The organism is Sulfurospirillum sp. HTRB-L1 (genome assembly GCF_059415125.1).
Window position 1 is genome coordinate 1 of sequence record NZ_JCAHZR010000012.1, and the last position, 53,177, is coordinate 53,177.

Below are 53,177 nucleotides of genomic sequence, written 5' to 3' on the forward strand. Positions count from 1 at the left end.
GTCCAGATTGCGGGTTTACATGTAACCCTTTTGGGTTTTGAAACCGACGAAGGTCGCCGTGGTGTGTTGGTCGTCGAGTTTACATGTAACCCTTTTGGGTTTTGAAACCATGTAAACTCTACCGTGGCACAAAAACCAATCTCGTTTACATGTAACCCTTTTGGGTTTTGAAACCTTCTAGCTCTAGGGCGTTGTACTCGAATGAGGTTGTTTACATGTAACCCTTTTGGGTTTTGAAACGTGGACCAACAGGGAAAAAGTACGAAGCCGCAAAGTTTACATGTAACCCTTTTGGGTTTTGAAACAACAGCGGCGCTGCGCTCCTAGCGGAGCATGACAGTTTACATGTAACCCTTTTGGGTTTTGAAACATAGCGTTGCCATCTCCGATGTAGGCAGGGAACCCCGGTTTACATGTAACCCTTTTGGGTTTTGAAACCCGTTGAGCCGTATGCGCCTTATGATGTTGGCGACAGTTTACATGTAACCCTTTTGGGTTTTGAAACGCAACAAGTGTTGAAACAAATGTAAGTGGTGCGTGGGGTTTACATGTAACCCTTTTGGGTTTTGAAACATTTCGTTTCTTAATCCATCGCTTGATGGTGATAAGTTTACATGTAACCCTTTTGGGTTTTGAAACTGACGCACAGATTGCTGTTATCACAAAAGACGGGTTTACATGTAACCCTTTTGGGTTTTGAAACCATGTAAACAACCAAGGTCTCCTCGTCAAACAAAAGTTTACATGTAACCCTTTTGGGTTTTGAAACGCACAATTTCGACGAATTTTGAAGGTGGATACAAGGTTTACATGTAACCCTTTTGGGTTTTGAAACTATTCATACCCTTTTAAAAATGACCTGTTCAAAACGTTTACATGTAACCCTTTTGGGTTTTGAAACCCAAATACCGCGACATCCAAACTGTAGAAGTATGTTTACATGTAACCCTTTTGGGTTTTGAAACGATTGTTTGGACTGTCACCTGCTCTTGATGCAATGGTTTACATGTAACCCTTTTGGGTTTTGAAACTTAATAGAGTTTGAGGCAAAAGACAAAAGCGAAACGTTTACATGTAACCCTTTTGGGTTTTGAAACTATCTACTAAAAAGATAAAAATCAATAGTTGGGGGTTTACATGTAACCCTTTTGGGTTTTGAAACTTTTTGAAAGTAAATAAATTTAACAACAACCACGAAGTTTACATGTAACCCTTTTGGGTTTTGAAACAAAATTCTTTCAATGCTTTAGTATTTGGCATCCCGTTTACATGTAACCCTTTTGGGTTTTGAAACCAAAAATACAAACAAAGGAAAAGAGATGACCGTTAGTTTACATGTAACCCTTTTGGGTTTTGAAACGAAGTTCACTTGCAGTTAAAAAGGGTCTTATCATTGTTTACATGTAACCCTTTTGGGTTTTGAAACTTGTTCATAATCCTGTAAAAATTTTTAATATAGCGTTTACATGTAACCCTTTTGGGTTTTGAAACCTTTAAAGATACTATTTTTAATATCTGGGATTTGAGTTTACATGTAACCCTTTTGGGTTTTGAAACAAAAAACTACAAACACAAAAACTTTTAAGCCTTTAGTTTACATGTAACCCTTTTGGGTTTTGAAACCCAAATCCATTTCATCCAGTTCCTGTTGTTGTTCTGGTTTACATGTAACCCTTTTGGGTTTTGAAACTACTCTGTTGTTGAATGTGTTGCATCTTCTAATGGTTTACATGTAACCCTTTTGGGTTTTGAAACATATCACAACACCAACATCAAGTTGCATCAATTAAAGTTTACATGTAACCCTTTTGGGTTTTGAAACATAAAAAATTTGGTGTTGAAAAAATGAATGAAATTGGTTTACATGTAACCCTTTTGGGTTTTGAAACTAAAGCAATAAAATCAAATCAGAAATCAAGGCTTGTTTACATGTAACCCTTTTGGGTTTTGAAACTGTAAATCAATGGTGGAATGTAAGAACAATCCAAAAGTTTACATGTAACCCTTTTGGGTTTTGAAACTTGACAATGCAATAAATTTTGCAGAACAAAAAGCAAAGTTTACATGTAACCCTTTTGGGTTTTGAAACTCTTGCAAGTATTGTGGCTCTCTGTTCCAATATGCTGTTTACATGTAACCCTTTTGGGTTTTGAAACTGAACATCAAAACCAAAATCAAACAATGCATCAAAAAGTTTACATGTAACCCTTTTGGGTTTTGAAACGTTCAATATCCTTGGGCAGAGGGTAATTTGGGTGAGTTTACATGTAACCCTTTTGGGTTTTGAAACTAAAACAACTCTATTTGCTCAAAAATACAATGTATTGGTTTACATGTAACCCTTTTGGGTTTTGAAACTAAGGAGCAGGAAAAATGCGAACAAACAGAAATATGTTTACATGTAACCCTTTTGGGTTTTGAAACTTAGCAACAGCACAAGCAATTTTTGAAGTAAATCAAGTTTACATGTAACCCTTTTGGGTTTTGAAACAAATTAAAAACAACAATAACAGGAATTAATACAGAGTTTACATGTAACCCTTTTGGGTTTTGAAACAACTAAAAGGAAAAAAATGAGCGGTTTTTGTAGGGTTTACATGTAACCCTTTTGGGTTTTGAAACTGAAATACAAGTAACAACAATAAAAGATATATTACCGTTTACATGTAACCCTTTTGGGTTTTGAAACTTTGCAATGTAGAGTTTGAAACAGCAAGGGATTAGTTTACATGTAACCCTTTTGGGTTTTGAAACTTGAAAATTTATCACCATCAAGCGATGGATTAAGAGTTTACATGTAACCCTTTTGGGTTTTGAAACAATGGTTTCACGCGTGCGAAATTGCAAAATCACACGTTTACATGTAACCCTTTTGGGTTTTGAAACATGTTTGGAAATATCACAAGGAAGTTTGGCGGTATAGTTTACATGTAACCCTTTTGGGTTTTGAAACCCAGTTCAAAACAAGCCATTTCAAATTTTGACTACCGTTTACATGTAACCCTTTTGGGTTTTGAAACAAATTGATTCGTTGTACTCTACCGCCATGATTTTGGTTTACATGTAACCCTTTTGGGTTTTGAAACAGCCCTGCACCATCGGGCGCGCATCGCCTTTCATCGTTTACATGTAACCCTTTTGGGTTTTGAAACTTGACCGCTTGCGTGCTGAATCAGTCATTGGACGAGTTTACATGTAACCCTTTTGGGTTTTGAAACTCATTTGTCGAAAAAGCCTTGTTTCTTGCTCATAAGTTTACATGTAACCCTTTTGGGTTTTGAAACCATAGTCGTATGATGCCCGAAGAACTACCACTTCGTTTACATGTAACCCTTTTGGGTTTTGAAACTCTTATGCACTTGCGCGCCCATCCAAACCTCAAGCGTTTACATGTAACCCTTTTGGGTTTTGAAACGAACTATGCCTAGAGTCAACATTTTATCCACGCTCGTTTACATGTAACCCTTTTGGGTTTTGAAACTTCATAGCCCTTGCCATCTCTTCGGTGCGCGCGGTGTTTACATGTAACCCTTTTGGGTTTTGAAACCCCATCTCTTTCCTTGTTTGCTGTCTTGTGGTTTCGCGTTTACATGTAACCCTTTTGGGTTTTGAAACCCCTCATCCACACCGTATGCTACACCTACAAACTCGTTTACATGTAACCCTTTTGGGTTTTGAAACAAACAAAACACCTCAATATGTGGACCAGTTCAGCAAAGGTTTACATGTAACCCTTTTGGGTTTTGAAACGTCCAAATAGAGTGAGCGTTGATACCACGAAGCAAGTTTACATGTAACCCTTTTGGGTTTTGAAACACGGAGTTTTTGACTTCGAGGGGAACTTGTGGGATGGTTTACATGTAACCCTTTTGGGTTTTGAAACGTACTTGTGCTACAAGTTCGCCGCCAAAGAGCTTCGGTTTACATGTAACCCTTTTGGGTTTTGAAACCAATATTCCCCTTGTTGATGGTGGTCATCAAACTACCGTTTACATGTAACCCTTTTGGGTTTTGAAACTCATGTATGTGAGGTCAAAGCCATTTACTAGGACAGTTTACATGTAACCCTTTTGGGTTTTGAAACACTAGGTTGCGGTAAAGCATATTTGTAGCGTACGGTTTACATGTAACCCTTTTGGGTTTTGAAACCCTACTCACACCGTATTGACATTGGTATTCCTTGGTTTACATGTAACCCTTTTGGGTTTTGAAACAAAACTGGGAGATGCGAGCAACCAACCTAGAAATAGGACGTTTACATGTAACCCTTTTGGGTTTTGAAACGAGAGTATGGCAAAAAGATTTCAGACCAGCGCGTGGTTTACATGTAACCCTTTTGGGTTTTGAAACGGTCGTAAGTTGCCATAAGCCCGCTAACGAGGTTGGTTTACATGTAACCCTTTTGGGTTTTGAAACGCTCCGTACCAGCCACCATGATGCTTGTGGGACTTGGTTTACATGTAACCCTTTTGGGTTTTGAAACTGCGTTTTGTAAGCCACGTTTTTTACGCCGTGTCGTTTACATGTAACCCTTTTGGGTTTTGAAACATGGGTCCACCCAAGCCCAACGGCGAGGCATCCAGTTTACATGTAACCCTTTTGGGTTTTGAAACGCCCATCGTAAGAAAAAGCCTTGAACCCGCTCCCGTTTACATGTAACCCTTTTGGGTTTTGAAACCTGTGCGCTTGCGGCCGTCCACATAGACAACTGCGTTTACATGTAACCCTTTTGGGTTTTGAAACTTTTCCGCTGCGAAGCAATGCGCTGCTTGATGTTTTGTTTACATGTAACCCTTTTGGGTTTTGAAACAAGATTTCGTAAAAGCAATCCTGCGCGGCATTTCTAGCGTTTACATGTAACCCTTTTGGGTTTTGAAACCATGGTCAGCGATACGGAGTTTTTGCACATCACGGGTTTACATGTAACCCTTTTGGGTTTTGAAACCCTCTTCTTCGCGCAAGAAGCCGCGACCTCATGCGGTTTACATGTAACCCTTTTGGGTTTTGAAACCATGTAACGGGTATACAGGCATTGCATTTGTCTCCGGTTTACATGTAACCCTTTTGGGTTTTGAAACCTTCCTTCCAAAACTGCATTGGTGGGGACAAAGGTGTTTACATGTAACCCTTTTGGGTTTTGAAACGATTAATCATCTCCCTGTCTAAAGCGTTACAAAGGGTTTACATGTAACCCTTTTGGGTTTTGAAACCCGCTCAGGTACCGTTTTGGCATTTCTTGGCTAATAGTTTACATGTAACCCTTTTGGGTTTTGAAACCACCGCTAACTTTTGGTAACATATTCAATCCTTTTGTTTACATGTAACCCTTTTGGGTTTTGAAACCATAAGGATGCGCACGTTACGCTAAACATCCAAGTTTACATGTAACCCTTTTGGGTTTTGAAACTAGAACTTGGTGGCCTGTGTCTGTAAATCTTTTGCGGTTTACATGTAACCCTTTTGGGTTTTGAAACCCCCAAATTGGGTTTCACGGGAGTTGGCCAACTGCGTTTACATGTAACCCTTTTGGGTTTTGAAACATGTGGTGATACGGTAACGCGAGGACGTGGTTGAGCGTTTACATGTAACCCTTTTGGGTTTTGAAACCTTTTTCAAGCATGGCCCACTGCCTTTTCGACACAGTTTACATGTAACCCTTTTGGGTTTTGAAACAATCTTCAACCGCGCTAATAATGCGCTGTTTCTTGTTTACATGTAACCCTTTTGGGTTTTGAAACCGCATGGACCAATGGGCACGATAGCCTCTTTGGTGTTTACATGTAACCCTTTTGGGTTTTGAAACACTCCTTGTATTGTCCTAGAGGGGGGTAATGAGGGGTTTACATGTAGCCCTTTTGGGTTTTGAAACCTTTTGTTTTGCGGAGCAGGAAAGCTTTTTTTAAAGTTTACATGTAACCCTTTTGGGTTTTGAAACCAGCCTTTACAGCCCTCACCATCCAAAGCCTCAAGTGTTTACATGTAACCCTTTTGGGTTTTGAAACGATTTTACGATGCAAAAAAAAAGTTAAGCGATACTGTTTACATGTAACCCTTTTGGGTTTTGAAACAGCTTGTTGTCGAGTGTGCCCTTGGTGATGCCTAGGTTTACATGTAACCCTTTTGGGTTTTGAAACCATGTAAACGCCACTTCCCATAGGCGCACCGCGTAGGTTTACATGTAACCCTTTTGGGTTTTGAAACAACTAAGGATAACACATGGAGAGAGAATACGCCCCATGTTTACATGTAACCCTTTTGGGTTTTGAAACCCATCTTTGTGGTTTACAGTCATGCCTTGTATGTGTTTACATGTAACCCTTTTGGGTTTTGAAACGGACAAGGATGGTGCGTTCCTTCAAGCGGGAGAGTTTACATGTAACCCTTTTGGGTTTTGAAACAATTTGACTCTAGCCTTGGCGGGTTTGACGTTGAGTTTACATGTAACCCTTTTGGGTTTTGAAACCAAAAAAAGGATAAAACATGCTACCAAAAGTTAGTGGTTTACATGTAACCCTTTTGGGTTTTGAAACTAACACGCAGACGTAGAAACACCTGCGGACCGCGCGTTTACATGTAACCCTTTTGGGTTTTGAAACCTAGAAGAGACTAGCGTAATCTTTGCAATAGCGCTAGTTTACATGTAACCCTTTTGGGTTTTGAAACCCTTTTTTGTTAGCTCAACGGTAGCCAAAGAACCCGTTTACATGTAACCCTTTTGGGTTTTGAAACTCTTGGTACTTGAATTCGCTTTCTTTCTCAATATGGTGTTTACATGTAACCCTTTTGGGTTTTGAAACAGACTTCTTTGAGCGCGTTGTATCGCTCTTGTGTAAGTTTACATGTAACCCTTTTGGGTTTTGAAACTTACTTTGCCCTCTTGTAAGAATCCAAAATATTTTGTTTACATGTAACCCTTTTGGGTTTTGAAACCAATTATATAGCATTTATCAGGCCTCACGACGGTGGTTTACATGTAACCCTTTTGGGTTTTGAAACTCGACCTTTTTTTCTTCCAACCATGTTCCTATATCGTTTACATGTAACCCTTTTGGGTTTTGAAACAGAATTTTGACTCATATATCCGTCGCGTAAAAGCTTGTTTACATGTAACCCTTTTGGGTTTTGAAACGGGATTTTCCCTAACCTTGTTTTCTCCACGCTTTGAGTTTACATGTAACCCTTTTGGGTTTTGAAACTTTTAGAGTTTTTTGATGATGATATTTTGGATGTTTTAGTTTACATGTAACCCTTTTGGGTTTTGAAACCATCTACCGTTAAAGACGCGTGATTGCCGCTGAGACGTTTACATGTAACCCTTTTGGGTTTTGAAACAATTCTTGAACCGACACACGCGGTGTATTGAAATAGTTTACATGTAACCCTTTTGGGTTTTGAAACAAAAGAGTACGTAGCTCTCTGTCGCGGTACGGGTGGTTTACATGTAACCCTTTTGGGTTTTGAAACGTGGTTCTTTCGAACTTGCTCCGTTTTACAGCTCTATGTTTACATGTAACCCTTTTGGGTTTTGAAACGGAACACACTGGCCGTCGATTTCGTCCTCGGTGTCGTTTACATGTAACCCTTTTGGGTTTTGAAACAAATCATAAATGTTGTCTCTTAAGACGTCTATTTGTTTACATGTAACCCTTTTGGGTTTTGAAACTCGGTCATATTTGCGTAGTCTTCATGCTTTCTAAGTTTACATGTAACCCTTTTGGGTTTTGAAACGCTTGATATTCCACCTCCAGCGCTTGGCGCTTGGGTTTACATGTAACCCTTTTGGGTTTTGAAACTTGGATGGGTTTACATGTAAAGACCCGCGCCCCCAGTTTACATGTAACCCTTTTGGGTTTTGAAACTCGATATTGTTGCCAAAGGCAAGCAACTCTTCATCGGTTTACATGTAACCCTTTTGGGTTTTGAAACTCCAGCGTGATGCGCTTGTCCGCGTTTTCTCTGCGGTTTACATGTAACCCTTTTGGGTTTTGAAACTCTCTTTGCCTGAGATAATAGCTACCTCTTCGGGGTTTACATGTAACCCTTTTGGGTTTTGAAACTTCGCAGGCGTTGCCCCTGTGATGTCTTTGTAAACTGTTTACATGTAACCCTTTTGGGTTTTGAAACCCAACAAAGTCAACACAATGGCCCAAGTCTTTGCGTTTACATGTAACCCTTTTGGGTTTTGAAACCCACGCAACCCATCAGTGAAAACGTAGTTAAATGTTTACATGTAACCCTTTTGGGTTTTGAAACGTGATTAGCACCGCTGTTTGTTTAGGGGACTTTTAGTTTACATGTAACCCTTTTGGGTTTTGAAACTCTATGACAAAAATTCAAAAGATGAGTACAAAATGTTTACATGTAACCCTTTTGGGTTTTGAAACATAAAAATCACAGCGTTGAAGACATTGCCAAGCGGTTTACATGTAACCCTTTTGGGTTTTGAAACCATCGCCAACCTCGCTGTCGATTGCGTCAATGCCCGGTTTACATGTAACCCTTTTGGGTTTTGAAACATAGTCATTACCGTAACCTTGTAAGTATTAATAGAGTTTACATGTAACCCTTTTGGGTTTTGAAACAAGTAATAAGCTAAAGAAGCAACGATAATTAGAACGGTTTACATGTAACCCTTTTGGGTTTTGAAACATAGAAACCTGCAATTTTAAGAAAGGCTCGAGGGAGAGTTTACATGTAACCCTTTTGGGTTTTGAAACGAGACAAAACCAAAAATGCCGAGAAGAACTCCGACAGTTTACATGTAACCCTTTTGGGTTTTGAAACAAAGTAAAAGCGCGGAAATTTGGATTTGGGGAATGTTTACATGTAACCCTTTTGGGTTTTGAAACTTTTTCATGTGGAACTATAACACAGGAATTTAAGTTTACATGTAACCCTTTTGGGTTTTGAAACCAGGCCTAAGCGCAAAGCGCACCAAGATGACACCGTTTACATGTAACCCTTTTGGGTTTTGAAACTAAACAAACGGGCGATGTGATACTCATTTTTAGGGGTTTACATGTAACCCTTTTGGGTTTTGAAACTTATGCCGAGGTAACAAACCGCTCTAATACAATCCGTTTACATGTAACCCTTTTGGGTTTTGAAACTTGTCCCCCTGTTCGGTGCTTTGGCACTAGCGAGGTTTACATGTAACCCTTTTGGGTTTTGAAACCATTAATAGTGGTTGCACTGTTTAGCGGTTGTGCAGCGTTTACATGTAACCCTTTTGGGTTTTGAAACCTCAAGACTAACGGTTTTGCGCTGTTTGGCATGGGGTTTACATGTAACCCTTTTGGGTTTTGAAACTTTGACGAATGAACCTGATTTTTTCTCCGTCACTTGTTTACATGTAACCCTTTTGGGTTTTGAAACAAGTTTTCATCTCGTGCTCCTTAAGTTGTTTTGGTTTACATGTAACCCTTTTGGGTTTTGAAACTCGTTGCTGTAGTAAATGCCGTTTGGAAACTGGAGTTTACATGTAACCCTTTTGGGTTTTGAAACTGACTCTCGAGACGGGCAAATCCTCCCCAATGCGAGTTTACATGTAACCCTTTTGGGTTTTGAAACCATGTAAAGCCTGAAAAATATACGACTCCTAAAAGTTTACATGTAACCCTTTTGGGTTTTGAAACCCTTTGAAAGTAAAGATACTGAGGGCTATTTGATGTTTACATGTAACCCTTTTGGGTTTTGAAACCCTCGACCCTCCCTATTTGCAAGATGTGCGGGTAATGTTTACATGTAACCCTTTTGGGTTTTGAAACAAATGTTCGTCACTAAAAACATAGTGAAAAAACATTTGTTTACATGTAACCCTTTTGGGTTTTGAAACCCTCGGTGTGCCCACTCGCACCCTCAGGCTCTTTGTTTACATGTAACCCTTTTGGGTTTTGAAACGCCATCCTCGAAGATAAATGCCATAGCGCTTTGGGTTTACATGTAACCCTTTTGGGTTTTGAAACGAAGACGGGAACCCAATTATCTTTGGGACAATCTACCGTTTACATGTAACCCTTTTGGGTTTTGAAACTTGAGCTCATCGAGGCGTTTTCGCAAGAAGAATGAGTTTACATGTAACCCTTTTGGGTTTTGAAACGCTTTGGCTATACAGTCGAAGACGCGATGCTAACGTTTACATGTAACCCTTTTGGGTTTTGAAACTCGGTTTTTGGGGCGGTATCGATCTCATCGTTGACCCGTTTACATGTAACCCTTTTGGGTTTTGAAACAATCTAATTACAATGCCCTACAGTGCCACTTCAAGTTTACATGTAACCCTTTTGGGTTTTGAAACCGACAACAACCTAAACGTTTTGATTGGCGGTCGGCAGTTTACATGTAACCCTTTTGGGTTTTGAAACTGAGGCAGAAGCTGCAATAAGAAATATACGAAGCGTTTACATGTAACCCTTTTGGGTTTTGAAACTTTAAGGAGCCCCCATGTCAGACCCCCAACACCAGTTTACATGTAACCCTTTTGGGTTTTGAAACTAAAAAAGATGTGTACCAATATAATAGGAAGGAAAGTTTACATGTAACCCTTTTGGGTTTTGAAACAGTTTGGAGGAATAACATCATCAGAATTTTTAAAAGTTTACATGTAACCCTTTTGGGTTTTGAACCCCCCCCACCTATCGACGTAATCAAAGGGGGCGCCAGTTTACATGTAACCCTTTTGGGTTTTGAAACAGCTAGCGAATTCGTCAAGCGTAACTTTACGAAGAGTTTACATGTAACCCTTTTGGGTTTTGAAACTAAATAATAGTATTGCTAAGGGCATCAACATCTTCAGTTTACATGTAACCCTTTTGGGTTTTGAAACGTCCGCACATTTCTAAAAAATCCTCATTGTCTAGCGTTTACATGTAACCCTTTTGGGTTTTGAAACAATCCTCGGTTGGGATTTCGCTCGCTTCGTTTTGTGTTTACATGTAACCCTTTTGGGTTTTGAAACGCACTCCTTGTTTCGTCGGTTTAGACTGCAAAATTTGTTTACATGTAACCCTTTTGGGTTTTGAAACGGGTTTTGATACTGCGTTTTGTGTTGGCGGCGGTGTTGAGTTTACATGTAACCCTTTTGGGTTTTGAAACTTTTTCGAGGATACGCGAACCCGCGGACAAGAAATGTTTACATGTAACCCTTTTGGGTTTTGAAACAGCCACATATCCGATACCGTGGGCTTGTACTCGGGTTTACATGTAACCCTTTTGGGTTTTGAAACGTGGTAATATTAAGGTAGGGTTGTGTGTTCGAGTGTTTACATGTAACCCTTTTGGGTTTTGAAACATTCCAAGGACTTGGCAGTCCGACTTCAAAGTGCAATGTTTACATGTAACCCTTTTGGGTTTTGAAACTATATATCCCAAAGAAGAATATAAAAACATGAGGGTTTACATGTAACCCTTTTGGGTTTTGAAACTGTACAGATGTTCGCCGCGATAGTACGCTTCAATGACGTTTACATGTAACCCTTTTGGGTTTTGAAACTGTTGCTGCGGAGTCACGTTTTCTTCTTCAGCGAGTTTACATGTAACCCTTTTGGGTTTTGAAACCCTAGTTTTAACGTACAAGGCAAAAAACGTGCGGTGTTTACATGTAACCCTTTTGGGTTTTGAAACTCGAGTTTTGGTGGGAAAGAGTTATTTTTGCACTGTTTACATGTAACCCTTTTGGGTTTTGAAACTTCCAATCTTCAAAGGCGTGCTTGGACTGGGCGATGGTTTACATGTAACCCTTTTGGGTTTTGAAACACACAAAGGAAAGAGCCGTGAAAGATGAAAACAGGTTTACATGTAACCCTTTTGGGTTTTGAAACAGTGGGAAAGTCAAGCTTCCCTTTGCCAAATTTGAGTTTACATGTAACCCTTTTGGGTTTTGAAACTGTTGCTGCGGAGTCACGTTTTCTTCTTCAGCGAGTTTACATGTAACCCTTTTGGGTTTTGAAACTGCCCCTGCAAGCCAACGCCAGTTTTGACAAAGAGTTTACATGTAACCCTTTTGGGTTTTGAAACGGTTTGCTACTAACTTTCTCATTTTACACGCCTGTGTTTACATGTAACCCTTTTGGGTTTTGAAACCTGCGATTGGGCCAAGCATTAAATATGTTTTATCGTTTACATGTAACCCTTTTGGGTTTTGAAACTAACCTTGTGAATGCACGTGAGCTTTTCCTTGTTTGGTTTACATGTAACCCTTTTGGGTTTTGAAACAACAGTAGTATTCCACAACCCACTGCTCCACCACTGTTTACATGTAACCCTTTTGGGTTTTGAAACCTATCGCTATCATTCTCCTCGTCATAATCTTGCACCTGTTTACATGTAACCCTTTTGGGTTTTGAAACCTCACAAAAGAGCTCAATAAAAAAGAGGAGAATGGGTTTACATGTAACCCTTTTGGGTTTTGAAACAACGGTACGCTCCTTGAGGGGGTACGCGTTTTGGTTTGTGTTGTAACCCTTTTGGGTTTCAAAACCCGCTTTAGCGGCGAGAGGTGTGGAGTTGGGTATTCAGTTTGCATGCAACCCTTCTTGCTTTTAACCCCACCTTATACGAATTTATTTGATTAATAGGAAGTCTTTATGTTCCTACTCCTTATACAAAAACCCAAAAGGTTTGCGGAACAAAGAGGGTTTGTAGCCCGTGATGGCGCCCCATGTGACTAAGAGGCCAAGGGTGAGCCATAGGGGTGCGCCAAGAAAGCTAAGCACGAGGTAGAGCAAAAAGGCCACCCCTATGATGATGGCAAAATCTAAGAAAAAATGCATCGGATTTCCCTTTTTTTCCATGGCACACTCCTGTTGTTTTGGGTCGATTATAGGCGATTTTTCTTTACATGTAAAGCTAAAGGGCGCATCCCATGAGAGTATAGGGGTGGCCTAAAATCGTGCGTTCTTCGTGGGCGCAAAATCCAAGCCCTTTGTAAAAGCGTGCAAGCTCTTGTTTTTGCGCGTCGGCTACGAGCCAGAAAGTCTCATGTCCACGCACTTTGCCTAAAATTTTCCCCTCGCAAATGAGCTTTTTGGCGATGCCGCGCCCGCGAAAAGCCTCCGCTGTCGCAAGGGCGTCAAGGTACCAGCCATTGGGCGAGCACTCTTGTTCAAAAGGGGTCTCTCGCCCCAAAAAACGCAAAATGGGCACGTCCAATGCGCACGCCTCCGCCCCAGCGTAAAGGACCATCGCTCCCGCCACTTCGCCTCTTTCTTCGTACACCCAGATGTTTTCAGTGCTCAGCCGACACGCCCTCATTTCCATGTAGCGTGCAAGCACCGCTAGGGTTTTCTCATAAGAGCTCTCTCCCGCCAACCCATGGGCAATCTCTCCCATGGCCAAATACAAAAGGGGCGCCAACGCTTTTGCGTCTTCGTGGCGTGCTTGTCGTATCATTTTGCCTCCATTTTTGGGCGATTATAGGCGATTTTTCCTTACATGTAAAGGCATTTTTGCTACACTTTTGCCATGCAAACCCTAACCGAAGTCGCCAGTGCGACCCTTGAGATTAAAAAATCCACCTTTCACGCCTTTTTGGTGCCTTTTTCCGCCTTTGAAGCGTGGCGCGAAAAGCTCAAAGCCGACCACCCCAAGGCCCGCCACATCGTTTGGGCGTACCGTGCGCTAAACGCTTACGACCAGATTGTTGAAAACCAAACGGACGATGGCGAACCCAAAGGCACCTCGGGCCCTCCTGCGCTTAATGCCTTACGCGGTGCCCAGCTCATCGACGTTGCCGTGCTTGTGGTGCGCTATTTTGGAGGCATCAAACTGGGCCCTGGGGGCTTGGTGCGCGCCTACGCAGGAGCAACCAACGCGGCCATCGACGCGGCTATTCTTGTGCCTTATGCGCCCAAGGCTTCGGTGCGTTTTTACGTGCCTTATTCCCTTGTGCAACGCGTGGAGTATTGGGTGGAAAAAGAAGAGTATGAGACCAAGGAGCGGGTGTTTGATGGGGCGGGGGCGACGTGGGAATTGGCACTTACAAAAGCGCAAGAAGAAGCTTTTTTGGGCTTTGCTTGCGCTTTTGAACAAGAAGGGTTGGTGTGGTTATGAGCCAATCATCTGCACGTCAATCGTCATTTTTACCTCATCTCCGACCACAACACCACCTGCTTCTAGCGCGCGGTTCCATGTCAAGCCAAAGGCTTTGCGGTCGATGGTGCCCTCAAGGGTGAAGCCCACGCGCTCTTTGCCTTGCATGTCCTTGATGATGCCGTTGATAGTGGTCTTAAGCTCTACAGGCAAGGTGACACCACGGATGGTCAAATCACCCTTCATCACGCCACTGTCGCCGTTGGCAACGTAGTTTTTCATGACGAAGGTGAGAGCGGGGTGGTTGGCTACATCAAAAAAATCCGCACTGCGCAGGTGGTCATCCCGTTTTTCGTTGGCGGTATTGATGGTGTTTGCCTCAATACTTGCCTCAACGCCAGTGAAGGTTTTGCTAGCAGGGTCAAAGGCAAGGCGTGCTTGATAGCCGTCAAAATTTCCCCTAACGGTGGAAATCATCAAGTGTTTGACGGAAAAAGCAACGCTCGAATGGGCGCCATCAAGGGTGTAGTTTTTAGCCGAAGCACCACTGAGGAAAAGAGCCAGAAATAAAAAAGCCGTGAGAAAATGTTTCATAATCAATCCTTTTTAATAAAATTTATCAATTATAATCTCTCTCAACTTAACACTTTTCCTGCCTATTGGCGTAATATAGTGAGTTAAGCTAGCCCAAATTTAAGCATCACCCCAAAGAGCATACTGCTACAAATCCCTGCAATAAGCCCTGCAACCACATCGTCCCCCATGACACCAAGGCCACCTTTGACGTGTTTATCAATGCGTCCGATGATGGAAGGTTTCCAAATGTCAAATACCCGAAACAGCACGATGCTAAACACCCACTGGGCTAAGGTTCCTGAGCTAATGCTTAGCGCAATCCACACTCCTACAACTTCGTCGATGACGATAGACTTATCATCGTGCGGCCCGCCCGCCGCCTCGTACGCATCGATTTGTTTGATGCCAATGATAGCCAAAAGCAAGGCACCCAAAAACAGTGTCTCAAGGCTGAGGTATTGGACGATGGGCACGGCTACGGCCGCACCTGCAAAGGTGCCAACCGTACCAGGCGCTTTGGGAAAACGCCCCGAATAGAAAAACGTTAAAAAAAGCTCACGCATGGCATTCCTTAGACAAGTGAAGTGGTTTGGTAAAGTTTCATAAGCTCTAGGTAAAAGTCTTTTTCGTCGTGACTTTCCAAAAGCCCAGCGTTGGGGAAAATATCATCGTAAATGCGCTGAATATTCTCAAAACGGTTAGGAAAAAGCTCACTAAGCAAGATAGCCGAAATGTCTTTGCGCATGAGCACCGCAGGGGGCAAGATGCCTGCTGTGAGCAAGGACTTTAGTGAGTCGGAGTGGTATTTGATGTGGTGGTGTTGGCCGTGGGGGCAGGTTTTGGTGCTCACAAGGGTTTTGCAGATGTTGCAGTAGACAAATTCGGAGAGAATCACCACCTCCAGGGGCAAATCTTTTTTGTAGCGGTCAAGGCTAGAATGGGGCTGGTTTTTGTCAAAATACATTCCAATCCCGCTGTGGTTTTGCCCAATGACAAGCTTGGTACATCCAAAATTATACGCCGCGATGCTCTCAAGTACAGGGTTGTTGTGCCCTGCAAAAATGTACGTATTTTCAAAAGGAACGATAATCACACGGTTTTTTGGGAGGTAATTGTCGATAAAATACTGCAAACTGCGTTGGCGCAATTCAAAGGAAAACGCATCGAGTTTATTGGGTTTGAGGAGAAAAATAACGAGCATGTCTGCCTTTTCAAGGGCCATGCGTACCAACCGTTCGTGGGCACGGTGAAAGGGGCGCGCCGTCATCATGAGCGCAGTTACTTTTTTGGCGCCCAATTCCTCTTTGGTTTTTCTGATGTACTCTTTAGAATCCTTGACTTCGTCAAAATCCAAGGTAAACTCCCCGCTAATGGCAAGCTTTCCAAGGCGCTTAAGGAGCACTTGTGTTTCGTGGTCGCTTGGGTCGTAGGTACCAAAGATGTTGGTGATGCGTTTTACCTTGTCAATCTCAAAGTAATCCTCGACAACAATCTCCCCCCTTTTCTCACGTCCGACGATGAGGTCAAGTACTTCGCCCGCCTTGCAACTCGTGATGACTTCTTGGTTGCGCCGTCCATTGGGTGCCATGATGAACGAAAAAGGCATGGGCGAACCTTTGTAGTACCCCGTTTCATTGGTGCTTACAGCTTCTGCTTTGTTCATGAGCTTGGTGACTTTTCCCAAGATGCCCTCTTTGGCTAGTGCCAAGGTGGCAAGTGCCTCGTTGTCGATAAACAGTTGTTTATTTTTTCTTAGTGATACCATACTTCTTCCTCTTCTCCCATAAGCTTTTACGGCTGATGCCGAGTTTTTTAGAAAGTTCTGTGTCAGGAAATTTAGCCTGAAAGGTAGTTATAACGTATTTAACATAATCGTCGATGCACAAAATATCACCATGGTCAAAAATCTTAAGTTCTGAATGCAACTCGATGGTTTCTGGCAGGTTCTCTTCGTTGGCATCAGTGGAGGAGAGAATGGCGCGTTTGTGCTCGATAAGGTTATAGATTTTGCTTTTTTCACTCTTCTTGATGGCTTGCAAGTTGATGAGGTAAAGCAATTGCCCGCGCGGGGCTTTGATGATGCGCTCAACTGCATTGGGTTGCGAGAGGGAGATGAAGACAAAAGACTCTTTGGCGGTTTTGGCAAACTCAAAGACCAAAGCATCGGCATCTTTTTGGTAATCCGCCTTGATAAGAACGGGAAAGGCAGTGCGCCGTTCGATTTTTTTGGTGTGAAGATTTTCAAAAAGATGCTCTAGGTAAGACTTGTACGTCGCGTTTTCTTGAGTGAGCGCATCAAACTCTCTGAGGTGTTGAAGTTTGCGGATGAGCTCTTCAATCATAAAAGGCTTTTGAATGTAATCCTTCGCCCCTGCCTTGATAGGGTTGGAGACCGTGTCGTTACTAATGTAAGAAATCATCAAGATGATGATGGAAGATTTGTGTTTTTCGATGACGGGGTAAAAATTTTGCCCCGAAATGTTGGTGGAGAGGAGTATTGCATCGTAATGCTCATCCCGCAAGGCCTCTTTGATGGTAGCGGCGTTATCACACGTATAGCCAAGGTCGTTAAGCCGTGAGGCAATACTTTGGGCGAGGTAGATTTCATTTTCAACAATCAAGATCTTCATGCGCGTGTCCAATCATAAAATTTTAGTGTCGCGCTGGCTGACACAGCAACCCCTTCGTTGCGCCCCACGAACCCGAGATGTTCGGTGGTGGTAGCTTTGACATTGACCAAAGAAGGAGAAAGGCCGACCAAAGAGGCAATGCGACGCCGCATGGCTTCCTTGAAGGCACCAAGTTTTGGGGTTTGGGCGATGATAGTAAGGTCACAATGCACCATCTCAAAGCCCACACTTTTGATAAACTCCATTACGTGTTTTAGTAACACTCCCGAATCCGCGCCCTTGTACGCAGGGTCAGTGTCGGGGAAAAACTCTCCGATGTCCCCCGCGCAGGCCGCGCCCAAAATAGCATCTGTCAGTGCGTGCAAGGCCACATCCCCGTCTGAATGGGCTTTGAACCCTTGGGTTTGGGAAATTTCCACGCCCCCAAGCATCATGGGCCCCGTGTCGCTAAAGGCGTGCACGTCAAACCCGTTGCCCGTAAAGGTGAGCAAGGAGGGTGCGCTAAGGCACGAAAGCTTGGACAAGTCGCTTGCAAAGGTGAGTTTGTGGGCCCGTTCATCCCCTTCCACGTACCACGCTGTGCCCCCGTTTGCTTTGATGGCACTGCTATCATCCGTAAAAGAAACATCGCTTTGCAAGGCCTGTTTTAGGGCTTGGGTGCGGGAGAGTTGGGGGGTTTGGATGAGGCGTACTTCATTGCGGTCAATGGGGTCATCTTGGAAAAAAGCGGTGTCAGCGATTTTAAGGGCGGGGACGATGACATCAGCACACCCCGCGCTTCCGATGAGGCGGTTAAAGAGTGCTTCGGGGATGCAAGCGCGCGCAATGTCGCTAACCATGACATGCTCGCTTTCTATGTGTGCAAGGGCGGCTTTAAGGGAGTCTTGGCGGGTGTCGCCTCCTTCGCAAAAGGTGAAATCCCCAAAATGGCGCATGTAGGCAAGCTCTGCCCTAGGCGCAACAACAACAACCTTTGCGAAGGGATGCATCGCAACAAGGCGTTTGGTGGCGACAAGCCACAGCGGGTCACAACCGATGCGCAACCACTGTTTTTTTACCGGGAGACCAAAGCGTGTAGAGCTTCCCGCTCCGAGCATTACTAACGACAAATCAGGCACATTTTGTCCTTTTTTCACTGTTAGAGTGTTACGAAAGTATACACGAAGGAAGCTTTTTTTTATCTTTTTAATTTGGGTTACTAGGAAGGGGAAGTGTTACCGTAATAACCAGTCCGCCTGAGGAATGGTTGTGTGCTGTGATGGTTCCTGTGTGCGCTAGCACGATTTGTTTTGCGATGGACAGCCCCAGGCCAAACCCTTGAACCTTGCGCGACCTTGCGTCATCACAGCGGTAAAACCTGTCAAAAAGGTAGGCTAATTTATCTTCAGGAACACCAGGGCCGTTGTCGCGCACCACAAATTGGATGTGGGTTGGGGTGTGTGTGAGGCTTAGGGTGATGGTTGTGTGTTCGGGACTGTGTTTGATGGCGTTTTCGATGAGGTTATAAAACACTTGTTGCAACAGTAATTCGTCGCATAGCACTGGCGTGGTTTCAAGGTCATTTACATGTAAGTCGATCTGCTTTTTGGAAGCAACAGGCCACAGTTCTTCGATGCACTTTAAGACGATGTCGTCAGCTTGGTTGAGGGTAAAATGTTTGGCAAGGGATTTTTTCTCCATGTAGGCGAGCATTAAAAGATTTTTGACGATGGATTGGAGTGTGTTGACTTCTTCGAGGGTGGAAGAGAGGGTGTTTTGATACTCTTGCGTCGTGCGATTTTTTTTCAACGCCACTTCTAATTCGCCTTTCATGGACGTCAAAGGGGTCTTGAGTTCATGGGAAACATCAGAAGAAAAGCGTTTGATTTGACTTAGCGAATGGGTAAGTTTTAAATCGGCTTCTTCGTTAAAGATTTGCAACGCTTTTACCGAACATGTGGTGATGATGATGGCACAAAGTGCCCTGAAAAACTGCACAGGAAAGCCAAAGGTATCTAAAAACCATGCGGCATTGAAGGTATTTCCAGGGAAGTAATTTGTAGGATAAACGGCAATAATGGCAATGAAAGCGTAAAAAATAAAAGCGACCCCTGGGATTTTAAAATAGAGTTTGAGCTTTTCTGCGTAAGGGGTTTTTTTGAGGGATTCTCCGTAAAAATAAAGCCCAATGCCCAAAAAAAGAGAGCCAAAAAACCCGTAAGTGTAACGCACTGCGGAAATAATCCCATCGTACGAGGGGTCGAGCATGACGAGAATGAAAAAATTAGTGATGCTGATGGGGTAAATGATGCGACTGTCATAAAGATAGAAGAGAAAATGAAGAGGATGCTGTTTGTGTTTAAAGCTTTCGCGGATGATAAAACGGGAAAATTCAAATAAAAAGAAATAGGAAATGACAAGAAAAAAGGACTTAAAAGCGATTAGCACATCGTGTAGCTGAGGTTTGACGTAACTGTAGAGAAACACCCACTCGACTAAAGCGTGGGAGATGCCAAATGCACCTAGGAGCCAGATTTTTTTAGCAAAAAAGATTTGGCTTTGTTTGGTCTTGACAAAAAAAGCAAGAATGCCAAGTACAAAAAAAGCAAGACCGTAAATAAAGAGGATTACTTCCATGAAATGCGCTTAGGTGTCATCGATTTTATAGCCTGACCCTCGTACGGTTTTGATAAGTTTTTTCTCCCCCTCGGTGTCTATCTTTTGGCGTAAATGATGAATGAAGACATTGATGATATTGCTAGACGTGGATTCGTTGATGCCCCATATTTTTTCTTGAAGTTGGGTGTGGGTTAGGGTGTTTCCCTTGTTGAGAAGTAAAAGCATGAGCATGTCAAACTCCTTGCTAGTGAGGTTGATGGAGCGATTTGAACGGGTCACGTGGCGCTTGGAAACAGTAATCTCAAGAGTATCTAGCATGATGGTTTCATCAAAACTGTAAGAAGTGCGACGCAAAAGGGCGTTGAGTCTGGCAACAAGCTCTGCAAATTCAAAGGGTTTGCACAAGTAATCATCCGCACCGCAATTTAGCCCGTGCACTTTTTCTTCAAGGGTATTTTTAGCCGTGAGCATCAGGATGGGCATGGTGATTTTTTTGGCGCGCAAACGCATGCACAGTTGGTCTCCTTGAATGCCAGGCAACATCCAGTCGACAATGAGTGCGTCGTAGGGGAACTCGCTGGCTAAGTAAAATCCACTGGAGCCATCTTGCGCCGTGTCCACCAAAAATCCTTCCTCTTCAAGGCCTTTTTTGACGAAAGAGAGGATTTTGATGTCGTCTTCGATGAGTAAAAGTTTCATGGAAATGATTCTACTTTGTTGCCCTTATGGAAAGATTAAGAAAAGTTAATAAAGAGTTAATATTGACGAAATATCCCTCCAATACAATGCAGTTACATTTTACTAAAGGAGTTTTCATGAAAAAGATTACATGCGTCTTAGCAGGTGCTTTGCTTGCGGGTTCTGCGCTGTATGGGGGCACTGGGTTGACGTTGGAGAGCGCTAAGGTTAAAGGCGTTGCTTCACTAGATGCGGGCGATGCGGCTTGGATGAGTGCTAAACCTGTTCAGGTTGTTGTCGATCAGCTTCCTTATCAAAGTGACAACTACAAGGGCATTAAAACGACGACTGTAAAGATTCAGTCTGTGTATGATGGCGAGTATGTTTATTTTAAAATCGAATATGCTGACCCTACAAAAAGCCTTGAACGTTACCCTTGGGAAAAACAACCCGATGGCACGTGGAAGCAACTCAAAAATCCAGACCAGTTTGGAAAAGAAAATACCTATTATGAAGACAGAGTCGCCTTGTATTGGGACATCAGCGCGCGTGGATTTGAGCGAAGAGGATGTGCCGTGGCCTGTCACGTAGCAGAAGATGGCAAAATCAACGGTGTGGATGCGGGCAAAACAGCAGGGCGAAAATTTACACGTGCGGAGGGCCAACTTATTGATATGTGGCACACCAAGGGCGTGCGAACAAACTCTGTGGGGCAAGCGGATGACCAGTTCGTCAACCACTATGCGGATGGAACAGTAAATAGAAGTTGGGGTCGCATGAGTGATGAACGAACAGGCGGCGGTCCAGTGGATAATGTCAACAAAGAAAAAACTGCTCCTATGTACATTAGTGCTAAGGCACAACCTGATTTGTTTTGGATTCATGATGCAGACAAGGTTCCTTTTGTGGACACCTTTAAAGCCGGGGATAGAGTTCCTGCGATGATTGTGAAGCCATTTGAAGGGTCTCGCGGAGATATTAGTGTTAATTCAAAATGGGAAAATGGTGTGTGGACGTATGTGATGAAGCGCGCATTGGTGACCAAGCATCCAAAATCTGCAGAGCAAGACGTACAGTTTAGTGACCTTGCCAAAGCCTATCCTTTTGCTGTAGCGGTGTTTGACAACACGCAAATCAACCATGTGTATCATGAAGGTTCCATTGCCTTAACCTTTAAGTAGGCTATGTTGTGCCTTTGGTAAATCCAGGGCACGACAAAAAAATAAAAAGGAAAACATGTGAATATTCAACAGCTTAATATCCAAGCAAAAATGGCCATCACCTTGTTTTTAGGCTTTGTGATTGTAGCCACGGTTTCTTCGGTGATTTTGCTAGGCCTTGCGCTCACGGGAGAAAAATCGGGCCTGAAAATCCCCACAGTGGGACAGATTAGTAAAAAATATGGCACTTCTATGTTGGTAGGCTCTATGCATGGAAGCATGAAAGAGTTTGTGAGTGAGCTAGAAGATATTGAGGTGGTGGAGCAGTGGATCAAAGAAGGGGCAAAAAAAGAAACTCCTTTGTTCAAAGAGGTTGAAACCATCATCCGATACGATTGCCGCAATTGCCACTCGCGCACTTCGACTATGACCCGCGCGATTCGCTCCATTCCTTTTGAGAAGTACGAAGACATCGTTGCGTACACGGAAGTAGGGTACTCGTGGAAACAGATGTCTAAGCAAGCGCATATTCACATGTACGGCATCGCGTCATTTTTGATTTTTGTGACACTGTTGTTTGCGTATACGACGTACAAAGAATGGATACGTTCGGCGTTGATTGTGTTGTCATTTTCGGCCGGATTTATCGATATTTTCTCGTGGTGGTTTATTAAAGAAATCCCAGCACTTGCTTATGCTATTTATGGGTTTGGAAGTGTGATGGTGGGGTCGATTCTCCTGATGTCTGCCTTGATTTTACTGGATACTTGGAAGCTTCCACGGCCCTTTAAGGCCTAAAATTTAGTCTTACATGTAAGGCAAATAGTCCTTACATGTAAGACCTGCTATCTAAGACTAAAACACTCCTATATCTTAAGCCTCCTTTTAACATCAAAGTGCTATATTCCACAAATTAGTTAGGACGCTACCTGTGAAGGTAAGCCACGTTTTAGGAGAAGATTTTGACAAAAGAATTGGTTTTAGAGGCGCTCAAAAGCGTCAAATACCCAGGATTTGAAAAAGACATCGTCGCCTTTGGCTTTGTCAAAGACGTAGAAGTGAGTGGTGAAAATGTGCTGCTTAATGTGGAGATTGTCTCAGCAAGCCCTGAAGTGGCCGAAGAGCTTCGCACAACCATCACTGCCTGTTTGACCAAAGCAGGGGCGGCACGCGTGGATGTGACCGTTAAGCAACCCAAAGCCCCCACCCAAAAAAGCAACTCCCAGTCGGGCAAAAACATCGCCCCGCACGTGAGAAACTTTGTCATGGTCAGCTCAGGCAAAGGCGGTGTGGGCAAGTCTACCACCACCGTAAACCTCGCCCTTGCCATGGCAGCCCAAGGTAAAAAAGTCGGCTTGTTGGATGCGGACATTTACGGGCCAAACATTCCTCGGATGCTCGGCGTTGTAGGCACACATCCTGAGATTGTGGGGCAAAAAGTCAAGCCCATCCAAACCCACGGCATCGAGATGATGAGCATGGGTTCACTCATGGAAGAGGGGCAATCTCTCATCTGGCGCGGCGCCATGGTCATGAAAGCCATCGAGCAGTTGTTGGGTGACATCTTGTGGAGCGACTTGGATGTGCTCTTCATCGACATGCCTCCTGGAACGGGTGACGCGCAGTTGACACTCGCCCAAAGCGTGCCTGTCACTGTGGGTGTGTGCGTCACGACGCCACAACAAGTAGCTCTTGATGACACCGTGCGAAGCCTCGATATGTTTCAAAAACTCCACATTCCTATCGCGGGGATTGTGGAAAACATGAGCGGTTTTATCTGTCCTGAGAGCGGCAAAGAGTACGACATCTTTGGCAAGGGAACCACCCAACCTCTCGCGACAGAGTTTAACACCATCGTGCTTGCCGAAGTGCCCATCGAACCCGCCGTGCGCGAAGGGGGAGATGCGGGTAAGCCCGTCACCTTCTACGCTCCAAGCTCCGAAACCGCCAAACGCTACCACGAAGCGGCGCGCAAACTGTGGGCAGCTATCGAAAAAGTCAACGAAGAAGGCGGCGCCTCCAACGAAGCCATCCAACCCACCACACCTGCTGGCGTGAGTGCGTGTTCTGCTAAACATTAGGCGCTAGTTAGCGCACACTTGCGTTACATGTAAAGGTTTTACATGTAACGCTTTTTTAATACTTCTTTACGCTACGATACTCTTCTTTTTAAAATACAAGCCTATTTCCCCCGCACACTTTAGTATAAAAACACCACGAATTTTGGGAGCATGAAAACCAAAACCGTTATTGGATAATTCACCACATTTTGTTATAATAACGCAGGTTATCGTAACAAAGGTTTTTATCATGAAGTTTTACAACCGCGAGCAAGAGTTGGAACTCTTAAAAAAAGCAGACAAACTAAAAGCACAACGTTCTATCCTTACGATGCTTATTGGTAGAAGAAGGGTTGGAAAAACAACACTAGCACTACAAAATTACTCTAGCGATGCTGTGCTTTATTTTTTCATTTCCAAAAAAGATGAACACCTTTTGTGCGTGGAGTTTCTTGAAGAGATTGCAGCCAAGCTTGGAGTCAAGCCACACGGAGCTATCGCAAAATTTGAAGTGCTTTTTGATTATCTCTTAGAGCTTGGAAAAACAAAGAGTTTTACGCTCATTATCGATGAGTTTCAAGAGTTTTACCGCATTAATGCATCTGTTTATTCTTCTGTGCAAAAACTTTGGGACTTGCATAAACATAGCACCCACATTCATCTTATTACTTGCGGTTCGGTCTATAGCTTAATGAAAAAAATCTATGAAGACACCAAAGAACCACTTTTTGGACGGAGTGATTTTAAGATAGAATTAAAACCCCTTAAGGTTTCGGTATTGAAAGAAATCTTGCAAGACTATGGCGCTTATAGCGATGAAAATCTCCTTGATTTTTACCTGCTTAGCGGTGGGGTCGCAAAGTATGTCGAGCTCTTTGTGCTTTATGAAGCCTTTGCCTTTGAAGCGATGGTTGAGCGCATCGTGGAGCCACATTCACTCTTTTTAGACGAGGGAAAAAATAGGCTCATCGAAGAGTTTGGCAAAGAGTACGGCACCTACTTCTCTATTCTTTCGCTTATCACCAGTTCAAAAACCTCTAGAAATGAAATCGAGTCTGTTTTGGAGAGAAACGTCTCAGGGCACCTTGCCCGTCTTGAGCATGACTACAATATCATCAAATCCATCAAACCCATTAACGCAAAAGCCAACGCAAAAGTGCAAAAGTATGAAATCACAGACAATTTTCTAGGGTTTTGGTTTCGTTTTATCTTTAAATACCAATCTTTAGTTGAAGCCGAAAACTTTGAAAGACTAAAGGAAATAATCCACAGGGACATTTCTACTTACAAGGGAAAATTTTTAGAAAAACTTTTCGTAGAACTCCTAAAAGAAAAACAAACTTACACACGCATAGGTGCTTATTGGGAGAGGGGAAACCAAAACGAAATAGATATTGTTGCCATTGATGAGATAGATAAAAAACTCCTCATTTGTGAAGTGAAGTTAAGTGAAAAACGGCTCAACCACAATGAGCTCGTCCTTAAATCACAAAAACTCATCCAAGAGTACAAGGAATATGAGGTAGAATATAGACTTTTATCCTTGAAAGACGTGGAGCACTTCTAAAAACCATCCCTAAGCCTTCCTCTCTCCTTTTAATCCTTCTAACATCAACTTTTAGGTACAATCACCCCATTTTAGAACAACACGCAAAGGATACATGATGGCCATTAAAGGGATTGAAACAAAAGAAGCATTTGCTAAATTGGTGGAAAAAACAAAGGCAAAGTCGGGCTACAAAGACCCTCTTGGCTTTGGGATTGCCAGGGTCGATCGCGGGCAACTCACCCCTTCTAAAATCCTTCAAGCCAGCTTTCCAGTGGTCAACTGGAATGAAAACTTTGGCAGTGCGGCCGTATTTGTCGCAGCCCTTGAAGAAGCGGGCATAGAGGTAGATTTCTCAGGCAGTGAGTTTGTGTGTGACATCAAAAAGAAGTTTGTTAAAAATGCCATGGCCGCCTTTGAGCCTTTTTTGGAGTTGGCCGCGGGCAGTGTGCACCAAAACGTGCAAGTCGTCCAACACCTTAACTTCATCACCCAAAACGAAGGGCTTGAAAAAGACTTTCGTTTGGTGTTTGTGTTTGAAGACGTAGCGCCCAAAAGTGTGGAAGCGGTGTACCTAAAACTCTACGCCCTCTCCACAGGCAAAGCACCCTTGCGTTCACTCAACCTCAGTGGCGCATTTGGTGTGCTTGAAAACGTCGCATGGTCCATGAACGTGCCCATCGAGCTTGCGTGGCTACGCGAAAATGAAATCGAAATGAAGCTTGATGGCACCTTTCCTGTGATTGATTCGGTGGACAAATTTCCCCGCTTTTTACAGCACGTTATTCCCGCAGACAACACCCGTATTTTAGACGCAAGCAAGGTACGCATGGGTGCACAACTGGCAGCTGGAACGACCGTGATGCCAGGAGCAAGTTACATTAACTTTAACGCAGGCACCACAGGCCCTGTGATGGTCGAAGGACGCATCAGCTCTTCAGCGATTGTGGGCGCGGGCAGTGATGTGGGTGGGGGTGCGAGCATTCTTGGCGTACTAAGCGGCACCAACGGCAACCCTGTCACCATCGGTGAAAACACCTTGCTTGGGGCCAATTCGGTCACGGGTATTCCCCTTGGAGATGGGTGCATCGTGGACGCAGGCATAGCGATTTTAGAAGGCACAAAGGTGAGCATTTCTCCCGCGCAAATGGAAAAAATCAAAGAAGTCAATCCAGAATTTGAATACGTTCTTGGCGAAGAAACCTACGTGTTTAAAGGCTTAGATTTGGCTGGATTGCACGGGCTTCACTTTCGCCAAAACAGCCTCACAGGCGCGCTAAACGTCTTTCGTTCCCAGCGGGAAGTGGTGCTTAATACAGAGCTTCACTAGGCTTTACATGTAAGGGGTAAAGCGCCCTTTATATCTATTTTTTTAAGAGGTTTTGATTAAAGACAACCGCCCAGCGGTTGGAGACTTTGTGGTACGTGTGGTTGGCAGCCTCGGTTTCTTTGAGGAGCCAGCCCCCACAGGCTTCACATTTGGCATTCATGGTTTCAAGTGCATCAAAACTCATGTTTTCCACCTCGTTGGCGCGCTGTTTGCATTGGGCAATACTGCAAGAGAGTCTTTCAGACATTAGAGTGCCTTTGTGTGGTCTTGAGTGCATTATAGCGGAACATCGGTCAAACATTGTGACGATTTAATAAGCAACCCAAAAAGGCTACTGCGAAGGTTTTGTGGCGGCTAACTTGACGCAATTTCTCCCTGCTTTTTTAGCTTGGTAAAGCAACGTGTCTGCTTTTTTGACAATGGCAGGAATATCCCTTCCCCAAGAGTGATCGCACGCGCCAATGCTAATGGTCAGCGACACAGTTGTGCCAGCTTTAGCAGGAGATTTTTTAGGGGCGCGGTCATTGCCACGGATGTAAAATCCTTGAGTTGCGATGGCTTCGCGCACTTCTTCTAGGTACAGTTTGCACTCTTTGACCTGTTTGCCCGCAAAGACAAGGGCAAACTCTTCCCCGCCATACCGAAAGGCCTTGCCGCCACCCTTGACGCCCTTAAGGGTGATGGCCACCTTGCGCAACACGTCATCGCCCACGTCGTGGCCGTAGGTGTCGTTAAAGTTTTTAAAGTGGTCAATGTCGGTCATGGCGATGGTAAAAGGCGGCGAAAGCCGTTCAAAATATTCCTCCATGGCCCGACGTGAAGGGATGCCCGTGAGAGTATCGATAAAAGCCATGCGGTAAGCGTCCTTGCTGAGTGCTACCAACAAAACAAGGCTTGCCGCACCCAAATACAGCGAAGGAAGCGACGACGTGCTAAGGATGGGAAGCCCGCCCACTACCAAAGCCCAAGCAAGGGATTTTTCTGTTTGTTTGGATTCAAGCAAGCCATACGCTATCAAAAATACAATCCCAACCCCATACAACACCATGGCAACTTGTGACAACGGTTCAAAAGGCAAGGGCGTTGTAAAAATAGGCGTTGTGATAGTGACGCCAAGGGCACTGCTGCGCGCAAGAAAGTAGCCTATGAGGCAGAAGATAAGCGTGAGGCCATAGCGCGTAAGGGAGGGTTTGCCAAAAACACCCTTTTCGCTCATGAGCCCAAGAAGTAAAAATGCCACAGGCAACAAGAGAAAAAAGGCTTGGATGGCCGCTTCTTTAGAGAGTCCCAAGGGTTCGTAAAACAGCACCATGCCTTGGCCGCAAAAAAGTAAAAAGGACAAGAGCATAGGCTTTGCACGGCCAAAGTGAAGGCTAAAAAAGAGGCTCAACAAGGGCAGTACCATCATCAGTACGCTCAGTTGTCCTTCTAAGATGCCATCAAACCAAAGGAAAAAAGGGTGGCCAAAAAAGAGTAAGAGGCATAATGAAAGTGCAAAAAGTGGCAAGGTCAACGAGGAAGGCATGGGGTCCTTTTGATTTTTGGCAGATTATAGCAAGAGAAGATGAAAGAATATGTTAAAATGCGCAAAAAATTAAACTGCTTGTGCCCTTCTTTTCCTCACAAAGGTTTTCCATCCGTCCTATTTCAAGGCAAAAAGCTTTGCAGTGGTGTGGGATGTGCACAATGCGGTTATAAAAAAGGAAATAACTATGGTTAATGTACGCAATATCACCATGCGCTTTGGCGCACAGCTCTTGTTTGAGGACATTTCGATTACCCTTGATGGGGGCAAGCGCTACGGACTCATCGGCGCTAATGGCGCGGGCAAAAGTACCTTTATGAAAATCTTGGCCCATCAGCTTGAGCCTTCTAGCGGGCATGTGAGCGTGGACAGTGGTTTGCGTGTGGGTGTGTTGAGTCAAAACCAATACGCGTACGAAGAGTTTTCCCTCAAAGACGCGGTACTGTACGGCAACAAACGCTTGTTTGACGCGCAAAAAGAGAAAGAAAAGCTCTACGAAACGGGTGATTTTGAAGACGAAAAAGTCAACGACCGCTTAGCGGAGCTTGAGATTGTGTGCGCCGAAGAAGACCCGACCTATGAGAGTGATGTACAGATTGAAAAGATTTTGGAATCCCTAGGCTTTCCTTCTTCTATGCATGAAGAAAAAATGAGCACCCTTACTGGCGCAGATAAATTTAAAATTCTCCTTGCCCAAGTGCTTTTCCCGCGCCCTGACGTGTTGTTTTTGGATGAGCCTACCAACAACCTTGACCTTGAAGCCATTACGTGGCTTGAAGAACAACTTAAGCGCCATGGGGGCACCTTGGTGGTCATTTCCCACGACCGCCACTTTTTAAATGCCGTGTGTACGCACATCCTAGACGTAGATTTTCGTAAAATCCGTGAGTTTTCAGGCACTTATGATGACTGGTACATGGCTTCGACGTTGATTCAAAAACAACAAGAGGTAGACCGTAGTAAAAAACTCAAAGAAAAAGAAGAGCTTGAAAACTTTATCCGCCGTTTCTCGGCCAACGCGTCCAAAGCCAAACAAGCCACAAGCCGTCAAAAGCAATTGGAAAAACTTGATGTTTCAGAACTCCAAGTTTCCACAAGGCGTGATCCTAGCATCATGTTCAAACGTAACCGCGACATCGGCAATGAAATCCTAGAAGTGCGCAAGGTGAGTAAGGCTTACGGGGAGCACACGGTTTTTGAAAATCTGGAATTCAAAGTAGAAAAAGGCGATAAAATCGCCCTCATTGGGCCAAATGGCGCGGGAAAAACCACCTTGTGCCAGATTATTATGGATCAGATTAAGCCCGATGGCGGGGAGATTTTCTGGGGAGCGACCATGGAGCCGACCTATTTTCCGCAAAATGCTACCGAGCTTATCACGGGGGATTTGCCTTTGTTTGAATGGTTACAGCAGTTTGACAAAAAACAAGACCTCGATGAAATCCGCAAATGCCTTGGGCGGATGCTCTTTTCTGGCGAAGAGCAAAAAAAGGGTGTTTCAAACCTCAGTGGTGGGGAAAAACACCGCATTATGCTTTCTAAAATCATGCTTCAAAAAGGCAATTTTGTCCTGCTGGATGAGCCAAACAACCACCTCGACCTTGAGGCCATCATCGCCCTGGGCGAAGCCCTTTACCGCTTCGATGGAAACGTGCTGTGCGTGACCCATGACCGCGAACTCATCGACGCTTTTGCTAACCGCATTTTACGCATCGACGAGCACGGTGTGCTAGAGGACTTTAAAGGGGATTATGAGAGTTATCGGGAGTTTCACGGTCAGTAGACTCCTCATTTCCCAAAGAGTTCCACGTCTCATCGACGATGTGCTCTTTTTGTTCTTGTACCCACGCGTCATCTTGTCTGGGGTCAAACTCAGGCAAGATGGTACTCGAGGCGGAGGGCATGGGAACGTAGATACTGCGCTCTTCGAAAGGCACCTTGTCGCGCAGGAGAGTGTACGTACACAGCACGAAAGAAAGCACTCCAAAGAGCAAAAACATCGCGTTATTCCCCAGAAAACTCATGGCCACCCCGATGAGCAGCGGTGCCAAAAAAGAGCCTACCCCGTAGGTCATGAGCAAGGTACGGCTAATTTCTACGGCACTCACTTCCACATCTGTGGTGTCATTGGCCCGCGCTAGACTTAGGGGATAGATGGCAAAGATAGACACACCTAGCAAAAACCCTCCCAAAAATAACAGTTGTCCATCAAACAACCACAACAAGGTGGATGTGACCAGACTCATGAACGCAACGCTCAAGATGGCCATCTTGCGTCCCAAGCGGTCAGATACCCAGCCGATGGGCCATTGCGCCAACAAGGCACCCAACAGCGCGATGCTCATAAACAAGGAGATAGACTCATTTGAAAGCCCCATGTTTTTAGCATACACGGGCGCCATGGTGAAAAATCCCCCTACTAAAATCCCACCCACAAAACTAGCAACAATGGCAAGCTTGGCGATGCCATAAAGCCCAGGAAGGCTCATGCTTTCGACTTTGACCAGATGGGGCTCTTGGATTTTGGTCATGGCAATAGGGATGAGCGAGAGGACGATAAACATGGACGCAAGCACAAAAAGCAAAAATCCCGTACTGTCTTCGACTTGAAGCATGAGTTGCCCACCTGAGGTGGCGAGGTAAAACACAACCGTGTAGATGGAGAGGACTTTGCTACGGTCGCCGCTTCCTGTTTTTTCATTGATCCAGCTTTCAATGATGAGCAACATGCTGTAAAAAGAATACCCTGCAAGGGTGCGAAAAAGAGCCCAAACAACGGGGTCGGTAGTCAGAATATGCCCCAAAGAGGCGAAGGTCAACAGGGCGGCGAACACTCCAAAACTGCGGATGTGTCCGACACTTGAGATGATTTTTAACGCACTCAAAGAGGAGAGAATGGCACCCAAAAAGAAGCTAGCGTTGACCACGCCCGTGGCAAAGGTGGAATTGCCCAACTCTTGCATGCGAATCCCCACAAGGCTCATGAGCAACCCGTACCCCACGCACAACAGCGCAATGGCAAAAAACAAGGAAGAGATAGGAAATAAGATGGTGCGCATGAGAGACCTTTGGGTAAGTTGGGGCGATTGTAATAGGAATTTTAGAAAAAATCAACCCTTACATGTAAGGGATTCTAGGGCGTGCGTTAGGGCGGCGATAAATCCTTCAAGGGACGGGAGATTTAGGGCACTTTCCCGCTGTTTGACACCCCACATGGACTCGGGAAAATACGCATCTTCCTTAAAGCGCGCCATGACGTGAATGTGCAGATGGGGAAGGTAGTTGCCAAAAATGGCGATGTTGATTTTCTCAGGAGCATAATAGGCACGTAAAACCCGCTCACACGTTTCCATACATGTAAACAAAGCGGCCTTAGTCTGCGGGTCGCAATCGGTGAGTTCCTTGTAAGGGTGCGCGCTAAAGATTTTAACCCACGGAATCTCACTTTCGTGGAGTTCAACATAGTAGTGCTCGGCAGAAAAAAGTAGCGACATGGATTTCCTTAAAAATAAATGTAATACTAACTAAATTCGCCTTTCAGGCGCTAATGTGTAGAATACTTTTTCATAAAGGAGCGCAGTGATGAGACGGTTTTGGATGGTAGCAGTGGCGGTGGTCTTAACAGGATGTTCGCGCGGGGATTATGTTAACATCGCCCAAGTGGCCCTTTCCAAAGACCCAAGCACCGCAGTGAAATCCTTGGCGCGTACTAAAAGCGTGCACTACGCCGCCAATCCTGAGCAACTTGTTCGAGATGTTAAAAACCTCGACGTAAACGTGCGCGATTTGTTCGTCGCTCTTTTTGGGCAAGTGGCCAAAGAGTGGGGCGAGGGCAACGTGGAAGAGAGCTCCAAAACCAAAACCGTCAAGTACCTCCAAGAGTTTCAAAGCCGCGTGTTAGTGGACTTTGACAAGGGCGAAGTGACGGTGGAAACGGTGACAAAAGACGACCCCAAAGCCCATTTGCGCGAGGCTATCGTGATGGCACTGCTGATGCCCGAAGACCCCCGTCAGGTGGATTTGTTTGACACAAGGGCCATCGAAGTGGGCGCGACACCTTATTTGTACAACGAAGTGGTGGATGACCAAAACAACCCCATCCGTTGGGAGTGGCGCGCCAAACGGTACGCCGATATTTTGCTCTCCCGTGAGCTTAAAACCCGCACCATTACCCGCAATAACGCCCGCTTACATGTAAACTACGTGACCATTCCGATGGTCAAAAACCACGCATCGGTTCGGGTGAGCAAATTTGCCCCGCTAGTGCAAACTTACGCGAATCGCTACGGCCTTAGTCAAGCCCTCGTGTACGCCATCATTCGCACCGAGAGCAACTTTAACCAGTATGCTATTAGCCGCAGTGGTGCGGTGGGGCTTATGCAGATTATGCCCCAAACGGCGGGGCGCGATGCCTACAAACAGCTCACGGGCAAAGAGTGGGCGCCCACGCGCGAGTATTTGTACGATGCGAAAAACAATATCGAAATGGGAACGACTTATTTGCACCTATTGCGCACCCGTTATTTGACAGGCATCACCCACCCATTGTCGCACGAATACACTGTCATTAGCGCGTACAACGGTGGAGCAGGAACGGTGCTAAAAGCCTTTCACACAGACAGAGACCGCGCTAAGGAGCGCATCAATACCCTAGCACCCGCAGGGGTGTATAAAGTGTTGCGCGAAGAGGTGGCGTTTGAGGAAACCCGCGAATATTTGCGCAAGGTTTTGGAACATAAAAAAGAATTTGTAGGATTGTAAGATGCGTATTGCGTTTGTAGCCTTTGATCGGATGAATATGTTGGATTTTTTTGGTGCCTATGATGCGCTCATGCGCCTGAAAACCTTAGGGCTTGTGGAAGGCCTTACATGTAACACGTGCGCACTCAAAGAAGAGGTGCGTGACATCCATGGCCTCACCCTTAAAGCCGACACGGTGCAAAGCTCCCTAGACGGGTATGACATCGTTGTGGTGCCTGGGGGTACGGGAACCCGTACGCTCATGCACGATGAGATTTTTTTGGCGTGGATTAAAAGTGCCCGTTTTGCACCCTTAAAAGCAGGCGTTTGCACGGGTGCCTTGCTTTTGGGCGCGGCAGGGTTTTTAAAAGAGAAGCGGGCCACTACCCACTCCAATGCGTTGGAACTTTTGGCGCCTTATTGCGCAGAAGTGGTGCGGGATGCGCGGGTTGTGGACGCGGGAGAGGTCGTGACTTCTCAGGGGGTGAGTGCGTCTATCGACCTTGGGCTTTACCTGTGTGAGCGCCTTGTGGGGGCGAGTAAGCAGGTGGCTAAAGGGATGGATTACCCGTTTTTTGGCGCGGGATTGTAAGTCGCGTTTAGCTCCCCTTCGCCAAGCATAGAGAGGTCAAAACGCACGACTTTGTTGCGTCCTGTTTCTTTGGCTTGGTACAAGGCCACATCGGCAAATTTGATACAACGCCAAATGGTTTGCGCATCGTGAGGGAACAGCGCATAGCCAATACTGAGGGTTTTGGTGAAGTTTTTTCCGCTAGCGCCTTGAATGGCTTGTTTGGCAAAGGTGGTGCGGATGGTGTTGGCTATCTCGTCCACCTTGGCTGTTTCGCAGTTATAAAGCAAGATTAAAAACTCCTCTCCGCCATACCGAAAGGCAACATCGGATTCGCGAATAGAACTTTTGATGACGTGGGAAAGGACTTGGATGGCCTTGTCGCCCACATCGTGGCCATGCTTGTCGTTGACCGCTTTGAAAAAATCAATATCTAGCATCAAAATAGCATACCCAAAATGGCTACGCAAGGCTTGTGCGGAAGATTTCTCAATAAAGTCATCCAAGAATTTTCGGTTATACAAACCCGTGAGTTGGTCGGTTGTTGAGGAGAGGCGCAAGATTTCGGTGAGGTTTTTACTCACAAGCTCAGGGCGTGCCGCGTCGATAAAGTTTTCAATTTGCGGCAAGAGTGTTTTGATACGCTCCACGCTTTCAGGCTTGCTTGAAGCGACGTACAGCAACAGTTCAACATCGTCGCTGATAGTATAGGGAATGCACAAGTAGTGCTCGCACGCATGGTGGTCCGCGGGGCAAATGTGCTCAAATTGGTCAGAAAAGACAGGCTGTTTGGTGCGCAAAGCCCGACAATGAGCATCTAAAACATGGGGCGTGCTAAGGCAGGAATACACCTGTGTTGTGCTGTTGGTTTGGGTGTTGGTTTCGATGAGTTGAAACTCTTGGATGCCAAAGTGGTGTTCCAAAATGGTTCCAAGGCGCGCGTAAACTTGGGCTTTGTCTTCGTCAAATTCAATGGTTTTTTTAAAACGGTAAATGTCCGCCATCTCTTCCACAAGGGATTTTGTATCAAGCAGTGGGTCGGCATTGGAGTGGTTTTCAAAGAGAAAAAAGTCTTTGGCAGATTTTTGAATGTGTTGCAAAGAGGTTTCGAGTTTGTCTAAAAAGTTGTTAATCCACAAGGCAACCTGTCGCCCGTCGCTATGGGTGTTTGACCCATCAACACGGCGGCTATAATCACCCCGTTGGGCGTATTTCATGACGTTGGTGATGGAATCAAACAAAGACATGAAGGGGCGAAACGTGTAGTGGATGGACCACAAAACAGCTACCATCACAAGAACCGAAATCCCCATGATGTAAAACAAAATGAGCACGCTTTCGTTGCGCGCTTGCGTGATGTCAAACACCATGCTCACCACCCCTAGGGTTTCGCCCTCTTGGGCGTTGTGGCAGGCGAGGCAGTTAGGGTTGCCTTGCGTGGAGGCTTTGTAGGGAACAGTGAATCGGAGTTTGGCGTGCGAGATGGTTTCGCTGAGGAGGTGGTAGGGCTCACCGCTTTGAATCACCCTATGGTCAATGTCGTCTTTGGGGATTTCATTGTTAAAGCCAGCCCCGTATTGCTCGATGAGTGAGGGTGCGCGCGCCACCCACAGTTGGTCAATGTTTTGGGTGTTGGTGATGTTGCGCAAAAAGAATTCACGCCCTTGAGCTGAGCCACTCACCATGTGAGAGGTAAGCCCATCTTTAATGAGTTGGGAAGCAATCACCGCCTTGTCTGTGGAAGCACTGGTAGTAAGGGTGCGAAAACTGGTGGCCGCAATGACGTAAAGCACAACAAAAGCAATAAAGATGCCTGCGATAGAGACAAGCATCAGTTTCTTTTGCGTGTTCATTGCTTACTCGACCGTGACGCTTTTAGCAAGGTTGCGGGGCATGTCCACGTCGTTGCCAAGGCGGATGGAAATCTCAAGAGCCAAAAGCTGTGTGATGAGCATCATTTCAAAAAACTCGCTCATAGGGTGGGCGTGGTTGCCCGTTTGGATAAAATCATCGGCCAAATCAAAGGGTTTGGGGCTGATGGCTAGGATGGTCGCATCCCGCGCACTAAGCTCCTCCACGTTGCTTTTGATTTTATCGTAAAGGAGGGTTTGGGGCATGAGGGCAACGGTGAAAAGCCCGCTATCGGCTAGGGCAATAGGCCCGTGCTTCATCTCTCCTGCAGGGTACCCTTCCGCGTGCAAGTAGCTAATCTCTTTGAGTTTGAGTGCACCTTCAAGGGCGAGAGGGTAGAAAATGTCGCGACCAATAAAAAAGAAGCCGTGTCCGTGCAAGTAGCGTTTGGCAAGGCGGTGGATTTTTTCATGGAGGGCATCCTTTACATGTAAGACATTGGGGATGCGCAATAAGGTGTTGATTTCGGTGGCCAAAAGGGTGTCTGAAAGGGTTTTTTTGTGGGTTCCTATAAACAAAGCGCTCATCCACAACGTTGCCACTTGGGTGGCAAAGGCTTTGGTGCTAGCGACCCCTTTTTCGATTCCCGCGCGGGTGAGCAAGGTGGCATCCGCAAGGCGCACGATGGAGGAGTTGTCTACGTTGCAAATGGCTAGGGTTTTAAGTCCTGCTGCCTTGGCAATCTTCAACGCTTCGAGGGTGTCGGCAGTTTCGCCGCTTTGACTGATGACCACAAAGAGTGTGTCTGGGGTGAGAAAGGGGTCTTTGTAGCGAAATTCGCTAGCGATTTCCACATTACAACGCACCTTTGCTAGGCGCTCAAAGAGGTAGCTTGCCACAAGCCCCGCGTGGTAACTGGTGCCACACGCGCAGATTTTGATGGCTTCAATCCCTTCTAAAAGCTTGGGCGAAAGCTCATCAAGCGCGATGGTGTCGTTAATGATGCGCCCCATCAAGGTTTCGCCAATGACTCTGGTTTGTTCGTAAATCTCCTTCTCCATGAAGAAGCGGTACCCCTCTTTTTGGGCGTAGGCTTTGTCTTGGGGAAGGGAAACAAAACGCAAGGGGCGGGCTTGGCGGTTTTTAAACAAGGTGATGCCTTCTTGTGAAAGGGTGCCGTATTCTCCGTCCTCAAGGTACACCGCTTCGGTGGCAGCGCCAATGAGTGGGGCATCGGAGGAGCCAAAAAAGAGTTCACCCTCGGCATTTTTAGCCAAGATGAGCGGCACGGCAGTTTTAGCATAAAAAATGGTTTCGGGCGCCAAGGTCGTGATGAGCAAAATGGCATACGCCCCATGCAAGGCTTCCACAGTGGCTTCAAAAGCACTAAAGAGGTCAGGGTGCGTGGCAATATTGGACTCAAACAAATGCACGATAACTTCCGTGTCGGTTTGGCTTAAAAAGTGGACCCCTTTTGCTTGCAAGGCGTCTTTGATTTCGCGGTAATTTTCGATGATGCCATTGTGTACCACAAAAGCGTGCTCTCCCCAGTGGGGATGGGCGTTGATTTCGGTGGGTTTGCCGTGGGTTGCCCAACGGGTATGCCCGATACCAATCCCAAATCCTTCCGAGGTGACGTTCTCCGTTTTTAAGGCAAGGTTTTCGAGTTTTCCTGTGGCCTTGTAGGCGCAGATTTTCCCGTGGGTTAGTAACGCGATGCCAGCAGAGTCGTATCCGCGGTATTCTAGCTCTCTAAGACCGTCTAGTAAAAATGCTTTTTTTTCTCGTGTTCCGATGTATCCAACAATCCCGCACATAAAATTATCCTTCCTTCTTTCCACACAACAGTGCTATGATTTTTTCTTTATTGTCGCACAATTTGCCCTGTTTTTCTATTAAAAAAAGATTACGTGCGCGGTGCTTGATGGTTTGAATTTTGGCACTGGAAATGTCAAGTCCCCATTCGTCAAACACGGAAATAATATACGCCATAAGCCCTTGTTGGTCCTTGGCTTTGAGGGAAAGTTGGGCGTAGGTGCTGGAATGCTCACAGTCAAAGACAAGTTCCTCTTCGAGGATGATGGGTTGTTTGAGGGTGGTTCTTTTGCTCATGTCAAAGGACTCGTCAATGAGTTGGGAAATGTGCCCAATGTCTTCAGCAGTTTCGTTGAACTCCAATTTAAAGTATTTTTTTCCATCAAAAAGTTTAAAGATTTCCATGTGCGCAAGGTCAAGGTAGGCCACTTTGCTCAAAAAATACCCCAGATTAAAGGGGCGCGTGCGCACGAGGGAGATGCTGAGGTGTTGGTGGTTTAAAATGTGCGCGTCGTAGTCTTTAATCTCAAGAGCCCAAGAGGAAATGGAGACGATTTCGTGGGCTTTGTGCTTTAAGAAGAAAAAGGTAGAAGGAATGCCCAAGATTTTCCGTTGCGTTGCGTTTGAGAGAGCCATAAAAGAAGGGTTTTTAGCAAGGGCTTTTTCTTTTTTACGGCGCCTTGACGCTTCATCGACCAAGGCATCTTTGGGAAAGGCTTCGAGGGCCAAATCATATAACTCGCGTAGCAGCCTTGCGGTGAACGTAGAGTAGGTTGTAGGGCTAACGCCGTTGATGTCGCAGTAGGTTAGGATATAGAGCAAGCGCAAAGCTTTGGGATCGCCTAGGATGGAGACAAAGGAGAGGATGACTTTTTCGTTATAAATGTCTTCGCGGTTGGCGACGTTGGACATGTAGGTGTGGTAGCGAATCAGTAACACCCCCATGGCAATGCTCTCTTCTTTGAAGCCGAGTTTTTGGGCGTAGAGCTTAAAGAGGCGCGCGCCAATTTCGCTGTGGTCTCCCTTGCGTCCCTTGCCAATGTCGTGAAACAGCACCACTAGACGCAACAACGCCTTGCCATCGCCACACAAATCATCAAGAAGCGCTTGGATGAATGGGTCTTGGATGTGTTCAAGGTGCCACACGCATTTTAACGAGTGAATATCTACAGGGTAGATGTGGTAGCCGTCAAATTGGGGAAGATTGATGGCGTGGCGCATGGGTTTGATGAGGTCTTGGAGTAGTCCCGCTTTGTAAAAAGCGTACAAAAATTGATTGAGGTGTTGGCGGTGAAACAAGCGTTTAAACAAGGCGTAAATGGCGGGCGAATTGTGCACCTTCAAAGGGGTTTGGCGCAAGTAGTGGATGAAACTGATATCAAAGCCAAGGGGCACGTCTTCTAGGCTTAAAAACATTTCCAAGATGGTTTTAAGGGTATCGGGTTTTTTGTGAAAGGAAGCGTAAAGCGTCCCTTCGTACATGTAAAGCTTTTTTCTAAACCGTGCGGCGCGCAATGATGAGAGGTTTGAAAGGTCGCAAAACAGTGGGGCACAGAGGCGTTTGATGTAGATTTGGCTGGTGATTTTTAGGGTCCACAGGCTTTCAAAAGTTTTTTTGGCCAAACTCATTTGGGCGCTTTGGAGCCTTTTGTCCACAAACCCAAGCTTTTGAGCGACACTGGGAATGAGTTCGAGGTTGAGGGTGTCTTGTTTTTTCCCGGCACTTAAGTGCAAGGCAGAACGCAGGCGAAACAAAAACTCTTGGGCCATGCGCAAATCACGAAACTCTTCTTCGCTCAAAAAGCGCGGCACCAAGTCTTTGAGTTTGGTCACCCCATGCAAGCATTGGGCAACCCAATAAAGCGTGTTGGCATCGCGAAGACCTCCTACGCCTTGCTTGATGTTGGGCTCCATGGTGAGGGGGTATTGTTCACCTCTGGCACGGTACGCGCTGATTTTTTCTTCGATGTAGGCGCGCATTTCATGGCGGCGAATGCGAAAGAGTTCTCGTTCGGTTTCCATCCACAAAAATTTTGAGCCGCATAAAAAACGGGATTCGAGCATGGCGGTTTTGATGGTCAAATCTTCCTCGCTAGCCTCTAGTAACTCTTCAACTTTATGGGTGCGATGTCCCAGTTTCATGCCCGCATCCCACGCAAGGTAGAGCATGGCTGTGATGATGGGTTCGATGTTGTACCCCTTGATGTCTTTGTAAACAATCATCAAATCAATGTCCGAATAGACACACAACTCTTCGCGTCCGTAACTGCCCATGGCCACGAGGGTGATGGGAAGGGCGTTGTGCAAGGGCATGTAGTTGCCAAAGTATTGGCGTAGGGTGTATTTGAAAATAACCTTAACAAACCCGTCGATGGATTTGGTGTGTTTGACTAAAAAGTCTTTGCCTTGGGTTTGTTCAAAGAGGGAATCAAGGGAGCTAAGGTAGGTTTTGATGTGCTGTTTGATGAGCTTGGAAATCTCAAAATCGCTAGCACCTTGGTCGATGAGCATTTCTATGTGGTGTTCGAGTTCCATGGGGTCTTCCTTGGGTAAGCATCTTGAAATCATACAATAATCACCCTAGTTTAAGGGTGCTAGTTTATAATCATCCCATTACAATTTCAAAGGATGGGCATGAAAGAAAAGGCGTATATACAGCGATTTCCTGATGGCAAGGGGTATTTTGGCAAATTCGGCGGGGCGTTTTTACCACCCCAACTTATCGAGCAATTTGAAAAAATAGAGCAAGCGTACTTAACCATCGGCAACTCCCATGATTTCATCATGAAACTCCGCGACATTCGCAAACATTTTCAAGGGCGACCCACACCCGTGTACTACGCCAAGCGTTTGACCGAAAAGGTAGGCGGGGCGCGCATTTACCTCAAGCGCGAAGACTTAAACCACACGGGGGCGCACAAACTCAACCACTGTATGGGTGAGGCGTTGTTGGCGTCGTATTTGGGCAAGAAAAAGCTCATCGCCGAAACGGGTGCAGGGCAGCATGGTGTGGCGCTAGCGACTGCGGCGGCGTACTTTGGGTTAGAGTGCGAGATTCACATGGGGGAAGTAGACATCGCCAAAGAGCACCCCAATGTCATTCGGATGCGCACCCTTGGCGCTAAAGTTGTGCCCGTTTCTTTTGGACAACGCACCCTTAAAGAAGCGGTGGATTCGGCCTTTGAAGCGTACCTCAAAGACCCCGAAGAGAGTATTTACGCCATTGGTTCGGTGGTGGGCCCGCATCCGTTTCCGCGCATGGTGCGGGATTTTCAAAGTGTGGTGGGCATCGAAGCCAGAGAACAGTTTCAAGAAATGACGGGCAATCTGCCAGACAACCTTGTCGCGTGTGTGGGCGGGGGCAGTAACGCCATGGGGCTTTTTAGCGCGTTCATTGATGACCCGTGCGAGATTTACGCAGTAGAGCCCATGGGCAAAGGGGCGAAACTGGGTGAACATGCGGCAAGCTTGACCTACGGAAGCGAGGGCGTGTTGCACGGGTTTAATTCCATCATGCTCAAAGATGACGCGGGTGAACCTGCGGCGGTGTATTCCATCGCTAGTGGGCTAGATTACCCTTCGGTGGGGCCAGAACATGCTTATTTAAGCTCTATTGGGCGCACCAAGATTGCCACAGCTAATGATGAAGAAGCCATCCGTGCGTTTTACATGCTTTCACGGTTTGAGGGCATCATTCCCGCCCTTGAAAGTGCCCATGCGGTGGCGTTTGCTATGAAATTGGCCAAGGAAAAACCCTATGCGTCTATCTTGGTAAATCTTAGCGGACGTGGCGATAAAGACATCGATTTTGTCACAGAAAATTACCCTGCAGAAGCTTACATGTAAGGCTTTACATGTAAGGAGGGTTCAAGAAGGTAATGCTACTTTTTTGAACCCTCCTTTTTCTTTTTTTGCCTACCCTTTTTTCTCCTTAGCACCAAAAAAAAATCAAAAATTCCCACTCTTTTTTTCACTTTGATACCTATCGTAACGTTGCACATTATGCACATAATCCCCACAATACACCTTACACATTCAATGCTGTTTATCTTGATTTAAGTTTCAAAAAAGTGCTAGCATGTTTCAAAACTAAATCCTACAAGGAGTTTTTATGCGTAAAATGTTACATTTTGTAGCAATTTGTGTTGCTTCGGCCACACTTGCTAGCGGTGCACATGCGTTTGAGGCAAGTAAGCCTTTGTGTCTTGCTCCCGCAAAACCAGGGGGCGGGTTTGACCTTACGTGCAGGCTTGTTTCCAACTCTCTTGGGGCTACGAAAATCATAGAAAAACCTATGATTGTTAACTTCATGCCTGGGGGCGTTGGTGCGGTGGCGTACAACCATGTGATTGGGCAACGGCCAGATGATGCGAACATGATTGTCGCAGCAAGTACAGGCTCGGCGCTCAATATTGCTCAGGGAAAATTTGGCGCAAAGCATTCTGTTGATTCGGTACGATGGCTTGCGGCCCTTGGGGCGGATTATGGTGCGGTTATTGTAAAAGCAGATGCAAAATGGAATAACCTCAATGAACTCGTAGCAGACCTTCAGGCCAACCCAAAAGGGTATGTTTTGGGCTCAGGCGGTTCTATTGGTTCACAAGATTGGTTTAAAGCGGCCATCATTGCAAAACTTGCGGGCATCAACCCAAAAGACATGAAATATGTTGCTTTTGAAGGGGGCGGAGAAGCATTAACAGCGCTACTGGGTAACCATATTCAGATTTACCCTGGCGATATTGCAGAATTTTCAGGTCAGATTTCATCTGGAAAATACAAGGTGCTAGCCCTTCTTTCTGAGGAGAGACTTCCTGGCGTGATGGCAGACATTCCTACGGCAAAAGAACAAGGTTATGATGCGGTATGGACCATTTGGAGAGGGTTTTATTTGGGGCCAAAAGTGAGTGACGAGGAGTATAACTACTGGGTTGAGAAGATAAAAGCCTTGGTGGAAACTCCCGAGTTCAAAGAAGAGCGAGAAGTGCGCGGCTTGTATCCGTTTACATTGATTGGTGAAGAGTACCACGCCTTTATGCAAAAAGAAGAGAGCCGGTTTAAAGCATTGGCGAAAGAAGCAGGACTTATCCAATGATGGCCGACAGGCTTTTTGGTGTTTTTCTACTTGCAGTTGGAGTGTATGTACTTTACGGGGGCCTCGCACTAGAGGTTCCCTTTTCTTATGATCCCTTGGGGCCTTCTGCCTTTCCTGTTGGGATTGGTGCGGCACTGGCCGTGTTGTCGCTTTTTGTCATTGTAAAGCCAAGAAAAGTGCATTTTCCAGAACTGCCAACAGTAGTAAAAACGGTTGTGATCGTTGTTCTTTTGTTGGCTTATCAGTTAAGCTTTGATTTTTTAGGGTTTATTTTATCAACCACAATCCTTGTTTTTTTTATTTCAAAGATTTTCAAAGGCACAACACGCCAAGCCTTAGGGGCGAGTGTGGGCGTGAGTGTGAGTGTGTATATTATCTTTAGTTTTTTGCTTGAGGTTCCGTTGCCTGTGGGCGCGCTTTTTAAACCTTTTTTAGGAGCCTAGCATGATGGAAATATTTTCTTCACTGGCCGCGGGTTTTGGTGTCGCTTTAACGCCAACCCATCTTTTTCTTGTCTTTTTAGGAACGCTCCTAGGCACGCTTTTTGGTGCCCTTCCTGGCCTTGGGCCCATCAATGGCGTTGCCATACTCCTTCCCATTTGCTACACGCTAGGTTTGCCTGTTGAGTCTTCGCTGATTATGCTAGCGGGTATCTATTATGGTGCTGAGTTTGGGGGGAGGATATCGAGTATTTTACTCAATGTGCCAGGGGATGCTGGCGCGGTGTTTACCTGCCTTGATGGTTACCCGATGGCGCAAAAAGGGCTTGCAGGCCCGGCGTTGGCCCTTTCGGGGATTGCCTCATTCATTGGCGCGACAATAGCCATCGTGGGATTGACGTTTTTTGCCCCTCTTTTGGCAAGTGTTGCGATTTACTTTGGGCCTGCTGAGTATTTTGTGTTGATGGTCTTTGCTTTTGCTACGATTTCGGCCCTCATGGGTTCAAGCCCTGTCAAAAGCTTGATAGGCTTGGTGATAGGCCTTGTGGTTGGTGTTGTCGGAGTTGATTCGACGACAGGCGTGTTGCGCTTTGTTTTTGGTGAAGCAGAACTCTATGATGGGTTTGACTTTTTGGTGGTGATTGTTGGATTTTTTGCCGTGAGTGAAGTGATGCTGATGTTAGAGCACCACAGCCAAGAGGATTTTGAAATGCCTAAGATTACGCGCATTTACATTACCCTTAAAGAATTGCTTACATGTAAATGGACAATCCTCCGCTCCTCGGCCATTGGGTTTTTAGTGGGCGTGTTGCCAGGAACGGGCGCGTCGATTGCCAGTGCCGTTTCCTACACCATCGCACAAAAAATTTCTGACAAAGAGGGCACCTTTGGAAAAGGCGACATGCGCGGGCTTGCAGCACCTGAGGCTGCGAACAATGCGTGTTCTGGTGGCGCGTTGATTCCGATGCTCACCCTTGGTGTTCCAGGAAGCGGGACAACAGCGGTGCTTTTGGGTGCCTTGATGCTGTATAACATCAATCCTGGCCCTATGTTGTTTGTGGAGCAACCTCTGTTGGTATGGGGGCTTATTGCCTCGATGTACATAGGAAATATCATGTTGCTTATTATGAATTTTCCGTTAGTGCGGGTGTTTACTAAAATCCTTCAAATCCCTTATTGGCTGCTGGTGCCTTCGGTTATTGTGCTTGCCTTTGTAGGGGTGTATTCGGTTAATATGAGCACCTTTGCCCTCTTTTTGACCATCGTTCTGGGGGTTTTGGGCTACTTTTTGCGCAAGCTTCATTACCCTATGGCTCCTGTGATTTTGGGCTTTGTGCTTGGGGGCATCATGGAAGACAACCTCAGACGTGCCTTTGCTATGAGCGGTGGAGAGGTTGGCATCTTATTCCAAGGAACGATTAATTGGATACTGTGGGGATGTGTTGTTTTTATCCTCTTTGTGCCACTCTTTGCGAAGATAATCGCAAAGCGTTTCCAACTTTCACGGTAACGCTTTTAATGACGGCTTGAGCTTGTATTTGCGCTCGGGCCGTCCCACAGAACCGTACAACGAGTCGACTTCCACCTTGTCGATGGAAACCAAATACTCCAAATACCTGCGCGAGGTTGTTCTGTTGATGCCTAATTGTTTGGCAATCTCACTCGCGGAGAGGTAACTCTCTTTTTCTTGGCGCACCACACAAAGAATCTTTTCTAGCGTGATACCATCGACACCCTTAGGAAGGGATTCGTTGGGCTTTTTTTCGTTGGCGATGACCTTGTAAAACAGCTCATCAACCTTGCTTTGAGAGAGTTCATCTTTGCGCGAAAAGGTATTTTTATAGTGCTGAAATTTTTCCAAAGAGGCTTCAAAACGGTGAAACATGATGGGTTTGATGAGGTAATCAAAGACGCCAAACCGAAGAGATTTTTCCAAGGTGCGCATCTCTTTTGCCGCGGTAATTAAAATCACATCCGTTGTGGGCGCGTTTTGACGTAGCCATTCTAAAAAATCGATACCATTGCCATCGGGAAAATAGACATCAAGCAGCAATAAGTCGGGCTTGGTGCAGGAGATGTACTCTTCCAATTGGGCAATAGTATTGGCGATGGAGAGCACTTCAAATCCTGCTATTTTCTCAACCATATTTTGATGCAAAAGGGCAATGCGCGGATCATCTTCTGCAATCATAACGCTAATCATGGGGAGCTCCTTTGGGGATGTGGACACTGATGTTGGTGCCAAGCGTGCCTTGGTCGATGGACATAAACCCGCCAAGTTCTTTGAGGGCATTGTGTACAAAATAGAGCCCATAGCCGCTATGAAGCTCTCCTTTGGTGCTAAAACCTTTTTCAAACACCTTTTGGGTGAGTGCTTCGGGGATGCCCTCCCCAGAATCTTCGATTTCAAAGATAATGTCATTTCCAATGTCTGTGATAAACACATGAATCTTTTTTTCACGGGCCTCTTTTGCCGCGTCAATGGCATTGTTAAGGACATTTCCCAAGATGGTGAGAAGGTGTTTTGCGATGCTTGGTGCGATGGGTTCTGTGAGGGTGCTGCTAGGGTCTAGAGAGAGTTTTACCCCCTTTTCAAAGGCGTAATAATACTTTCCGATGAGAATAGACGTAACCACAGGGTCTTGCAAATGGGCTTGAAAAGAGTGGATAATGTGTTCATCGGGAAGGTTTTGTTCGGCAATAAGCGCGATAGCTTCGGGGTATTTGCCTATTTGAATGTAGCCAGAAATGAGATGAAGCAGGTTGGAAAATTCATGCTTTTTTTCTCTAAGTTTTTCAGAATACTGTTTTACCCTTGTGAGTTCCCAAACTAGCGTATCAATCTCCTCTTTTTTGCGACAACTTAGCACCATTCCCATGGTTTCTTCCTTGTTTTGCATGGGCGAAAAATTGCAAATGTATTCTACTCCTTCGTGTTCGATAGTCACGTCTTTGCGCTCTTTACATGTAAGCAAGAATTTCTCAAAGGGCGGGGGCGGCAAGTGAGGCGGGGTGTCAAAATGAAAATAGGCTTTTGCTACATTGTTAAAAAGGGTTATCTGTGCCTGAGTGTTGGTGGCGATGATGGCTTCTTTGACGGAGTTTAAGATGGCTTCTTTTTCCAAAAAAAGGCGGCTGATTTCCTTGGGTTCGTATCCGAGTAACGAGCGTTTGAGGCGTTTGGCAAAGAGGCCTGCGAGCAAGAGAACGCTCACAAGGGTGACGTAAATATAGGTGAGGATAGCCTTGTGGTGCCCTTCTACGATTTCTTTAATGTTTTTTTCCAAATAGCCCACAGAGACGATGCCGATGACTTCCCCTTTGGAATTGAAGATGGGGGATTTTCCCCGAATGGAAGGGCCAAGCGTCCCTGTGGCTTTGGAGACGTAGTATTCTTTGTATTTTAAAGCTCTTTCGTTGTCATCCCCCACCATTTTTTCTCCTATGCGGTCGATGATAGGATGGGTGAGCCTGAGAGAATTTTTATCGCCGATGACAATAAACTGCGCATCAATCCCTTCGCGAACGCGCGTGATGATGTGCTGAAGTTCTCCCTCGGGGTCATCAAGTTCTACAAGATTAATAATCTGAGGCATAAGAGAGATGGTTTTTGAAAGGGTGAGGGCTTTTTTCCCTGTTTGCTCCTCTAGGATGTCTTGAAGAATGGAACTGAGGAAAAAAGTAGAGGTAAATAAGGTTGTAAAAACAATCAGAAGGAAAAACAGAAGGGTTTTTTGAAAAAGGCTGCTACCCAAAAAAGAGAACTTGTCCAAAATCTTCACTCTTCCTCCCTTTAAGGTTTAAATAATACCAAGGCACTTAAGAATATTTTTACTGGACAGATTATACATTATTTAGGTAATGTCTTCTTGGGATTGCTGTTTCACCTCTTCTTTTTTTGCCATAATTAAGGTTTTTTACACAGGTGCTTTTTATGGAAGAAAAAAGAATAGCGAGGTTTTCTAAGAGCCTCATAATTTCTTTTTGGATACACTACCTTTTTTTCACCACAGGGATAACCATGACACACCTTTTGGATGCGCTCGAATCGGGCCGCAGGCTTAGCCAAAGCGAGGGCGAAGCGCTGTATGATTTGGATCTTTTTACCTTGGCCCACTACGCTAACCGCGCCAGACGCGCGCGCTTTGGCAACAAAGTCTTTTTTAACATCAACCGCCACATTAACCCCACCAACATTTGCGCCGATGTGTGCAAATTTTGCGCCTTTAGCGCTAACCGCAAAAACCCCAATCCTTACACCATGACCCACGAAGAAATCCTGCGCGCCGTGGAAGCGTCGGTGGCCAATGGCGCCAAGGAAGTCCACATCGTCTCCGCCCATCATCCTGATGCAGGTTTGGCGTGGTATATGGATATTTTCAAAAAAATCAAGCAAACGTTTCCTTCTTTACATGTAAAGGCTATGACCGCCGCAGAAGTGGACTATTTGGCACGAACCTATGGGCTTAGTTACGACGCGCTGTTGGACATGATGGTGGAAAACGGTGTGGATTCTATGCCAGGTGGGGGCGCAGAAGTTTTTGATGAGGCCGTGCGCGCGCGTATTTGCAAGGGAAAAGTCAGCTCCAAAGGGTGGCTAGAAATCCACCAAAAATGGCACGAACGGGGCCACATGTCTAACGCTACCATGCTTTTTGGCCACGTAGAAACCAAAGCGCACCGCATCGACCACATGGTGCGGTTGCGGGAACTTCAGGACAAAACAGGCGGTTTTAACGCGTTTATCCCCCTTGTCTACCAACGAGGTAACAATTACCTCAATGTCACCGAATTTTTAGGTTCCCAAGAGATTTTAAAAACCATGGCCATTAGCCGCTTGATGCTTGATAACCTCCCGCACATCAAAGCCTACTGGGTCACCTCGACCATCAACCTTGCTCTTGTTGCCCAAGAGTTTGGTGCCGATGATTTAGACGGCACCATTGAAAAAGAGTCTATTCAATCTGCCGCAGGGGCTGCAAGTGCGTCGGGAATGCGCCTTAAGGATTTTGTGGACCTTATCCACACGAGTGGGTTTGTGCCTGTTGAGCGCGACAGTCTTTATAATGAAATCAAACGTTACATGTAAGAAACAAAACACACTAAGGAGTCCGCGTGGATTTTTTTAAGCTACAAAGCCATGGCACGACCGTGAAAACGGAAGCGATGGCGGGGTTTACCACCTTTTTGACGATGCTCTACATCGTCCCAGTCAATGCCATCATCATGAGCAATGCAGGCATGCCCATGGATGCGCTCATCACGGCAACGGCACTCATCACCATCTTTGCTACGGTACTTAATGGTCTTTGGGCCAACACACCCATCGCCATGAGCGTGGGCATGGGGCTTAACGCGTACTTCACCTTTGGCTTGGTACTGGGGATGCAAATCCCGTGGGAAACGGCACTTGGGGTTGTGTTTCTCTCAGGTGTGATTTTCCTTGCCCTCTCCTTGACACGTTTTCGGGTGTGGGTTATGGAGAGTGTGCCCAAAGACTTGCGCCGCGCCATTAGTGCGGGCATCGGGGCGTTTATCGCGTTTATTGGCTTAAAGCAAATGGGCATGGTGGTTGCAAATCCTGCGGTGATTGTAGGGCTTGGAGACTTTAAAGACCCTAACGTGCTTTTGGGCGTTCTGGGGCTTGTGCTTATTTTTGCTTTTTACGCATGGAAAGTAAAAGGTGCGTTTATCATTGCTGTGTTGGTTGCTTCGGTGGTGGCGTGGGTGAGTGGACTTGCGGCGTATCCTACGGAAGTGTTTTCTATGCCCGCTTCCATCGCACCGATTATGTTCAAGCTTGATATCCTCTCAGCCCTTAGCCTTGCGCTTTTGCCTGTTATCATTACCTTCTTGATTACCGACATGTTTGACTCCTTGGGCACCCTTGCGGGCGTGGGGTACCGTGCAGGGATTTTCAAGGATGATGGCAAAGAGTTGCAAAAAACCCTCGAAGCAGACGCAGGTGCCACGGTGGTGGGGACTTTACTTGGGGTTTCTACCACGACGAGTTTTATTGAAAGTGCTAGCGGAGTAGAAGAGGGTGGTCGCACGGGCTTGACAGCGGTATTTACGGGTCTCTTTTTTATTTTCACCCTCTTTATGCTTCCGCTTTTTAAAGCTATCCCGCCCAATGCCATTTACCCTGTGCTTGTGATGGTTGGGGTGCTCATGTTTAGTGAGCTTGCCAACATTGATTTCAAAGACCTTGCCACGTCATGTGCGACCTTTTTGATTGTCATTATGATGCCTTTGACCTTTTCTATTACCAATGGTTTGGCTTTTGGATTTATCTCCTTCGTCCTTATTAAGCTTATCCAGCGGGAGTATTCGGCCATAAATCCAGGCATCATCACGCTAGCGCTCATCAGCGTGCTTGCCTTTTTATTTCATTAAGAACTAAGGAATCCTTGTGCAGTTTTACAGTTTTGAAGAGTTTTGCGTCGATGTAAATGTGTTAGCAAAAGAGGTAAAAGCCTCTTTTGCGCCTGAGGCTATTGTATCCATCGCCAGAGGTGGAATGACGTTGGGGCATTTTTTGGCTGAAGCCTTAGAAATGCGCGATTTGTACGCGATTAATTCCATCCACTATGAAGAGACGCGAAAGCTTGACACTATCGACGTGTTCAACGTTCCTGACCTTTCCAAGGTAACGCGGGTGCTTGTGGTGGATGACATCATCGACAGCGGTGAGACGATGATTGAGATTAAGCGGGTTTTGCTTGAAAAATACCCCCACATAGAGCTCAAAGTCGCCGCTGTCTTTTACAAAGAAAAAGCCTTGCTGCGTCCTGATTTTGCGGCACGCGAAGCGACCCAATGGATTAAATTTTTCTGGGATTTTGAAATCGATGGCGGAGTGTAGGTGTGAAAAAAGGCGAATTGGCAATCGTGTACGGATGCACGATTGCCACCATTTGCACCCTTTACGCCGCCCAACCCATCCAACCGCTTTTTGAAAGCGAGCTAGCCCTCACCAAATTTCAAGCCGCTATTTTTACCACCGCTATCATGCTTCCCCTTGGGATTGCCCCCATTGTGTACGGGTATTTGCTTGAGACGTTTTCTTCCAAGCAAATGCTGCGTACGGCGGTGTTACTTCTTGGGGTGCTAGAAATCTGTTTTTCCCTCAGCCAAAGTTATGCCATGTTGCTAAGTTTGCGTGGCCTTCAAGGCTTGTTGATTCCCGCTATTTTGACCTCTGTGATGAGCTACATTTCCACCCGCGCACCAAGGGAAAAGGTGCAACAGGCGATTAGTACGTACATTGGCATCACCATCGTTGGTGGCTTTTTGGGGCGTTTTCTCTCAGGGTTGCTTAGCGACATGGTAGGGTGGCGTCCTTTTTTTCTTTTTTTGGGCGTGGCGCTGGTGGTGCTTTTTGGTCTATTGGGACGGCTTGAGAGCGACACAAAGCCCACGTTTGCAAAACCCAGCAAGCGTCAAATCATGGCGGTGCTTTCGCGTCCTGAACATTTAACCATCTACCTTGCCATGTTTGCTATCTTTTTTGTATTTCAAGCCATTTTAAACTTCATCCCCTTTGAGTTGCGGGCCATGGGCGAAGGGTTTGAGGGGGCAAAGACGGGGTTTATCTACGCGGGTTATGCCGTAGGGCTTTTGGTTTCATTGAATGCTTTTGTGCTCATCCGCTGGTTTAAAGGGGAAACGGGAGCCATGTTGTTTGGGGTTTTGGTCTATGTGGTGAGCATTCAACTCTTTCATTGGCGCACCTACGAAGCCTTTTTCGCGGTGATGTTTCTCTTTTGTTTGGGTATGTTTGTGGTGCACGCTATTGCCTCGGGTTACATTAATAAACTTACTCACGAGTACAAAGGCATTGCCAACGGACTTTACATCTCTTTTTACTACGCAGGCGGCACCTTGGGTACTTTTTTGCCCGGTGTGGTGTACGAGTATGGCGGGTGGCATTGGTTTTTGGGGTTTTTAACCTTAGCGGTTTTGGTGGGTGCGAGCTTGCTTTTTGTACTGCATAGGCGCATGAAAAAAGGGTATAATGCGGCAAGTTTTGAACCAAAGGAACACTGAGTATGGTTTTAATGATTGATAATTACGACAGTTTTACTTACAACATTGTGCAGTATTGTTTAGAACTGGGCGCAACGTTAAAAGTCATTCGCAACGATGAGTTAACATTACAAGAGATTGAAGCGTTGCATCCTGAAAAAATCATCATCTCTCCTGGCCCAGCCACACCTAATGAGGCGGGAGTGAGTTTGGAGGTGATTAAACATTTTGCAGGAAAAGTGCCCATTTTGGGGATTTGTTTAGGGCATCAAGCCATCGCCCAAGCCTTTGGCGGCGAAGTGATTCGCGCCAAAAATATGATGCACGGCAAAACGTCGCGCATCAAGCAGCACGCTCCTACGTGTTTATTTGAAGGACTTCCTGAAGCCTTTACCACTACGCGTTACCATTCTTTGGTGGTCAACCAAGAAAACCTGCCCGAATGCATCATTCCCACCGCTTACAGTGCAGATGATGGGGAAATCATGGCCCTTGAGGTTAAAGGCTTGCCTATTTATGGCGTCCAGTTTCACCCTGAGTCCATTTTGAGCGAGCACGGCTACGATATTTTAAGGAATTTTTTAAAGCAATGAGTGAAACACGAGCCCTCGGGCTTCTTTTTGGCGTACACGCTTTATTTTTACTCTATGGCATTAGCCAACTCTCTATTAGCTACCACGAAGCGACGGTATTTTTTGAAGGAAGAGGGGTACTACACTGGATTGTTCAAGCTTCGTGCGCGGTGTTTGGGCAAAATGATTGGGCGTTGCGGCTTCCTTTTGTGGTGATTCATTTTGCTTCGGCGTTGTTGCTTTACAAAATCTCCAAACCTTTACTTAAACGAAAGATAGACCGCTTGGTGAGTGTGTTGGTGTATTTGATGCTTCCAGGCGTGAGTGCCGCGGCGCTGTTGGTCAATGAAGCTTCGCTAACCATTTTTTTAACCCTTTTGTTTGTGTGGTGTCACCAATCACAGTACCGAACCCTTTCGTTGGTGGTTCTTGTGGCCTCCTTGGGCGTGGATAATTCTTTTGCGATTTTTTACCTTGCTCTTTTCTTTTATGGTATTGCTACCAAGGACCGCACCTTGTTTGTACTTGCCCTTATTTTATTCGGTTTGTCGATGAGCGTGTATGGGTTTGATACGGGCGGTAAGCCAAAGGGGTATTTTCTAGATACTTTTGGTGTCTATGCCGCCGCGTTTTCGCCCTTACTTTTTTTGTATTACATGTATGCGATTTACCGCATCGCTATTAAAGAGAAAAAAGAGATTTTGTGGTATATCACGTTCGTGGCGTTTACGTTTTCTTTTCTTCTTTCCTTGCGGCAACAACTGATGCTAGAAGATTTTATCCCTTTTGCAGTGATTGCTATCCCTTTGGTGGTCCGTGTTTTTTTTAACAGCTTTAGGGTAAGGCTTCCAAGACACCGCAGGTGGCACGCTTCGCTATTGATGATAGTCATGTTTAGCCTGAGCCTCAATTTCACAATGACAATCTTTAATAAACCCATTTATTATCTTGTAAAAGAAGCAGACAAACACTTTGTTTACAACTACCATGTTGCCAAAGAGGTGGCCCAGTGGCTACATGAGCGACACATTAGCAACGTTTTTGCCCAAGACGTCAAGCTCCAGCTTCGCTTGAAGTTTTATGGGATTGGGGAGGGTAGGGCAGTAGAACTGAGGGAGATTAAAAAAGATGCGAGTGCCAAAGATGATTTTATATTATACTATTCAGGAAAAGTAGTCGCGCACTATCGTACGATTGATAAAAAATATGATACACTAACGCCATGAAAAAATTAGGCCAAACCCCTGCTTTTACCATGCTTGAGTTGGTGTTTGTCATCGTTGTGATTGGCATCATCTCCGCCGTCGCCTTTCCCCGCATCGGCAACAACAACCTCCGCACCGCCGCCGACCAGCTTGTAAGCCATATCCGCTATACGCAACACTTGGCGATGCAGGACGATAGGTTTGATCCAGGTGACAATTCTTGGTATAAGCGCAGATGGCAAATTCAATTTTATCCAGGTATTGCGCACACTTTAAAATGCGTAGAAGATGCTTTGCCAAATGCTTGGGCCTATTCTATTTATTCTGAAAAACCTGGCTTTACAGGAAACCCTGATATTGGTGAATTGGCCAGAAATCCTCTTGCTACTAATCAGTTTTTATCTGGAGGTTTCAATAATATTTTATGTATTGATAATTCTCAAAATAATCCCAATGAGCATTCTATGGCAGAATTGAGGCTAGGAAGCAAATACGGGATTACTAATATAGGAATGACCGCCTCTTGCAACACTGGAGGGGCAAATCCAAGTCAAAGAATTGCTTTTGACTATTTAGGCCGTCCTCTTAGAGGAGCATTTCATAATTATACTTCTTCCTATCCAGCAAATAGATTGATTGTTCAAGATTGCAATATAACTCTTTCCAATGCTAATGGCCAAAATATTACCATCACAATAACCCCAGAAACAGGCTTCACCTACATCTCGCAAC

The 53,177-nt window shown here is 45.5% G+C and carries 38 protein-coding genes and 1 CRISPR repeat array; of the genes, 20 read left to right on the top strand and 18 right to left on the bottom strand.

Annotated elements, in window-relative coordinates; translation table 11 throughout:
- The first annotated feature begins 13 nt into the window (after positions 1-13).
- A CRISPR array of direct repeats spans positions 14-12,413; the repeat unit is 31 nt; unit sequence GTTTACATGTAACCCTTTTGGGTTTTGAAAC.
- A gap of 177 nt (positions 12,414-12,590) precedes the next feature.
- Both AC5SLM_RS13570 and AC5SLM_RS13575 read right to left on the bottom strand, forming a co-directional pair.
- Positions 12,591-12,791, bottom strand: a complete 201-nt coding sequence (locus AC5SLM_RS13570; protein WP_495251512.1) for a hypothetical protein — start codon at positions 12,789-12,791, stop codon at positions 12,591-12,593.
- Between the two features lie 55 nt (positions 12,792-12,846).
- The gene (locus AC5SLM_RS13575; RefSeq protein WP_495251513.1) at positions 12,847-13,389 is read right to left on the bottom strand and encodes a GNAT family N-acetyltransferase; all 543 of its coding nucleotides are present in this window, start codon (positions 13,387-13,389) and stop codon (positions 12,847-12,849) included.
- Positions 13,390-13,461: 72 nt separating this feature from the next.
- Here AC5SLM_RS13575 and AC5SLM_RS13580 point away from each other — a divergent pair, with 72 nt between their 5' ends.
- Positions 13,462-14,049, top strand: coding sequence for an IMPACT family protein (locus AC5SLM_RS13580; RefSeq protein WP_495251514.1), 588 nt, complete (start codon positions 13,462-13,464; stop codon positions 14,047-14,049).
- Here AC5SLM_RS13580 and AC5SLM_RS13585 read toward each other — a convergent pair.
- The 7 genes from AC5SLM_RS13585 to AC5SLM_RS13615 all read right to left on the bottom strand — a co-directional run bounded on the left by AC5SLM_RS13585 (position 14,044) and on the right by AC5SLM_RS13615 (position 20,531).
- Entirely contained in the window at positions 14,044-14,622 is a 579-nt protein-coding gene (locus AC5SLM_RS13585) for a YceI family protein (RefSeq protein ID WP_495251515.1), read from the bottom strand. The genes AC5SLM_RS13580 and AC5SLM_RS13585 overlap by 6 nt on opposite strands.
- Positions 14,623-14,705: 83 nt before the next feature.
- Complete coding sequence (locus AC5SLM_RS13590) at positions 14,706-15,167, bottom strand: phosphatidylglycerophosphatase A family protein (RefSeq protein WP_495251516.1); 462 nt, start codon at positions 15,165-15,167, stop codon at positions 14,706-14,708.
- 8 nt (positions 15,168-15,175) lie between these two features.
- Positions 15,176-16,369, bottom strand: a complete 1,194-nt coding sequence (locus tag AC5SLM_RS13595) for a sulfate adenylyltransferase (protein ID WP_495251517.1) — start codon at positions 16,367-16,369, stop codon at positions 15,176-15,178.
- Entirely contained in the window at positions 16,347-17,234 is an 888-nt protein-coding gene (locus tag AC5SLM_RS13600) for a response regulator (protein WP_495251518.1), read from the bottom strand. Before AC5SLM_RS13600 ends, AC5SLM_RS13595 begins: the two co-directional genes overlap by 23 nt.
- Positions 17,231-18,352 (bottom strand): bifunctional 2-C-methyl-D-erythritol 4-phosphate cytidylyltransferase/2-C-methyl-D-erythritol 2,4-cyclodiphosphate synthase, encoded by a 1,122-nt coding sequence (locus AC5SLM_RS13605; RefSeq protein WP_495251519.1) that lies wholly within the window; start codon positions 18,350-18,352, stop codon positions 17,231-17,233. Before AC5SLM_RS13605 ends, AC5SLM_RS13600 begins: the two co-directional genes overlap by 4 nt.
- Positions 18,353-18,419: 67 nt before the next feature.
- The gene (locus tag AC5SLM_RS13610; RefSeq protein WP_495251520.1) at positions 18,420-19,850 is read right to left on the bottom strand and encodes a sensor histidine kinase; all 1,431 of its coding nucleotides are present in this window, start codon (positions 19,848-19,850) and stop codon (positions 18,420-18,422) included.
- 9 nt (positions 19,851-19,859) lie between these two features.
- Positions 19,860-20,531 carry a response regulator transcription factor gene (locus AC5SLM_RS13615; RefSeq protein WP_495251521.1) on the bottom strand — a complete coding sequence of 224 codons (672 nt, stop codon included), beginning with the start codon at positions 20,529-20,531 and terminating at the stop codon, positions 19,860-19,862.
- A gap of 116 nt (positions 20,532-20,647) precedes the next feature.
- Here AC5SLM_RS13615 and AC5SLM_RS13620 point away from each other — a divergent pair, with 116 nt between their 5' ends.
- The 5 genes from AC5SLM_RS13620 to AC5SLM_RS13640 all read left to right on the top strand — a co-directional run bounded on the left by AC5SLM_RS13620 (position 20,648) and on the right by AC5SLM_RS13640 (position 26,606).
- Complete coding sequence (locus AC5SLM_RS13620; protein ID WP_495251522.1) at positions 20,648-21,691, top strand: ethylbenzene dehydrogenase-related protein; 1,044 nt, start codon at positions 20,648-20,650, stop codon at positions 21,689-21,691.
- Positions 21,692-21,748: 57 nt separating this feature from the next.
- A complete protein-coding gene (locus tag AC5SLM_RS13625; RefSeq protein ID WP_495251523.1) occupies positions 21,749-22,468 on the top strand; it encodes an Aq_1264-related membrane protein in 720 nt (239 codons plus the stop codon).
- A 161-nt stretch (positions 22,469-22,629) separates the two neighbouring features.
- Complete coding sequence (locus tag AC5SLM_RS13630; RefSeq protein ID WP_495251547.1) at positions 22,630-23,751, top strand: Mrp/NBP35 family ATP-binding protein; 1,122 nt, start codon at positions 22,630-22,632, stop codon at positions 23,749-23,751.
- 229 nt (positions 23,752-23,980) lie between these two features.
- Positions 23,981-25,297 carry an ATP-binding protein gene (locus AC5SLM_RS13635; protein ID WP_495251524.1) on the top strand — a complete coding sequence of 439 codons (1,317 nt, stop codon included), beginning with the start codon at positions 23,981-23,983 and terminating at the stop codon, positions 25,295-25,297.
- A 97-nt stretch (positions 25,298-25,394) separates the two neighbouring features.
- Entirely contained in the window at positions 25,395-26,606 is a 1,212-nt protein-coding gene (locus tag AC5SLM_RS13640) for a tetrahydrodipicolinate N-succinyltransferase N-terminal domain-containing protein (RefSeq protein WP_495251548.1), read from the top strand.
- Positions 26,607-26,640: 34 nt separating this feature from the next.
- Here AC5SLM_RS13640 and AC5SLM_RS13645 read toward each other — a convergent pair whose 3' ends face one another.
- Positions 26,641-26,853 (bottom strand): hypothetical protein, encoded by a 213-nt coding sequence (locus AC5SLM_RS13645; RefSeq protein WP_495251525.1) that lies wholly within the window; start codon positions 26,851-26,853, stop codon positions 26,641-26,643.
- Between the two features lie 84 nt (positions 26,854-26,937).
- A complete protein-coding gene (locus AC5SLM_RS13650) occupies positions 26,938-28,131 on the bottom strand; it encodes a GGDEF domain-containing protein (protein WP_495251526.1) in 1,194 nt (397 codons plus the stop codon).
- 187 nt (positions 28,132-28,318) lie between these two features.
- Here AC5SLM_RS13650 and AC5SLM_RS13655 point away from each other — a divergent pair, with 187 nt between their 5' ends.
- Positions 28,319-29,914, top strand: a complete 1,596-nt coding sequence (locus tag AC5SLM_RS13655; RefSeq protein WP_495251527.1) for an ABC-F family ATP-binding cassette domain-containing protein — start codon at positions 28,319-28,321, stop codon at positions 29,912-29,914.
- On the opposite strand, the gene AC5SLM_RS13660 is transcribed toward AC5SLM_RS13655, so the two are convergent.
- Together AC5SLM_RS13660 and AC5SLM_RS13665 are read right to left on the bottom strand one after the other, a co-directional pair.
- Complete coding sequence (locus tag AC5SLM_RS13660) at positions 29,871-31,190, bottom strand: MFS transporter (RefSeq protein ID WP_495251528.1); 1,320 nt, start codon at positions 31,188-31,190, stop codon at positions 29,871-29,873. The two genes, AC5SLM_RS13655 and AC5SLM_RS13660, sit on opposite strands and share 44 nt — an antisense overlap.
- A 51-nt stretch (positions 31,191-31,241) precedes the next feature.
- Positions 31,242-31,625, bottom strand: a complete 384-nt coding sequence (locus AC5SLM_RS13665; protein WP_495251529.1) for an HIT family protein — start codon at positions 31,623-31,625, stop codon at positions 31,242-31,244.
- An 88-nt stretch (positions 31,626-31,713) separates the two neighbouring features.
- On the opposite strand from AC5SLM_RS13665, the gene AC5SLM_RS13670 reads away from it, so the two are divergent.
- Together AC5SLM_RS13670 and AC5SLM_RS13675 are read left to right on the top strand one after the other, a co-directional pair.
- Positions 31,714-32,892: a murein transglycosylase domain-containing protein gene (locus tag AC5SLM_RS13670; RefSeq protein WP_495251530.1), complete on the top strand. Its 1,179-nt coding sequence runs from the start codon at positions 31,714-31,716 to the stop codon at positions 32,890-32,892.
- 1 nt (position 32,893) lies between these two features.
- Entirely contained in the window at positions 32,894-33,463 is a 570-nt protein-coding gene (locus AC5SLM_RS13675; protein WP_495251531.1) for a DJ-1/PfpI family protein, read from the top strand.
- Here AC5SLM_RS13675 and AC5SLM_RS13680 read toward each other — a convergent pair.
- From AC5SLM_RS13680 to AC5SLM_RS13690, 3 genes are read right to left on the bottom strand one after another with little or no spacing between them, the layout of a single operon-like run.
- Entirely contained in the window at positions 33,436-35,274 is a 1,839-nt protein-coding gene (locus AC5SLM_RS13680; protein WP_495251532.1) for a GGDEF domain-containing protein, read from the bottom strand. The two genes, AC5SLM_RS13675 and AC5SLM_RS13680, sit on opposite strands and share 28 nt — an antisense overlap.
- Before the next feature lie 24 nt (positions 35,275-35,298).
- Positions 35,299-37,110 (bottom strand): glutamine--fructose-6-phosphate transaminase (isomerizing), encoded by a 1,812-nt coding sequence (gene glmS / locus AC5SLM_RS13685; RefSeq protein WP_495251533.1) that lies wholly within the window; start codon positions 37,108-37,110, stop codon positions 35,299-35,301.
- A gap of 4 nt (positions 37,111-37,114) precedes the next feature.
- Complete coding sequence (locus AC5SLM_RS13690) at positions 37,115-39,643, bottom strand: [protein-PII] uridylyltransferase family protein (RefSeq protein ID WP_495251534.1); 2,529 nt, start codon at positions 39,641-39,643, stop codon at positions 37,115-37,117.
- Between the two features lie 99 nt (positions 39,644-39,742).
- On the opposite strand from AC5SLM_RS13690, the gene trpB reads away from it, so the two are divergent.
- The 4 genes from trpB (at position 39,743) to AC5SLM_RS13710 (ending at position 44,150) form a co-directional block, all read left to right on the top strand.
- The gene (gene trpB / locus AC5SLM_RS13695; protein WP_495251535.1) at positions 39,743-40,954 is read left to right on the top strand and encodes a tryptophan synthase subunit beta; all 1,212 of its coding nucleotides are present in this window, start codon (positions 39,743-39,745) and stop codon (positions 40,952-40,954) included.
- Between the two features lie 265 nt (positions 40,955-41,219).
- Positions 41,220-42,200, top strand: coding sequence for a Bug family tripartite tricarboxylate transporter substrate binding protein (locus tag AC5SLM_RS13700; RefSeq protein ID WP_495251536.1), 981 nt, complete (start codon positions 41,220-41,222; stop codon positions 42,198-42,200).
- Positions 42,197-42,643 (top strand): tripartite tricarboxylate transporter TctB family protein, encoded by a 447-nt coding sequence (locus AC5SLM_RS13705; RefSeq protein ID WP_495251537.1) that lies wholly within the window; start codon positions 42,197-42,199, stop codon positions 42,641-42,643. The genes AC5SLM_RS13700 and AC5SLM_RS13705 overlap by 4 nt, the downstream gene beginning before the upstream one ends.
- A gap of 4 nt (positions 42,644-42,647) precedes the next feature.
- Positions 42,648-44,150, top strand: coding sequence for a tripartite tricarboxylate transporter permease (locus AC5SLM_RS13710; RefSeq protein WP_495251549.1), 1,503 nt, complete (start codon positions 42,648-42,650; stop codon positions 44,148-44,150).
- Here AC5SLM_RS13710 and AC5SLM_RS13715 read toward each other — a convergent pair.
- Both AC5SLM_RS13715 and AC5SLM_RS13720 read right to left on the bottom strand, forming a co-directional pair.
- Entirely contained in the window at positions 44,142-44,843 is a 702-nt protein-coding gene (locus tag AC5SLM_RS13715; RefSeq protein ID WP_495251538.1) for a response regulator, read from the bottom strand. The two genes, AC5SLM_RS13710 and AC5SLM_RS13715, sit on opposite strands and share 9 nt — an antisense overlap.
- Positions 44,836-46,422, bottom strand: coding sequence for an ATP-binding protein (locus AC5SLM_RS13720; RefSeq protein WP_495251539.1), 1,587 nt, complete (start codon positions 46,420-46,422; stop codon positions 44,836-44,838). The genes AC5SLM_RS13715 and AC5SLM_RS13720 overlap by 8 nt, the downstream gene beginning before the upstream one ends.
- Positions 46,423-46,661: 239 nt before the next feature.
- Here AC5SLM_RS13720 and mqnE point away from each other — a divergent pair, with 239 nt between their 5' ends.
- From mqnE to AC5SLM_RS13755, 7 genes are all read left to right on the top strand, one after another.
- Positions 46,662-47,729: an aminofutalosine synthase MqnE gene (mqnE, locus tag AC5SLM_RS13725; RefSeq protein ID WP_495251540.1), complete on the top strand. Its 1,068-nt coding sequence runs from the start codon at positions 46,662-46,664 to the stop codon at positions 47,727-47,729.
- Positions 47,730-47,755: 26 nt separating this feature from the next.
- Positions 47,756-49,036 (top strand): NCS2 family permease, encoded by a 1,281-nt coding sequence (locus AC5SLM_RS13730; RefSeq protein WP_495251541.1) that lies wholly within the window; start codon positions 47,756-47,758, stop codon positions 49,034-49,036.
- Positions 49,037-49,052: 16 nt separating this feature from the next.
- Positions 49,053-49,505: a phosphoribosyltransferase gene (locus AC5SLM_RS13735; protein WP_495251542.1), complete on the top strand. Its 453-nt coding sequence runs from the start codon at positions 49,053-49,055 to the stop codon at positions 49,503-49,505.
- Between the two features lie 2 nt (positions 49,506-49,507).
- Entirely contained in the window at positions 49,508-50,689 is a 1,182-nt protein-coding gene (locus AC5SLM_RS13740) for an MFS transporter (protein WP_495251543.1), read from the top strand.
- 2 nt (positions 50,690-50,691) lie between these two features.
- A complete protein-coding gene (locus AC5SLM_RS13745; RefSeq protein WP_495251544.1) occupies positions 50,692-51,261 on the top strand; it encodes an aminodeoxychorismate/anthranilate synthase component II in 570 nt (189 codons plus the stop codon).
- Positions 51,258-52,466, top strand: coding sequence for an ArnT family glycosyltransferase (locus AC5SLM_RS13750; RefSeq protein ID WP_495251545.1), 1,209 nt, complete (start codon positions 51,258-51,260; stop codon positions 52,464-52,466). The genes AC5SLM_RS13745 and AC5SLM_RS13750 overlap by 4 nt, the downstream gene beginning before the upstream one ends.
- Positions 52,463-53,177: prepilin-type N-terminal cleavage/methylation domain-containing protein (locus tag AC5SLM_RS13755; protein WP_495251546.1), on the top strand; the 715-nt coding region annotated here is incomplete at its 3' end. The genes AC5SLM_RS13750 and AC5SLM_RS13755, both read left to right, overlap by 4 nt.

Coding starts and splice junctions, on each gene's coding strand:
- AC5SLM_RS13570 (WP_495251512.1), bottom strand. CDS start 12,791: ATGGAAAAAAAGGGAAATCCGATGCATTTTTTCTTAGATTTTGCCATC.
- AC5SLM_RS13575 (WP_495251513.1), bottom strand. CDS start 13,389: ATGATACGACAAGCACGCCACGAAGACGCAAAAGCGTTGGCGCCCCTT.
- AC5SLM_RS13580 (WP_495251514.1), top strand. CDS start 13,462: ATGCAAACCCTAACCGAAGTCGCCAGTGCGACCCTTGAGATTAAAAAA.
- AC5SLM_RS13585 (WP_495251515.1), bottom strand. CDS start 14,622: ATGAAACATTTTCTCACGGCTTTTTTATTTCTGGCTCTTTTCCTCAGT.
- AC5SLM_RS13590 (WP_495251516.1), bottom strand. CDS start 15,167: ATGCGTGAGCTTTTTTTAACGTTTTTCTATTCGGGGCGTTTTCCCAAA.
- AC5SLM_RS13595 (WP_495251517.1), bottom strand. CDS start 16,369: ATGGTATCACTAAGAAAAAATAAACAACTGTTTATCGACAACGAGGCA.
- AC5SLM_RS13600 (WP_495251518.1), bottom strand. CDS start 17,234: ATGAAGATCTTGATTGTTGAAAATGAAATCTACCTCGCCCAAAGTATT.
- AC5SLM_RS13610 (WP_495251520.1), bottom strand. CDS start 19,850: ATGGAAGTAATCCTCTTTATTTACGGTCTTGCTTTTTTTGTACTTGGC.
- AC5SLM_RS13615 (WP_495251521.1), bottom strand. CDS start 20,531: ATGAAACTTTTACTCATCGAAGACGACATCAAAATCCTCTCTTTCGTC.
- AC5SLM_RS13620 (WP_495251522.1), top strand. CDS start 20,648: ATGAAAAAGATTACATGCGTCTTAGCAGGTGCTTTGCTTGCGGGTTCT.
- AC5SLM_RS13635 (WP_495251524.1), top strand. CDS start 23,981: ATGAAGTTTTACAACCGCGAGCAAGAGTTGGAACTCTTAAAAAAAGCA.
- AC5SLM_RS13640 (WP_495251548.1), top strand. CDS start 25,395: ATGGCCATTAAAGGGATTGAAACAAAAGAAGCATTTGCTAAATTGGTG.
- AC5SLM_RS13645 (WP_495251525.1), bottom strand. CDS start 26,853: ATGTCTGAAAGACTCTCTTGCAGTATTGCCCAATGCAAACAGCGCGCC.
- AC5SLM_RS13650 (WP_495251526.1), bottom strand. CDS start 28,131: ATGCCTTCCTCGTTGACCTTGCCACTTTTTGCACTTTCATTATGCCTC.
- AC5SLM_RS13655 (WP_495251527.1), top strand. CDS start 28,319: ATGGTTAATGTACGCAATATCACCATGCGCTTTGGCGCACAGCTCTTG.
- AC5SLM_RS13660 (WP_495251528.1), bottom strand. CDS start 31,190: ATGCGCACCATCTTATTTCCTATCTCTTCCTTGTTTTTTGCCATTGCG.
- AC5SLM_RS13665 (WP_495251529.1), bottom strand. CDS start 31,625: ATGTCGCTACTTTTTTCTGCCGAGCACTACTATGTTGAACTCCACGAA.
- AC5SLM_RS13670 (WP_495251530.1), top strand. CDS start 31,714: ATGAGACGGTTTTGGATGGTAGCAGTGGCGGTGGTCTTAACAGGATGT.
- AC5SLM_RS13675 (WP_495251531.1), top strand. CDS start 32,894: ATGCGTATTGCGTTTGTAGCCTTTGATCGGATGAATATGTTGGATTTT.
- AC5SLM_RS13680 (WP_495251532.1), bottom strand. CDS start 35,274: ATGCTTGTCTCTATCGCAGGCATCTTTATTGCTTTTGTTGTGCTTTAC.
- glmS (WP_495251533.1), bottom strand. CDS start 37,110: ATGTGCGGGATTGTTGGATACATCGGAACACGAGAAAAAAAAGCATTT.
- AC5SLM_RS13690 (WP_495251534.1), bottom strand. CDS start 39,643: ATGGAACTCGAACACCACATAGAAATGCTCATCGACCAAGGTGCTAGC.
- trpB (WP_495251535.1), top strand. CDS start 39,743: ATGAAAGAAAAGGCGTATATACAGCGATTTCCTGATGGCAAGGGGTAT.
- AC5SLM_RS13700 (WP_495251536.1), top strand. CDS start 41,220: ATGCGTAAAATGTTACATTTTGTAGCAATTTGTGTTGCTTCGGCCACA.
- AC5SLM_RS13705 (WP_495251537.1), top strand. CDS start 42,197: ATGATGGCCGACAGGCTTTTTGGTGTTTTTCTACTTGCAGTTGGAGTG.
- AC5SLM_RS13710 (WP_495251549.1), top strand. CDS start 42,648: ATGGAAATATTTTCTTCACTGGCCGCGGGTTTTGGTGTCGCTTTAACG.
- AC5SLM_RS13715 (WP_495251538.1), bottom strand. CDS start 44,843: ATGATTAGCGTTATGATTGCAGAAGATGATCCGCGCATTGCCCTTTTG.
- mqnE (WP_495251540.1), top strand. CDS start 46,662: ATGACACACCTTTTGGATGCGCTCGAATCGGGCCGCAGGCTTAGCCAA.
- AC5SLM_RS13745 (WP_495251544.1), top strand. CDS start 50,692: ATGGTTTTAATGATTGATAATTACGACAGTTTTACTTACAACATTGTG.
- AC5SLM_RS13750 (WP_495251545.1), top strand. CDS start 51,258: ATGAGTGAAACACGAGCCCTCGGGCTTCTTTTTGGCGTACACGCTTTA.